At 71.6% G+C, this 55018-nt stretch carries 55 protein-coding genes (1 of these 55 cut by a window edge); 23 read left to right on the top strand and 32 right to left on the bottom strand.

What is annotated here, in order from left to right; genetic code table 11:
• A partial coding sequence (locus VP06_RS15065) for a phosphatase PAP2 family protein (RefSeq protein WP_245291185.1) occupies positions 1 to 1720 on the bottom strand: 1720 nt, incomplete at its 3' end.
• Between the two features lie 308 nt (positions 1721 to 2028).
• Here VP06_RS15065 and VP06_RS15070 point away from each other — a divergent pair.
• From VP06_RS15070 to VP06_RS15100, 7 genes are all read left to right on the top strand, one after another.
• Positions 2029 to 2454, top strand: coding sequence for a DUF2852 domain-containing protein (locus VP06_RS15070; RefSeq protein WP_048464600.1), 426 nt, complete (start codon positions 2029 to 2031; stop codon positions 2452 to 2454).
• A gap of 158 nt (positions 2455 to 2612) precedes the next feature.
• Entirely contained in the window at positions 2613 to 3863 is a 1251-nt protein-coding gene (locus tag VP06_RS15075; RefSeq protein ID WP_048464601.1) for a GTP cyclohydrolase II, read from the top strand.
• A 57-nt stretch (positions 3864 to 3920) separates the two neighbouring features.
• Entirely contained in the window at positions 3921 to 5156 is a 1236-nt protein-coding gene (locus VP06_RS15080) for a URC4/urg3 family protein (RefSeq protein ID WP_048464602.1), read from the top strand.
• 32 nt (positions 5157 to 5188) lie between these two features.
• Positions 5189 to 5851, top strand: coding sequence for a uracil phosphoribosyltransferase (upp, locus tag VP06_RS15085; protein ID WP_048464658.1), 663 nt, complete (start codon positions 5189 to 5191; stop codon positions 5849 to 5851).
• A gap of 65 nt (positions 5852 to 5916) precedes the next feature.
• Positions 5917 to 6924: an NAD(P)H-quinone oxidoreductase gene (locus tag VP06_RS15090; RefSeq protein ID WP_048464603.1), complete on the top strand. Its 1008-nt coding sequence runs from the start codon at positions 5917 to 5919 to the stop codon at positions 6922 to 6924.
• A 122-nt stretch (positions 6925 to 7046) separates the two neighbouring features.
• Positions 7047 to 7361 carry a hypothetical protein gene (locus VP06_RS15095; protein WP_048464604.1) on the top strand — a complete coding sequence of 105 codons (315 nt, stop codon included), beginning with the start codon at positions 7047 to 7049 and terminating at the stop codon, positions 7359 to 7361.
• Between the two features lie 263 nt (positions 7362 to 7624).
• On the top strand, positions 7625 to 8104 hold the full coding sequence (locus tag VP06_RS15100) for a hypothetical protein (protein ID WP_048464605.1): 480 nt from the start codon (positions 7625 to 7627) through the stop codon (positions 8102 to 8104).
• Between the two features lie 51 nt (positions 8105 to 8155).
• On the opposite strand, the gene VP06_RS15105 is transcribed toward VP06_RS15100, so the two are convergent.
• The 10 genes from VP06_RS15105 to lptM form a co-directional block, all read right to left on the bottom strand.
• On the bottom strand, positions 8156 to 9037 hold the full coding sequence (locus VP06_RS15105) for a 3-hydroxybutyryl-CoA dehydrogenase (protein WP_048464606.1): 882 nt from the start codon (positions 9035 to 9037) through the stop codon (positions 8156 to 8158).
• Between the two features lie 156 nt (positions 9038 to 9193).
• A complete protein-coding gene (locus VP06_RS15110; RefSeq protein ID WP_048464607.1) occupies positions 9194 to 10144 on the bottom strand; it encodes an electron transfer flavoprotein subunit alpha/FixB family protein in 951 nt (316 codons plus the stop codon).
• Between the two features lie 43 nt (positions 10145 to 10187).
• Positions 10188 to 10937: an electron transfer flavoprotein subunit beta/FixA family protein gene (locus VP06_RS15115; protein ID WP_048464659.1), complete on the bottom strand. Its 750-nt coding sequence runs from the start codon at positions 10935 to 10937 to the stop codon at positions 10188 to 10190.
• 163 nt (positions 10938 to 11100) lie between these two features.
• Positions 11101 to 11676 carry a cob(I)yrinic acid a,c-diamide adenosyltransferase gene (locus VP06_RS15120; protein ID WP_048464608.1) on the bottom strand — a complete coding sequence of 192 codons (576 nt, stop codon included), beginning with the start codon at positions 11674 to 11676 and terminating at the stop codon, positions 11101 to 11103.
• A gap of 94 nt (positions 11677 to 11770) precedes the next feature.
• Positions 11771 to 12373: an acyloxyacyl hydrolase gene (locus VP06_RS15125; protein WP_048464609.1), complete on the bottom strand. Its 603-nt coding sequence runs from the start codon at positions 12371 to 12373 to the stop codon at positions 11771 to 11773.
• 135 nt (positions 12374 to 12508) lie between these two features.
• Positions 12509 to 12694, bottom strand: a complete 186-nt coding sequence (locus VP06_RS15130) for a twin transmembrane helix small protein (protein ID WP_048464610.1) — start codon at positions 12692 to 12694, stop codon at positions 12509 to 12511.
• 249 nt (positions 12695 to 12943) lie between these two features.
• Positions 12944 to 15559 (bottom strand): TIGR02302 family protein, encoded by a 2616-nt coding sequence (locus VP06_RS15135; protein ID WP_053081821.1) that lies wholly within the window; start codon positions 15557 to 15559, stop codon positions 12944 to 12946.
• Positions 15560 to 15645: 86 nt separating this feature from the next.
• Positions 15646 to 15855, bottom strand: a complete 210-nt coding sequence (locus VP06_RS15140) for a hypothetical protein (protein ID WP_048464611.1) — start codon at positions 15853 to 15855, stop codon at positions 15646 to 15648.
• A gap of 102 nt (positions 15856 to 15957) precedes the next feature.
• Complete coding sequence (gene lysA / locus VP06_RS15145) at positions 15958 to 17229, bottom strand: diaminopimelate decarboxylase (RefSeq protein WP_048464612.1); 1272 nt, start codon at positions 17227 to 17229, stop codon at positions 15958 to 15960.
• A gap of 96 nt (positions 17230 to 17325) precedes the next feature.
• Entirely contained in the window at positions 17326 to 17676 is a 351-nt protein-coding gene (lptM, locus tag VP06_RS15150) for an LPS translocon maturation chaperone LptM (RefSeq protein WP_245291186.1), read from the bottom strand.
• A gap of 320 nt (positions 17677 to 17996) precedes the next feature.
• Here lptM and VP06_RS15155 point away from each other — a divergent pair, with 320 nt between their 5' ends.
• Positions 17997 to 20105 carry a hybrid sensor histidine kinase/response regulator gene (locus tag VP06_RS15155; RefSeq protein WP_048464614.1) on the top strand — a complete coding sequence of 703 codons (2109 nt, stop codon included), beginning with the start codon at positions 17997 to 17999 and terminating at the stop codon, positions 20103 to 20105.
• A 21-nt stretch (positions 20106 to 20126) separates the two neighbouring features.
• Here VP06_RS15155 and VP06_RS15160 read toward each other — a convergent pair whose 3' ends face one another.
• The 3 genes from VP06_RS15160 to VP06_RS15170 all read right to left on the bottom strand — a co-directional run bounded on the left by VP06_RS15160 (position 20127) and on the right by VP06_RS15170 (position 22314).
• Complete coding sequence (locus VP06_RS15160; protein ID WP_048464615.1) at positions 20127 to 20372, bottom strand: 3',5'-cyclic-nucleotide phosphodiesterase; 246 nt, start codon at positions 20370 to 20372, stop codon at positions 20127 to 20129.
• A 268-nt stretch (positions 20373 to 20640) separates the two neighbouring features.
• Positions 20641 to 21525, bottom strand: coding sequence for a hypothetical protein (locus VP06_RS15165; protein WP_048464616.1), 885 nt, complete (start codon positions 21523 to 21525; stop codon positions 20641 to 20643).
• 165 nt (positions 21526 to 21690) lie between these two features.
• Positions 21691 to 22314: a DUF1134 domain-containing protein gene (locus VP06_RS15170; protein WP_048464617.1), complete on the bottom strand. Its 624-nt coding sequence runs from the start codon at positions 22312 to 22314 to the stop codon at positions 21691 to 21693.
• A gap of 102 nt (positions 22315 to 22416) precedes the next feature.
• Between VP06_RS15170 and VP06_RS15175 the strand changes: the two genes are divergently transcribed.
• Positions 22417 to 22917 (top strand): hypothetical protein, encoded by a 501-nt coding sequence (locus tag VP06_RS15175; RefSeq protein ID WP_048464618.1) that lies wholly within the window; start codon positions 22417 to 22419, stop codon positions 22915 to 22917.
• Between the two features lie 86 nt (positions 22918 to 23003).
• Here VP06_RS15175 and VP06_RS15180 read toward each other — a convergent pair whose 3' ends face one another.
• Positions 23004 to 23849 (bottom strand): 3'(2'),5'-bisphosphate nucleotidase CysQ family protein, encoded by an 846-nt coding sequence (locus VP06_RS15180; protein ID WP_048464619.1) that lies wholly within the window; start codon positions 23847 to 23849, stop codon positions 23004 to 23006.
• A gap of 188 nt (positions 23850 to 24037) precedes the next feature.
• Here VP06_RS15180 and chpT point away from each other — a divergent pair, with 188 nt between their 5' ends.
• The 6 genes from chpT (at position 24038) to VP06_RS15210 (ending at position 31116) form a co-directional block, all read left to right on the top strand.
• The gene (gene chpT, locus VP06_RS15185) at positions 24038 to 24739 is read left to right on the top strand and encodes a histidine phosphotransferase ChpT (protein ID WP_048464620.1); all 702 of its coding nucleotides are present in this window, start codon (positions 24038 to 24040) and stop codon (positions 24737 to 24739) included.
• A gap of 181 nt (positions 24740 to 24920) precedes the next feature.
• Positions 24921 to 27677 (top strand): hybrid sensor histidine kinase/response regulator, encoded by a 2757-nt coding sequence (locus VP06_RS15190; protein ID WP_048464621.1) that lies wholly within the window; start codon positions 24921 to 24923, stop codon positions 27675 to 27677.
• Between the two features lie 86 nt (positions 27678 to 27763).
• Positions 27764 to 28261 (top strand): chemotaxis protein CheW, encoded by a 498-nt coding sequence (locus VP06_RS15195; protein ID WP_048464622.1) that lies wholly within the window; start codon positions 27764 to 27766, stop codon positions 28259 to 28261.
• Between the two features lie 16 nt (positions 28262 to 28277).
• The gene (locus VP06_RS15200; RefSeq protein ID WP_048464623.1) at positions 28278 to 28643 is read left to right on the top strand and encodes a response regulator; all 366 of its coding nucleotides are present in this window, start codon (positions 28278 to 28280) and stop codon (positions 28641 to 28643) included.
• A 336-nt stretch (positions 28644 to 28979) separates the two neighbouring features.
• The gene (locus VP06_RS15205; protein WP_048464624.1) at positions 28980 to 30164 is read left to right on the top strand and encodes a protein-glutamate methylesterase/protein-glutamine glutaminase; all 1185 of its coding nucleotides are present in this window, start codon (positions 28980 to 28982) and stop codon (positions 30162 to 30164) included.
• A gap of 40 nt (positions 30165 to 30204) precedes the next feature.
• Positions 30205 to 31116 (top strand): CheR family methyltransferase, encoded by a 912-nt coding sequence (locus tag VP06_RS15210; RefSeq protein WP_048464625.1) that lies wholly within the window; start codon positions 30205 to 30207, stop codon positions 31114 to 31116.
• A gap of 548 nt (positions 31117 to 31664) precedes the next feature.
• Here VP06_RS15210 and ctrA read toward each other — a convergent pair.
• Positions 31665 to 32366 (bottom strand): response regulator transcription factor CtrA, encoded by a 702-nt coding sequence (gene ctrA / locus VP06_RS15215; protein WP_048450105.1) that lies wholly within the window; start codon positions 32364 to 32366, stop codon positions 31665 to 31667.
• A 445-nt stretch (positions 32367 to 32811) separates the two neighbouring features.
• Between ctrA and fliI the strand changes: the two genes are divergently transcribed.
• Together fliI and fliJ are read left to right on the top strand one after the other, a co-directional pair.
• A complete protein-coding gene (gene fliI, locus VP06_RS15220) occupies positions 32812 to 34164 on the top strand; it encodes a flagellar protein export ATPase FliI (protein ID WP_048464626.1) in 1353 nt (450 codons plus the stop codon).
• Between the two features lie 91 nt (positions 34165 to 34255).
• Positions 34256 to 34663 carry a flagellar export protein FliJ gene (gene fliJ, locus VP06_RS15225; protein WP_048464627.1) on the top strand — a complete coding sequence of 136 codons (408 nt, stop codon included), beginning with the start codon at positions 34256 to 34258 and terminating at the stop codon, positions 34661 to 34663.
• Positions 34664 to 34826: 163 nt separating this feature from the next.
• On the opposite strand, the gene VP06_RS15230 is transcribed toward fliJ, so the two are convergent.
• Positions 34827 to 35441 carry a GNAT family N-acetyltransferase gene (locus VP06_RS15230; protein ID WP_245291187.1) on the bottom strand — a complete coding sequence of 205 codons (615 nt, stop codon included), beginning with the start codon at positions 35439 to 35441 and terminating at the stop codon, positions 34827 to 34829.
• A 193-nt stretch (positions 35442 to 35634) separates the two neighbouring features.
• Between VP06_RS15230 and VP06_RS15235 the strand changes: the two genes are divergently transcribed.
• The 4 genes from VP06_RS15235 (at position 35635) to VP06_RS15250 (ending at position 39066) form a co-directional block, all read left to right on the top strand.
• The gene (locus tag VP06_RS15235; protein WP_082167408.1) at positions 35635 to 36522 is read left to right on the top strand and encodes an alpha/beta fold hydrolase; all 888 of its coding nucleotides are present in this window, start codon (positions 35635 to 35637) and stop codon (positions 36520 to 36522) included.
• A 160-nt stretch (positions 36523 to 36682) separates the two neighbouring features.
• A complete protein-coding gene (locus VP06_RS15240; RefSeq protein WP_048464628.1) occupies positions 36683 to 37732 on the top strand; it encodes a lysylphosphatidylglycerol synthase domain-containing protein in 1050 nt (349 codons plus the stop codon).
• Entirely contained in the window at positions 37729 to 38574 is an 846-nt protein-coding gene (locus tag VP06_RS15245) for a class I SAM-dependent methyltransferase (protein ID WP_048464629.1), read from the top strand. The genes VP06_RS15240 and VP06_RS15245 overlap by 4 nt, the downstream gene beginning before the upstream one ends.
• A gap of 117 nt (positions 38575 to 38691) precedes the next feature.
• A complete protein-coding gene (locus VP06_RS15250; protein WP_048464630.1) occupies positions 38692 to 39066 on the top strand; it encodes a hypothetical protein in 375 nt (124 codons plus the stop codon).
• Here the strand turns inward: VP06_RS15250 and VP06_RS15255 are convergent.
• The 3 genes from VP06_RS15255 to VP06_RS15265 all read right to left on the bottom strand — a co-directional run bounded on the left by VP06_RS15255 (position 39059) and on the right by VP06_RS15265 (position 41265).
• Positions 39059 to 39313 (bottom strand): hypothetical protein, encoded by a 255-nt coding sequence (locus VP06_RS15255; RefSeq protein ID WP_048464631.1) that lies wholly within the window; start codon positions 39311 to 39313, stop codon positions 39059 to 39061. The genes VP06_RS15250 and VP06_RS15255 overlap by 8 nt on opposite strands.
• A gap of 635 nt (positions 39314 to 39948) precedes the next feature.
• Complete coding sequence (locus VP06_RS39005) at positions 39949 to 40464, bottom strand: pentapeptide repeat-containing protein (RefSeq protein WP_082167413.1); 516 nt, start codon at positions 40462 to 40464, stop codon at positions 39949 to 39951.
• A gap of 414 nt (positions 40465 to 40878) precedes the next feature.
• Positions 40879 to 41265, bottom strand: a complete 387-nt coding sequence (locus tag VP06_RS15265; RefSeq protein ID WP_048464633.1) for a phasin — start codon at positions 41263 to 41265, stop codon at positions 40879 to 40881.
• Between the two features lie 544 nt (positions 41266 to 41809).
• On the opposite strand from VP06_RS15265, the gene VP06_RS15270 reads away from it, so the two are divergent.
• Entirely contained in the window at positions 41810 to 42217 is a 408-nt protein-coding gene (locus VP06_RS15270; protein ID WP_048464634.1) for a hypothetical protein, read from the top strand.
• Between the two features lie 255 nt (positions 42218 to 42472).
• Here the strand turns inward: VP06_RS15270 and VP06_RS15275 are convergent, their stop codons facing one another.
• The 5 genes from VP06_RS15275 to VP06_RS15295 all read right to left on the bottom strand — a co-directional run bounded on the left by VP06_RS15275 (position 42473) and on the right by VP06_RS15295 (position 46570).
• Complete coding sequence (locus tag VP06_RS15275) at positions 42473 to 42823, bottom strand: hypothetical protein (RefSeq protein WP_048464635.1); 351 nt, start codon at positions 42821 to 42823, stop codon at positions 42473 to 42475.
• A 214-nt stretch (positions 42824 to 43037) separates the two neighbouring features.
• Positions 43038 to 43922, bottom strand: a complete 885-nt coding sequence (locus VP06_RS15280; RefSeq protein ID WP_048464636.1) for an HpcH/HpaI aldolase/citrate lyase family protein — start codon at positions 43920 to 43922, stop codon at positions 43038 to 43040.
• A 142-nt stretch (positions 43923 to 44064) separates the two neighbouring features.
• Positions 44065 to 44826 (bottom strand): precorrin-4 C(11)-methyltransferase, encoded by a 762-nt coding sequence (gene cobM, locus VP06_RS15285; RefSeq protein WP_048464637.1) that lies wholly within the window; start codon positions 44824 to 44826, stop codon positions 44065 to 44067.
• The gene (locus VP06_RS15290; protein ID WP_082167410.1) at positions 44823 to 45332 is read right to left on the bottom strand and encodes a cobalamin biosynthesis protein; all 510 of its coding nucleotides are present in this window, start codon (positions 45330 to 45332) and stop codon (positions 44823 to 44825) included. Before VP06_RS15290 ends, cobM begins: the two co-directional genes overlap by 4 nt.
• Positions 45311 to 46570, bottom strand: coding sequence for a bifunctional cobalt-precorrin-7 (C(5))-methyltransferase/cobalt-precorrin-6B (C(15))-methyltransferase (locus VP06_RS15295; RefSeq protein WP_048464638.1), 1260 nt, complete (start codon positions 46568 to 46570; stop codon positions 45311 to 45313). Before VP06_RS15295 ends, VP06_RS15290 begins: the two co-directional genes overlap by 22 nt.
• Here VP06_RS15295 and VP06_RS15300 point away from each other — a divergent pair.
• Positions 46569 to 47324: a cobalt-precorrin-6A reductase gene (locus VP06_RS15300; protein WP_082167411.1), complete on the top strand. Its 756-nt coding sequence runs from the start codon at positions 46569 to 46571 to the stop codon at positions 47322 to 47324. The genes VP06_RS15295 and VP06_RS15300 overlap by 2 nt on opposite strands.
• Here VP06_RS15300 and cobJ read toward each other — a convergent pair.
• From cobJ to cobW, 7 genes are all read right to left on the bottom strand, one after another.
• The gene (gene cobJ, locus VP06_RS15305) at positions 47297 to 48052 is read right to left on the bottom strand and encodes a precorrin-3B C(17)-methyltransferase (RefSeq protein ID WP_048464640.1); all 756 of its coding nucleotides are present in this window, start codon (positions 48050 to 48052) and stop codon (positions 47297 to 47299) included. The genes VP06_RS15300 and cobJ overlap by 28 nt on opposite strands.
• Complete coding sequence (locus tag VP06_RS15310; protein WP_048464641.1) at positions 48049 to 48840, bottom strand: precorrin-2 C(20)-methyltransferase; 792 nt, start codon at positions 48838 to 48840, stop codon at positions 48049 to 48051. Before VP06_RS15310 ends, cobJ begins: the two co-directional genes overlap by 4 nt.
• A complete protein-coding gene (locus tag VP06_RS15315) occupies positions 48840 to 49472 on the bottom strand; it encodes a precorrin-8X methylmutase (RefSeq protein WP_048464642.1) in 633 nt (210 codons plus the stop codon). Before VP06_RS15315 ends, VP06_RS15310 begins: the two co-directional genes overlap by 1 nt.
• Positions 49469 to 50827: a hypothetical protein gene (locus VP06_RS15320; RefSeq protein WP_048464643.1), complete on the bottom strand. Its 1359-nt coding sequence runs from the start codon at positions 50825 to 50827 to the stop codon at positions 49469 to 49471. Before VP06_RS15320 ends, VP06_RS15315 begins: the two co-directional genes overlap by 4 nt.
• A complete protein-coding gene (gene cobN, locus VP06_RS15325; RefSeq protein WP_048464644.1) occupies positions 50824 to 54090 on the bottom strand; it encodes a cobaltochelatase subunit CobN in 3267 nt (1088 codons plus the stop codon). Before cobN ends, VP06_RS15320 begins: the two co-directional genes overlap by 4 nt.
• A gap of 6 nt (positions 54091 to 54096) precedes the next feature.
• A complete protein-coding gene (locus VP06_RS15330) occupies positions 54097 to 54327 on the bottom strand; it encodes a PDDEXK family nuclease (protein ID WP_048464645.1) in 231 nt (76 codons plus the stop codon).
• Positions 54328 to 54482: 155 nt separating this feature from the next.
• Positions 54483 to 55018, bottom strand: the 3' portion of a protein-coding gene (gene cobW / locus VP06_RS15335) for a cobalamin biosynthesis protein CobW (RefSeq protein ID WP_048464646.1). Its footprint extends 499 nt past the window's final position; only the last 536 of its 1035 coding nucleotides appear in the window; its start codon lies off the right edge, out of view; the stop codon is at positions 54483 to 54485.

The following is a 55018-nucleotide window of genomic DNA, read 5'->3' on the forward strand; positions in this document are numbered from 1 at the left end:
AGGTGGCGTTGCCGGCGACGGCCAGGGTGCCGATGGAGTTGCCGGGGGCGACGGTGCCGCCGGATTGGGCCACGACGCCGCCGACCGTGCCGGTGCCGCCGAGCAGGCCGCCGGCGCCGACCGTGACCTGGCCGGTGATGGTGCCGTTGGCGAAGAGCGCGCCGGTCTGGCCGATGGCGACGTCGGTGGTCAGCCGGTCGGTGGCGGCCATCTGCAAGGTACCGATGACGTTGCCGAAGTAGCCGGCAGCCGAGTACAGGTCGACGCGGCTCCAGTAGCTGAGCGGCGTGCCGTAGAAGGCTGTGAGCGCGTTCGACTCGGTGTTGACGACGATCTGGTTGATCGTGTCCGTGGCGAGGGTGCCGGAGAGGCCGCCATTCGGGGCGATCCGCTGGGCTGCCGCGGAGCTGCCGCCGTAGATCGGGGCGAGCAGGATCGAGGCGTCGGGTCCGCCCGCGGGGGCCGCCTCGCGCGGCGCCTGCGCGAAGGTCAGGGTCGGCAGGCCGAAGCTCTGGCGCTGCTGGTAGAGGGCCTGGTTCGCGGCGGACGGCAGGTAGGGGTTGTTGGCGGTGTTGGCGGCGCTTGCCGCGCAGGTCGCCACCGAGGCGCCGCACTGGGCCGCCAGGTAGCTCTGCATCTGGCTCGACGCCTGGGTGTACAGGCTCGGCAGGTCGATGGCGGTGCCGGTGGTTGCGGCGTTGTTGATGTAGAGCGGGTTGGTGAAGGCCTGCGCCAGGTCGTAGGTCGCCAGCGCGCGGCCGCCGATGATGTCGAGCGGGTAGTGCACGCCGAGCACGATGCGGCTCTCGCCGTATTCGGAGGCCCGCAGCAGCATGGATTGGTAGGCCTGCGGCGTGGTCATCGCCAGCAGGATGCCGTCGGTGAAGGCGTAGGTGGTGTGGCCGCTCGGGAAAGACGGGTTGGTGGCGATGCCGTTGAGCGCCGTCGGGTCGAAGATGGTGTAGCGGCCCTGCGCGACCTGGATCGGGCGCGAGCTGCCGTAAACGTCCTGGCCCGGTTGCGTGTTGGTCACGCCGTAGGCGAGGTCGTAGACGCTGTCGCGGGTATTGGGCAGGCCGTTGAAGGTCGGGATGGTGTAGCCGGCGGGGGCGACAGCCGGGACCGGCACGTAGTTCGGCGGCGTGGTGCTGGGATTGTTGGCCGCGCCGTTGGCGAAGTAGTTCTTGGCGACGCCGAGATCGTTGCCGGTGAAGCTGTAGGCGCGCGCGAGCAGGTTCACCACGCTGCCGAGGGGGCCGTTCGTCCCCGCGGCGGTGCCGGCGACGTAGATCGGGCCGAGCACCGGGCCGAGGCCACCGACCGGCTGCTGCGGCGTAATGCCGTTGATGACGGTCTGGGCCGGCAGGCCGCCGGCCAGGTTGGCGCCGGCGCCGTAGGTGCCGAGGCCCACCGAAGACAGGGTGTTGGTGGCCGAGCCGAGCAGGTTCTTGTCGCTGATCGCGAGTTGCTGCTGAAACAGGGTCGCGGTGTTGTTGTAGCGGACCGCCTGGTCGAGGTTCGCTTGCAGTGCCGCACGGCCGGTTGCCGTGGCATTCAGGCTCAAGAACGGGCTGAGCAGGTTGAGGACGTTGGCGCTGGTCGGTGCGATGGTGGCGGTCTGGGCATGGGCGTCCTCGGCCGCGAGCGTGGCCGCGGCGAGCGCGATGAGTGAGACGCTGTGTCTGAAGAGCATGGCGAGATCCCCCAGGCGGCCGGCCATCCGGCTCTCCCGCCCGTGGCGCAGGTTTAAGAAAACGCTACGCTTGGCGCATGTTCATAATCCCGTCATATTTTTACTTGTCTTAGCCTGTTGTTGCCGCAACACATTTTGTTTCTGCTTTGTGTAATTCATGTTTCTTCTTGTTTAAGAATTCGTATGACTTTGCCGGCAAGTGGGTTGATCGACTGAGCGGCACCGGCGCGATCCCGGCCCGTCCCGATTTTTCGGCGCTACCCCCTCCTTGAAACCGGGCGACCGACCCCGCATGTAAATGTCGTTCACATTTACATCCTGCGGGAGATCGTGACGTGTCGTATTCCTCTGCCCCCTGGTCGAGCGGCCGCGCCTGCCGCAACGGCCCGTTCCCGCGCCGCTCGTTCGAGATCGGCGCGATCGTCATCGGTTTCATCTATGCGTGGCCGTTGGCCGCGGCCTACGTGGTGTGGAAGCTCATGGGTTATCCGGCTCTGAACGAGATGAAGTCCTTCGCCGAGCGGTCCTTCCGCGATGGCGTCTCGGGCTTCTCCGGCTTCGGCGCCGCCCGCCGCGACAGCGGCAACTGGGCCTTCGAGGAGTATCGCCGCAAGGAGATCGAGCGCCTCGAAGAGGAGCGCCGCCGCCTCGAGGAGGAGAGCCGCGCCTTCACCGAGTTCGTGGACGAGCTGAAGCGCGCCCGCGACCGCGAGCAGTTCGACGCCTTCATGGCCCGCCGCCGCGCCGGCTCGAATTACTGAGACGGGCGGCCCGCTGCCCGGACGATGGGCGGCGGGCGCCTCCGGCTTGAGCTTGACGCGCCGAATCGCCCGGGGCTAGGCTCCACAAGGTCAAGCACTCGACAGGCTCCTCGCGGACCCCGCGGGGAGCCTTCTCCGTTGAAGGACGGCGCGGCCGCATGACCAGTTCCAACCGCTCGACGCATATCCGGCTCACCTCGCATCCGGAGCCGGGCGCCGCCCGCTGGCCGATCCGCTGGGGCGCCGCCGACCCGCGCGAGCGGGGGCCGATCATCGGCACCGTGACCAACCCGGCCGACCGCAACGTGATCGGGGCCAATGGCGGCGCCTATTCGCTGTACCGGGCCCTCGCCATCGCGGGCCGGGCAATGAATCCCCTCGCGCGGCCGGATCTCACCAACACCCATCCGGTGGTGGCGATCGGCCCGCACCCGCAATGGGCCGATCCCGAAAAGATCGTGTCTCTCGATCCCTGGGGCCATATGCCGGGCGAGGTGTTTCGCGACGCGATTACCTCCGGCACCGATATCCGGCCGACCATCGCGGTCACCAAGGCGCGATTGAGCCTGCCGGAGATCCTGGCGGCGATGGGCGCCCATCGGCTGGCTGCCGACGGCACGGTGCTGCACGCGACCGGCGACATCTCGGTCACCAAGATCGCGGTCGATCCGGTCTGGTACCTGCCGGGCATCGCCGCGCGCTTCGGCACCGGCGAGACGGCCTTGCGCCGCACGCTGTTCGAGCAGACCGGCGGCATGTTCCCGGAACTGGTCACCCGGCCCGACCTTCAGGTCTTCCTGCCGCCGATCGGCGGCTGCACCGTCTACGTCATCGGCGAGGTGGCCGGCCTGTCCGATCCGCGCCGGCGCATCGCCTGCCGGGTCCACGACGAGTGCAACGGCTCCGACGTGTTCGGCTCCGACATCTGCACCTGCCGGCCCTACCTCACCCACGGCATTGAGGAATGCGTGCGCGAGGCGCAAGCAGGCGGCACCGGCGTCATCGTCTATAACCGCAAGGAGGGGCGGGCGCTCGGCGAGGTGACGAAGTTCCTCGTCTACAACGCCCGCAAGCGCCAGGAGGGCGGCGATTCCGCCGCCACCTATTTCGAGCGCACCGAATGCGTGGCCGGCGTGCAGGATGCCCGCTTCCAGCAGCTGATGCCCGACGTGCTGCATTGGCTCGGCATCCGCCGCATCGACCGGCTGATGTCGATGTCGAACATGAAGTACGACGCCATCACCGGATCGGGGATCGAGGTCGGCGAGCGGGTGCCGATCCCGCCGGAGCTGATCCCGCCGGATGCCTCGGTGGAGATGGAAGCCAAGAAGGCGGCGGGCTACTACGCGCCGGACGGCGTCACCGACTCCCTCGACGCCGTGAAGGGCCGCGACCTCGAGCGGTTCTGAGTAGAACCGGGCGGTTCTGACGACCGCCGATGGTGCCCGCCCGAACTGCCCCTGGAGATGCCCGTGCCTGAGTTTTCGACCGCCCGCAGCCTGCTCTCGGCCCGGGCGGTGCGTGCCCGCGCCGAGATCCTGCTCAAGGCCGGGCTCGACGGGCGGCTCGACCATTTCGTCGTCGACCTCGACCGCCTCGGACCCTGCGCCGATGTCGTCGTCGAGACGATTCGAGACGCCTATCCGGACCTCGCGATCCCGTACCATGCCCGCTGGCGCCACTTCTCGGTCGGCGGCTTCGAGCGCTGGGGTTCCCTCGTCCACGCCGCGCCCTTCGAGGACCCGGCCGAGCAGGCCCGCGCGGCCTTCGACCTCGTGGTGGTGAGCGTGCTGCTCGATGCCGGCGCCGGCCCGACCTGGCGCTACGAGGAGGGCCGCACCGGGGAGACCTATGCCCGTTCCGAGGGGCTGGCGGTGGCGAGCTTCGACATGTTCGTCTCCGGCCTGTTCTCCTCCGAGCCGGAGGATCCGTTCCGGGCCGATGCCCGGGCCCTGGCGACCCTGACCGAAGCCGAACTCGCCGACGGTTTCCAGGTCACGCCGACCAATCCCCTCGTCGGCCTGTCCGGCCGCACCGCGCTCCTCAACCGCCTCGGCCAGGTCGCGGCGGCCGATCCCGAGGGGTTCGGGCCGCAGGCGCGGCCCGGCTTCCTGTTCGACCGCATCACGGCGCGGGCCCGCGACGGCGCGGTCTCGGCCGAGGCGGTGCTGGAGGTGCTGCTGACCCATCTCGGCCCGATCTGGCCCGGGCGCATCGTCCTCGATGGTGTCGATCTCGGCGACACCTGGCGCCATCCGCTCGCCGGCGGCACCGGGCCCACGGAGGGGCTGGTGCCGTTCCACAAGCTGTCGCAGTGGCTGGCCTATTCGCTGCTGGAGCCGCTGGAGGAGGCTGGCCTGACCGTCACCGGCCTCGACGCCCTGACCGGCCTGCCGGAATACCGCAACGGCGGCCTCTTCCTCGATACCGGGGTGCTGGCCCTGCGCCGGCCGGAGGAGGCGGCGCAGGCGCATCCGGTCGAGTCGCGTCTGGTCGTCGAGTGGCGGGCCCTCACCGTGGCGCTCCTCGACCGGCTGGCGCCGCTGGTGCGCGAGCGTCTGGAGATCGCGGATCCGGCCGACCTGCCGCTCGCCAAGGTGCTGGAGGGCGGCACCTGGGCCACCGGCCGGCGCCTCGCCAGGGCGCTGCGGCCCGAGGGCGCGCCGCCGCTGGCGATCGCGAGCGACGGCACCGTATTCTGAACCTGGGTGTGATCGTGGACAGGGAGATGGCGATGCAGGGTGCGGGTGCGCGCGGGGAGACCGGGGTGGCGCCGGTCACGGTGGTCGACCACCCGCTGGTGCAGCACAAGCTGACCCTGATGCGGGACAAGGCCCGCTCGACCAAGGGCTTCCGCCAGCTCCTGAACGAGATCGGGATGCTGCTCGCCTACGAGGTCACCCGCGACCTGCCGCTGGAGCCGGTGGAGATCGAGACACCCCTCGTCACGATGCAGGGCGCGCAGATCGCCGGCAAGAAGCTCGTCCTGGCGCCGATCCTGCGTGCCGGCGTCGGCTTCCTCGACGGGATGCTGTCGCTCCTGCCGTCTGCCCGCGTCGCCCATATCGGGCTCTACCGCGACCCCGATTCGCTGGAGGCGGTGGAATACTACTTCAAGGCTCCGTCCGATCTCGCCGACCGCACCGTCCTGGTCCTCGACCCGATGCTGGCGACGGCGAATTCGGCGGTCGCCGCGGTCGACCGGCTGAAGGAGCGCGGCGCCCGCGACCTGCGCTTCGTCTGCCTGCTGGCCGCGCCGGAGGGGCTCGCCAAGTTCCAGGGCTCCCACCCGGACGTGCCGGTCTGGACCGCCTCGATCGACAGCCACCTCAACGAGCACGGCTACATCCTGCCGGGCCTCGGCGATGCCGGCGACCGGATGTACGGGACGCGCTGACCCCTTGCCGGGCCCGCTCCCGCGCGGCAGGTAGGGACGGACATCCCGTCAACCGGAGCCGCCCCATGCCGTCGATCCCCGCCACCATGCGCCAAGTCTGCTTCAACGGGGCCGGCGGGCCGGAGGTGATCGGGATCGAGACCGCGCCGGTGCCCCGTCCCGGCCCGAACCAGGTGCTGGTCGAGGTGGCGGCGGCCGGCGTGAACCGGCCCGATTGCCAGCAGCGCGCCGGCAAATACCCGCCGCCGCCCGGCGCCACCGCAGTGCCGGGGCTCGAGATCGCCGGCCGCATCGTCGCCCTCGGGGAGGGCGTCACGACCCTGAGCGAAGGCCAGGAGGTCTGCGCGCTGACGATCAGCGGCGGCTATGCCGAGTATTGCGTCGCCGATGCGTCGCTCTGCCTGCCGAAGCCCGGCCCGCTCTCGCTCATCGAGGCGGCGGGCCTGCCGGAGAACTACTGGACGGTCTGGACCAACGTGTTCGAGCGCGGCCGCCTGCACAAGGGCGAGCGCTTCCTCGTCCATGGCGGGTCGAGCGGCATCGGCTCGACGGCGATCCAGCTCGCCAAGCAGTTCGGTGCCACGGTCTTCGCCACCGCCGGCTCGGCCGAGAAATGCGCCTTCTGCGAATCGCTCGGGGCCGATCACGCCATCAATTACCGCGAGGCCGATTTCGCCGCCGAAGTGAAGCGTCTGACCGAGGGCCAGGGCGTCGACGTGATCCTCGACATGGTCGGCGCGGCCTATCTGGAGCGCAACGTGAAGTCGCTGGCGCTGGAGGGACGCCTCGTCATCATCGCGTTCCTGCAAGGTTTCCAGGCCGAGAACCTCAACCTGACGCCGATCATGATCCGGCGCCTCACCGTGACCGGCTCGACCCTGCGACCCCGCACCGTGGCCCAGAAGGCGGCGATCGCCGAGGGCCTGCGCCAGGAGGTCTGGCCGCTGCTGGAGGCCGGCACCGTCAAGCCGGTGATCCACGCCACCTTCCCGCTCGACCAGGCGCGGGAGGCCCACGCCCTGATGGAATCGAGCGCCCATCTCGGCAAGATCATGCTGCTGACCGGCAAGTAGAGACGACCGCGCGGCGCGCACGGCATCCGCGCGCAGGAACCTCGGCTGATCGGTGACGTTGCCCGACATATCGATCCACCGCCCGGCGCGACGCCCGCCGGGCCTTCAGCCCGAGGTTCCCCATGGACAACAACCGTATCGTCGAGACCCCGACCGCGGCCCGCCAGGGCGCGAAGGGCCGCCCTGTCCTCTACGTGCTGGTCGGCAGCCTCGCCCTCCTGGCGGTCGCCATGGTGGCCCTGCTCGGCTGGAACGGCTCGAATGCCCCGAAGGACTATGCCAGCCAGAGCCAGGACGCCTCGCGCCAGCAGATCACCGGCTCACCCACGGGCAGCGGCGGCACCTCGTCGGCGAACAGCGCTGGCGTGCCGGCCGGCAACCCGGCTTATCCGGCTCCGGCCGAGCCGAAGTCGACGGGCTCGACCAACGCCAAGTGATCCGGCGGGCCAAGCGGTCCGACGGCAAGTAAGCAACGCCACGTGTTCCGACACCGAGTGCGTGCTGGACTGACTTGAGCGAGCGGCACGAAGACGGACAAGGGCCGCCTTTCCCACCGGGAGGCGGCCCTTCCTCTGTCTTGGAGATCCCTCTTGGACATCCCTGGGAGCGCGGATCCGTGGACTGACGGGAATGTGAGTCCCCTCCGCCCGGCGCGGTCCTTTACCCTCCCACACTCGGCGGGGAGGATCCTGTGGTCGCGATGCGGCGGGTGATGAAGTTCCTCCACACGATGGGGGCCATCGGCCTGATGGGCGCGATGGCGTCCCTAGTCGTGATGCTCAGTGTGACGCCACCACCGGCCGTCTTGTCCGGTTACGCCCTGATGCGCAGTGCCATGGCGGCTGTCGCCACCTGGGTCTTCCTGCCGTCGCTTGCTCTGATGCTCGTCGCCGGCCTGCTGGCCATCGCGCTCAACCGGGCCTTCCACAATGCCGGCTGGGCCTGGGTGAAGCTCGCGACCGGCATCCTGATGTTCGAATACGGCTTCGTCGGCGTTCAGGGGCCGATGCAGCGGGAGGCCGAGCGCAGCGCGCAGGCTTTGGCCGGCCGGGTCGATCCCGCGACCCTGGCCGAGTCGCTCGGCGCCGAGCGGGGCACGCTGTGGGTGCTGCTCGCGATCGCGACCGCGAACGTGGTGCTGGGGATCTGGCGTCCCCGCATCCTGATCCGGGTCCGCTGACCGGCCGGCGGCACCTCGGCGGCGCGGCCTCACATCGCCGGTCGACGGATCTTAGCGGGTCGGCACCGGCTCCGCGCCGCGGTAATCGTAGAAGCCGCGCTTGGTCTTGCGCCCGAGCCAGCCGGCCTCGACATACTTCACCAGGAGCGGGCAGGGGCGGTACTTCGAATCGGCCAGCCCCTCGTAGAGCACCTGCATGATCGACAGGCAGGTATCGAGGCCGATGAAGTCGGCGAGCTGGAGCGGGCCCATCGGATGGTTGGCGCCCAGCCGCATCGCGGTGTCGATCGAATCGACCGAGCCGACGCCCTCGTAGAGGGTGTAGATCGCCTCGTTGATCATCGGCAGCAGGATGCGGTTGACGATGAAGGCCGGGAAATCCTCCGAGACCGTCACGATCTTGCCGAGGCGCTTCACGAAAGCCTTGGCCGATTCGTAGGTCGGGTCCTCGGTGGCGATGCCGCGGATCAGCTCGACGAGCTGCATCACCGGCACCGGGTTCATGAAGTGGATGCCGATGAAGCGCTCCGGCCGGTCGGTCGAGGCGGCGAGCCGGGTGATCGAGATCGACGAGGTGTTGGTCGCCACCATCGTCTCGGGCCGCAGCGACGGGCAGAGCGCGCTGAAGATGGTGCGCTTGATCGCCTCGTCCTCGGTCGCGGCCTCGATCACGAGGTCGCAGGGACCGAAATCGTCGAAGGACGGAACCGGCAGGATCCGCTCGATCGCGGCCCGGCGCTGGTCCTCGGTGATGGCGCCCTTCGAGACCTGGCGCTGGAGGTTGCCGTTGACGGTGGCGAGCCCGTTCTTCAGGCGTTCGGGATCGCGGTCGTTCATCCGCACGTCGAGCCCGGCCAGGGAGCAGACATGGGCGATGCCGCTGCCCATCTGACCGGCCCCGATGATGCCGACCGTCTTGATCTCGATGCCCATCACGTCCCTGCCTTCCGCCACGCCGTCCCGAGCGTTCATATCACCGCGCCTTCGCAGATGCGAAGGCTTCCGGCTAAGCTCGCGCCGGTCTCCTTGCCGCCCCCCGCACCCGTCGGGCGAGGGGCGGTTCGCCGTCAGCCCCCGGTCAGCGCGTCATCAGCCCTTGGCCTTGGCGATCGCCTGCTGGAGGTCCGGCACGACCTGGAACAGGTCGCCGACCAGGCCGTAATCGGCCACCTGGAAGATCGGCGCTTCCTCGTCCTTGTTGATCGCGACGATGACCTTCGAGTCCTTCATGCCGGCGAGGTGCTGGATCGCCCCCGAGATGCCGACCGCGACATAGAGGTCCGGCGCCACCACCTTGCCGGTCTGGCCGACCTGCCAGTCGTTCGGGGCGTAGCCGGCATCGACCGCCGCGCGCGAGGCGCCGACCGCGGCACCGAGCGAATCGGCGAGCGGCTCGATCAGCTCCTTGAACTTCTCGGCCGAGCCGAGCGAGCGGCCACCCGACACGATGATGCGGGCGCCGGCCAGTTCCGGACGGTCGGACTTGGCGATCTCCTCGCCCTTGAACGACGACTTTGCCTCCGGAGCGGCCGCCACCGCGGCGGCCTCGACCGGGGCGGCGGCACCGCCCTCGGGGGTCGCCTGGAAGGCGGCGGTCCGCACCGTGATCACCCGCTTGGCGTCGGTCGCCTGCACGGTCTGGATCGCGTTGCCGGCATAGATCGGCCGCTCGAAGGTGTCGGGGCCGACCACCTTGATGATGTCCGAGACCTGGGCCACGTCGAGCAGGGCGGCGACGCGCGGCAGCACGTTCTTGCCCTCGGTCGAGGCGGCGGCGATCACGGTGTCGTAGGCGGCGGCAAGCTCGGCGACGAGCGCCGCGGTCGGCTCGGCGAGGAGGTGGTCGAAGGCGGCGTCCGCCGCCACCAGCACCTTCTCGACGCCGTCGAGCTTGGCGGCGGCCTCGGCCGCCGCTTGCGCGTCGGCGCCGACCAGGAGTGCGTGGACCGGGGCGCCGAGCTGCTTGGCCGCCGTCAGGGCCTTGGTGCTGGCGTCCTTCACGGCGCCGCCGGCATGCTCGACCAGCAGGAGAGTGGTCATGGCGTGTCGTTCCTTCCTATCGAGGGATGCCGTCACGTCCTCGTCAGAGGACGCCGGCCTCGACCTTCAGCTTGTTGACGAGCTCGGCGGCGTTCGCGACCTTGACGCCGGCCTTGCGGCCGCCCGGCTCGACGGTCTTGAGCACCTTCAGGCGCGGCGCGATGTCGACCCCGAGGGCCGACGGCTCGACCGTGTCGAGGGGCTTCTTCTTCGCCTTCATGATGTTGGGCAGCGAGGCGTAGCGCGGCTCGTTGAGGCGCAGGTCCGTGGTGACGATCGCCGGCAGCGTCAGGGTCAGGGTCTGGAGGCCGCCGTCGATCTCGCGCACCACGTCGAGGTTGCCGTCGCCGATCTCGAGCTTGAACGCGAAGGTGCCCTGCGGCCAGCCGAGCAGGGCGGCCAGCATCTGGCCGGTCTGGTTCGAATCGTCGTCGATCGCCTGCTTGCCGAGGATGACGAGATCCGGGCTCTCCTTATCCACCAGCGCCTTGAGGAGCTTGGCGACGGCGAGCGGCTCGACGGCGGCATCGGTCTTGACCAGGATGCCCCGGTCGGCGCCCATGGCGAGGGCGGTGCGGATGGTCTCCTGGGCCTGCTGCGGCCCGATCGAGACGGCGACGATCTCGGTGACCTTGCCCTTCTCCTTGAGGCGGATCGCCTCCTCGACGGCGATCTCGTCGAAGGGGTTCATCGACATCTTCACGTTGGCGAGTTCGACGCCCGAGCCGTCCGGCTTGACCCGGATCTTCACGTTGTAGTCGACCACCCGCTTGACGGGCACCAGGACCTTCATGATCGTCGCATCCTTCAGGATGAAGGGGCGATCGTGGTCGGGCCCTCCCTCTGGCCGGCCCGCGATCATCCCCGATGGAGCAAGGTGGCGCGGACCGTAGCGGCCGATTTTCCGACTTGTCAACGCGCCCCGGAGACCCGCCGCCCACCGTTCAGGGCAGGTCTTAAGTCCGGGTTTTCCCGGGCACCCACAGCACGTCGGCGGCCCCGCCGTCATTGGCGACCCGGGCGGCGACGAACAGGAAATCCGACAGGCGGTTCAGGTACTGGATCGCCACCGGCGAGACGGTCTCGCCCGGCGTCGCCGCCAGGGCCACCGCCAGACGCTCGGCCCGGCGGCAGACCGTGCGGGCGAGGTGGAGCGCCGCCGCGGCAGGCGAGCCGCCGGGCAGCACGAAGGAGCGCAAGGGGCTGAGCCCGGCATTCAGCGCGTCGATCTCGCGCTCCACCCGCTCGACCTGGGCGGCGACGATCCGCAGCGGCTCGTAGGCGAGGGGCTCGCCCGTCTCCGGCGTCGCGAGATCGGCGCCGAGATCGAACAGGTCATTCTGCATCCGCCCCAGCATCGCGTCGAGTTCGCCCGTCGTATGCAGGCGGGCCAGCCCCAGGCAGGCATTGGTCTCGTCGACGGTGCCGTAGGTCTCGACGCGGAGATCCGCCTTCGAGCGGCGCTCGCCGCTGGCGAGGGCGGTGGTGCCGGAATCGCCGGTGCGGGTATAGATGCGGTTGAGGACGACCACGGCAGGCTCCCTTCGGCGGGCATGCCCGCTCCGGCGGCGAGTTCTAGCGCTCCCTGGTCGAAGCGCCAGCCCCATGTCCGACGGAGGGCTGTCGTCAGAAGGTATAGGCGATCTTGCCGCCGAAATTGGTCAGGCCGCGGTTCGTGACGCAGAGACCGGCATTCGACATGTGCTCGATCGTCGCCATGACGCTCCAGTGCTCGGTGAGCCGGAAGCCGACGGCAGCCGCCTCGCGGAACAGCGGCGAGCAGCCGAGCGAGTTGAAGGTCTTCGGCACGTCGATCTTCGGGCCGCTATAGCCGTTGTGGAAGCCGGTGCCGAAGAAGCCTTCGACGAAGATCCGGTCGGTGATGTCGACGGTCCAGGTCGCGCCGAGATAGGCGTAGCTGGTGCGGCCGTCGACGTTGTAGCTGCCGCCGACGGTCGGGCGCGGCACGAAGGCGGTCCAGAACCGGTCGAGCCCGGTGACCGGCTTGGCGAACAGCAACTCGCCGTTAATGTTGCTGGTGTTCTTCTCGTTGCTGCCCGGATCCTGGGCGGCGCCGCCGATGCGGAACTCCGAGACGATGCTGAGCGGTTGGACCGGAGGCCGGTAGGCGGGCACCAGGGCCGAGGGGTCCGCGGCCCGGGCGGCGGGTGCCGCCAGGAGGGCCGTGGCGGCGAGCGCTACGGCGAGGCTCGGGAGAGGTGCGCGCATTTGTCGAACGGGTCCACCGCCCCGTGCTGGGGCGGAATCACCTTAGCGAGGGCGCTCCCGTCTCGTCTCGCCGCGCATTCCGTCTCACTGCGGTTTTCCCCCCCCTGCGTCGACCCCGCCACAGGTATCGCTGGGTCACGCGCCCCGCCACCACAGCACGCCCATGATGACCACGATGGCGGCGAACTGGAGCACCACCCGCAAGCGCATCAGGCGCTGCGAGAGGTTGGCGCTGCCGCCGCGCAGCATGTTGGCCAGCCCGAGCAGCAGCACCACGGCGACGGCGAGGCAGGCGATGAGGACGAGGGTATTGCTGGACATTCGGAACGGCTCGCGGAGTGGGACGGCCTGATATCAACGGCCGACGATGCTGACGCATCCGGCCGTCGGATCCATCTCGAATGTTCGATTCCAAGCCAGACGCTTGGCGAAAATGCGAGAGCGGCACCAAAGGTCGTGTTCTTTCGACCGTCGGTATGAGGGGGATCGGGACCGCCCGGGGAGGCGGCTGCGCGACGCAGGAGGCGGACCGGATCTCGCTCCCGGTCCGCGGAGGCCGCCTCGGCGCGATCAGTTCCGCCGCAGCAGGCGCTCGAAATAGTCCAGCTCCTCCGTCGGGCGGCTCGGATCGCCGAGCTTGCGACGCAATTCCTCCAGGATGCGACGGGCCCGTTCGACGCCGGATTCCTCAGCGGTCGGAACCCGCACGCGGCCGTCGGAGAAATCCCGGTTGCGCGTCGGGCGGCCGAGGGGATCGTTGTTGCGGGCGCCCTGCCGGCCGGGCTGGTTGGGATTGCCCTGGCCCTGCTGCCCGTCGGCCGTCTGCTGGCCCTCCCCCTCCTGGCCCATCTGCTGCATCTGCTGGGCCATGCCTTGGGCGCCGCGCTGCAACCCTTCGAGGGCGCGTCCCTGTGCATCGACGGCGGAGCCGTCCTGGCCCTGGCCGATGGCATTCTCGGCCTCCCGCATCGCCTGCTCGGCGTCGGACAGGCCCTGCTCGCCCTGCATGCCGAGTTCCTTCATCCGGCGTTGCAGGTCCTCCAGGCGCTGGCGCAGGGCCTGCTGGCGATCCCCCAGCCCGCCCGGCGGCTGCCCGCCCTGCTGGCCGCGCTGGCCCGGCTGCTGGCCGTCCTGGCCCTGGGGCTCGCCACGCTGCCCGCGCTGCTGGCCTTGCGGGCGCTGGCCCTGCTGCCCGGGCTGCTGCGGCTGGCCGCGATTGCCGAAGCGGCGCTCCTGGCCCTGGCGGAAGGTCTCGTCGCGCAGGCCCTGCTGCTCGCGCGCCATCGCCTCCAGATCCTGCATCTGGCGGTTCATCTCGCGGGCGGTCGGGTCGCTCATGCGCGAGTTGGGCTGGGCGGTCTGGAGGTTCTCCAGGATGCCGCGGAGCTGGTCGAGCAGGCGCTGGGCCTCCGCCACGTCGCCGCGCTTCATCGCCTCCTGCATCTGGTCGACCATCTTGGCGAGGTCGTCCGGCGTCACCGTGCGGTCGGCCTGCTGGTTGGGCTGCCCCGGATTCTGCGGGTTCTGCTGCTGGCGCTGGGCGAATTCCTTCAGGAAGCGGTCCATCGCCTGGCGCAGCTCCTCGGTGAGCTTGGCGATCTCCTGGTCGGAGGCGCCGCGCTCCATCGCGTCCTTGAGCCGGTCCTGGGCGGCGCGTAGGGCCTTCTCGGCATCCGAGAGGTCGCCCTCCTCGATCTGGAGCGCCATGGTCCAGAGAAGGTCGGCGACCTCGACCAGGGCCTCGTCGGACCTCGCCGCGCGCAGGCGCTGCACGGCCTCGCGGAGCCCCAGGAAGACGCCCCATTGCGGCGTGAAGCGCTCCGGCGCGATCAGCAGGGCATCGAGGGAGGTCTCCACCCGGGCCCGGCTTCCATCGGGATCGAGGACAAGGCGGCGGCGCTCCTCGGCCAGCGACCGTGCCAGGGGCTTGGTGAAGAACCGGCCCGGCAGGGTGACGGCGAGGGGCGCGGAGCGCCCCTCCTGGCCGGCCTCGTCCTTGGCCACCAGGGTCAGCAGCACCTTGGCGCCAGCCCAGGGGCTGTCGGTGAGATCGATCAGGGTGCGGGTGTCGCTGGTCCCCTGCGCGTCGGCGGGCAGGCTCAGGCTCAGGCGCGGCGGCGGCACCAGGCTGCGTCCCTTCGCCTGCGGCTCGACCACGCCTTCCGCGGAGGCGAGGCCGTAATCGTCCTTGGCCCGATAGGCGAGGGTGAAGGTGCCGCGCCCGTTGGTCTCCGGCGGCCCCGCGAAGGCGATCTCCGGCGGCCGGTCGGGGATGGTCTCGATCGTCAGGCGGTGAGTGCTGGCGAAACCCGTCTGCACCGCGACCTCGGCGGTGCCGCCGGTGAGGGTGAAGCGCTCCTCGCGCAGGTCGGGCCGGGCCGGCGCCGTGGCGGGCAGGGCCTTGAGGCCGGCACCCGGCGTCACCGTCGCGTCGCTGGCGCCGGCGATGCGGACCACCAGCGTCGCATTCACCGGCGCCCGCAGGCGCTGGCCCGCTTCCGCCAGGGTGACGATGAGGGGCGGCATCCGGGTGTAGAGCGGCGGGTCGATCCAGCCGTCGACCCGGAACGAGGGCGCGGCCGGCGGGGGCCCGCGCCAGTTGAAGGCGGCCCGCAGGCGCTCGCCGGCTTCCGGCCCCGCCACGAAGGCGGCGGCCACGGCAGCCAGGATCGCGCCGGCGCGGAGCGCGAAGGGGTCGCGCCGGGCCATTCCGGGCCGCGGGCCGGAGACCCTCAGGCGCGCCAGCGTCGCGGCGGCGCGGCTCCGGTGCAGCGCCCACAGGGCCCTGGTGCCGGGATCGTCTTGGCCCAGCGCCAGCGTGTCCTCGAGCGTCCGGGCCGGTCGGTGGGCCAGGCCGGCATCGCGGTCGATCCGCGCCAGCGCCTGGGTCCGGGCGATCGGCCGCAGGCGGACGAGCGGCAGCAGCGCGGCGACGAGGGCGAGGGCGAAGAGCGCCACCCCGGCCATGCGCCAGGCCGGTCCGGCATCGAGCCACAGCCCGAGCCACGACACGGCCAGGAAGGCCAGCACGACCGCGAGGCCGCGCCACAGGACCGGCCACGCCTGCTCCCACAGGGTCACCCGCCCGGCGCGCACCACCAGCCGTTCGAGCCCTGCGCGCACCGGATCGGCCCGGCCCTCCGGGGCGGGACTGCGTTGCGCGGTGTCCGGCTCGGCCCTCATCATGCCCTGCTCCCGCTGACCCCGCCCAGGCACGGGCGAAGAAGGCAGGCTAGCATGCCGGCGAGGTCGGGCCAGCGGGTCAAATCCGCTCAGGCCGACCGGTCCTTGCGCGGCCGGTCGATGTCCTGGGCGTGCGGCACGCCCCCATTCTGACGCGCCGCCGCGTCGCGCAGGGGTTGCACGGCGCTGCGGGCCTGGGCCAGCGTCGCCTGATGCTCGGCGGCAACGCGGAACGCGCGCTGCACCACGGCCTCGGCGCGGGCGAGAAGATTGCCTTGAAGACTGTCTTGGGACGCCATGACGTCAGCTCCTCCCGGATCACATGCCGGGACGTTAGCCCGGGAGGACTGGCCGCCTCGTTCGGAAAGTCTCTCGCATTTTAGCGATCGGCGCGAGCCGATTCAGACGGCGAGCCACTCCGGCATCCGATCGAGCCCGATCAGCGCCTCGTAAGTCTGCCGCGGCCGGATCACCGCGTGGTCAGCCCCGCGCACCAGCACCTCGGGCACCAGCGGCCGCGTGTTGTAGGTGCACGCCTGCACGGCGCCGTAAGCGCCGGCCGACATCACGGCGATCAGGTCGCCCGGCTTCACCTCCGGCATCTCGCGGGCCAGCGCCAGGTAGTCGCCGCTCTCGCAGACCGGGCCGACCACGTCGGCGGTGAGCCGCCCGGACTGGGGCATCGGCTCGGCCACCGGGCGCAGGGCGTGGTAGGCTTCGTAGAGAGTCGGGCGGATCAGGTCGTTCATCGCCGCATCGACGATCACGAAGGTGCGGCCCTCGCCGTGCTTCACGTACAGGACGCGGGTGACGAGCACGCCGGCATTGCCGGCGATCATCCGGCCGATCTCGAAGACGGGCCTCAGGCCCAAGGGCCGGAAATGCGGCCGCAGCACCTCGGCGAAGGCAGCCGGATCGGGCGGCGGGGCGTTGTCGTCCCGGTAGGGGATGCCGAGCCCGCCGCCGAAGTCGACGTGGTGCAGCGCGTGTCCCGCCGCCATCAGGTCGCGGGCGAGGCCGCAGAGCAGGGAGGCGGCGTTGTCGTAGGGCGCCAGATCGGTGATCTGGCTGCCGATATGCATGTCGACGCCGATGAGGGACAGGCCCGGCAGGCGGGCCGCCCGGTCGTAGACCTCGCGGGCGCGCGAGATCGGGATGCCGAACTTGTTCTCGGACTTGCCGGTCGAGATCTTGGCGTGGGTGCGGGCATCGACGTCCGGGTTGACCCGGATCGAGACCGGCGCCGTCGCGCCCTTGGCGGCGGCCACCCGCGAGAGCTGCTCCAGCTCGGGCTCGCTCTCGACGTTGAAGCACAGGATGCCGGCATCGAGCGCCGCCGCCATCTCGCCCTCGGTCTTGCCGACGCCCGAGAACACGATCCGCTCGCCCGGCACGCCGGCGGCCAGCGCCCGGCGCAATTCGCCCTCCGAGACGATGTCCATGCCGGCGCCCAGCCGCGCCAGGGTGGCGAGCACCGCCTGGTTCGAGTTCGCCTTCATGGCGTAGCAGACCAGGGCATCGTCGCCGGAGAAAGCCTCGGCGAAGACCCGGTAATGCCGCTCCAGAGTGGCGGAGGCGTAGCAGTAGAACGGGGTGCCGACCGCGCCCGCGAGCCGTGCCAGGTCGACGTCCTCGGCGTGGAGCACGCCGTCGCGGTAGGTGAAATGGTGCATGGGAGTGACCGACGTCCGGGCGCTGCCGCGCCTGCTGCGAGCGCGTGAGACGCGCCCTCTACACGAAACCGGACGGCGTTGGCACCCTGGGCCCCGCTAGAGCAGCGGGTCGAGGGGGAAGGGCTCCTTGGGGATCGCGTAGCCCTTGCGGCGGCGGGACGACGACTCGACCGGGGCCGGGATCCCGGTCGGGGCGGCGACGGCGGCCGACGGTAGCTCGTCGGCCTCGTCGGGGGCGGAGGCGCCTGCCGACAGGCCGATTCCGGCCGGCAGGGTGTTGACCGCGGCGGCCCCGGTCTTCGGCCGGGGCGAGCCCGCGGCGGTCCCGGCTTGCGGCTGGACGGCCGGGGCCGCCGCGGGCGGCGGCTCGAGCGGGCCGCGCCGGCCGCAGGCGGCGGCCGAGAGGGCGATCAGGCCGAGGAGGGCGAGGGTACGGGGACGGAACACGGGCGACATCCGGGCGCTAAGCGTGGCGGCACCATAGCGGCCAGCCTAGCGCGAGGCGAGCCCGGCGCTCACGGCATCGGCCACGGACTTTGCGCGTCGGTTGCACGGCATTCGAGCGTGGCCGTTAAGGCGGCGTTGCGAGGGCGGACCGGAAGAGGAGGGGCCCGGTCCGGGCGTCCCGTCGCCACCCGGCGACACAAAGCCACGCGGGCCACCCGCGGCGAGGCGACGGAACGGCGATCGTTTCGCTCGCCAATCCGTTAACGAACGGTTAAGCTTATGGCCCTCGCGTCGGCTTCCGTCGCGTTTGTGAGTGTCCTGTGAGCCTTTCGACGGTGCGGCTGCACCAGCTCCTCGTCGCCGCGGCTTTCCTGGTGCCGTGCGTCGTCCTGGTGGGCGCGGCGTGGTGGAACCGGGCCGAGGTCCTGCGGGAAGAGGACAGCGCCGTGGTCCGCACCGCGGCGGTGATGCACGAGCACGCCTCGAAGGTGTTCGACACCGCCGAGCTGGCGATGGACCGGGTCGACGATTACGTCTTCGACCGCGGCTGGAGCCAGATCGCGGCGCCCGCCACCGGCGGGTTCCTGGCGAGCCTGAAGGCGCCCCTCGCCCAGGCAAGGGCGGTCTGGGTGGTCGATCCGCAGGGCAAGATCCAGGCGTCCAGCCGCGAGGCCGATCTCGGCCGCGACGTCGCGGAGCGGGACGTGTTCTCGGTCCACCGCCAGCGCGACATCGGCATCTATGTCAGCCCGGCCGTGCGCGAGCCGGACGGCACTGCCGCCTTCATGGTCAGCCGGCGGCGCTCGACCGATGACGGGCGCTTCGACGGCGTCATCGTGATCGCGCTCGGGACCGAGTACTTCGCCCGCTTCTATGCCGAGATCGCCGCGCCGACCGACCACCGGGCCATGCTGGTGCGCGCCGACGGGGCGGTTCTGGTGCGCGAGCCGCCCGGCCCGGAGGTCGACGAGCGGCTGGCTCAGGGCGACCCGCTGCTGCGGGCGATCCGCGCCCGGCCGCCGGGCGGCGCGGCCTCCGGGACGCCGCCGGGCGAGGCCGAGCGGCTCTATGCCTGGCGCCGGATCGGCGAATACCCGGTCGATGTCGCCTTCTCGGTCGAGACCGCGATCGCCCTCGACCGCTGGTACGATAACCTGCGGGTCTATGGCCTCGTCGCCACCGTCTCGGCCCTGACGCTGGTGATGATGGCCTGGCTGGCGCTCGCCCGCGCCAGGGCCGAGCAGCAGGCCTTGTCCGACCTCAAGCGCGAGCACGCCCAGCGGCTCGCCGCCGAGAGCCAGCTGCGCCAGTCGCAGAAGATGGAGGCGGTGGGCCAGCTCACCGGCGGCATCGCGCACGACTTCAACAACCTGCTGGCGGTCATCACCGGCTCCCTCGAGCTGGTGCAGCGCCGCATCGCCCGGGGCGACACCGATGTCGGCCGCTTCATCGCCGGCGCCCTCGACGGCACCGACCGGGCGGCGAAGCTCACCCACCGGCTCCTCGCCTTCGCGCGCCAGCAGCCGCTCGAGCCGCGCCCGACCGACCCGAACCGCCTCGTCGGCGGCATGATCGACCTGCTCCGGCGCACCCTCGGCGAGACGGTCCGGGTCGAGACCCGGCTGATGGCCGATCCCCCGGCGATCTTCGTCGACCAGAACCAGCTCGAGAACGCGATCCTCAACCTCGCGGTCAATGCCCGCGATGCGATGCCGGGCGGCGGGACGCTCGCCCTCGAGACCGCGCACGCCACCCTCGACGACGGCCGGGAGGCGGTCTCCGTCACGGTCCGGGACACCGGCACCGGCATGCCGCCCGAGGTGGTCGCCCGGGCCTTCGAGCCGTTCTTCACCACCAAGCCGCAGGGGCGGGGCACCGGCCTCGGCCTGAGCCAGGTCTACGGCTTCGTCACCCAGTCGGGCGGGCGCGTGCGCATCGACAGCCAGCCGGGGCAAGGCACCGCCATCGAGCTGATGCTGCCGGTGAGCGCGGATGGCGTGCCGGCCGAGACCGCCGGACGGTCCAGCCTCGCCGCGTCCCGGCCTGGCCGCGCGCGGCAGACCGTGCTGGTGGTGGAGGACGACGCCGCAGTGCGGCTCGCCAGCGCCGAGACGATCGGCGAACTCGGCTACCGGACCGTGACGGCGCCGGACGGCGCGGCGGCCCTCGCCGCCCTCGACAGCGAGCGGGACGTCGCGGTCCTGTTCACCGACGTGGTGATGCCGGGCATCGACGGGCCGACCCTGGCCGCCGAGGCGCGGCGGCGCCGGCCCGACCTGCGGGTGATCTTCGCCACCGGCCATCCCCGCGACGACGCGCAGGAGGGCCCGCGCTTGGGCCCTGGCGAGACGGTCTTGCGAAAACCCTTCACCATCGAGGCCCTGGCCGAGGCCCTGGAGGCCGCGAGCCGCGCCGAAGCCTCGGCGTGAGCCGAGGCCGCCGCAAACGCCTTACTTGTGCGTCGCTTCGTAGTAATCGATCGCCTTCTTGCAGTTGACCGAAATCTTCTTCATGTTCTTTTCGAAGCATGCCTGGACCTCGGGACCGTCCGGCGGCAGGTTGCCGCAATAGGTCATGTAGTCGCCCGTGCAGTACTTCTTCAGGTTAGGGTCGTCCCGCTGGGCCAGAGCCGGTCCGGCGAGCACCATCAGGCTGCCGGCAGCCAGGAGAACGAGCGACATCGGCCTGAGCATCATGTCTGTCGAAGCCTTGCGGAGGGTTGGAGGTGGCAGCGACATGGCCCGAAACCCGCAGCCTGACAAGGGCTGAGGGGCCGGACCGGTGGGGGCCCGACGCCGGCGATGCGCGGCCGGGCGCAGGCCGGGGGACGAGAGAACTTCATTGCCACAACGGCTTGGGTGGTGTTTCCGCGGGGTGTCGCAGGTCGGCGCATCGCCGCCATGCGGGGGACCGGACGGCTGCGATGTGCCGCAGAGCACAACGACCGAGGGACATCCTCTCGTGTCATCCCGCCGCGGCGGGCGTCGGCATCGGCGTCGCCTGCGGCAGGCGCGGCTCGGGCCGGACCTGACCCTGCATCAGGGCGTCGGCCACCTCGGCGATTCGGCGCTCCAGAGCGGCGTTCTGCGCGGCGATCTCGGCGGTCAGGGGCGGGGCTGCCGCCCGGCCGGCCGCCTTCAGGGCCTGGTGCAGCCGCGCGATCTCGGCCCGGGCCGCCTCGGCCTCGGCGGCGTGGCGGCTCACGAGATCGGCGAGCGCGTCCTCGAGCGCCTGGATCTGCTCGCGCGCGGCACTGGCGACGGTCTCCCCGGCGGCTGCCACCTGCCCGCGGGCCGCCCGCACGCGCTCCTCGGCGACGCCCCGTGCCGTCTCGGCCTCGGCCCGGCCGCTCCGGCTCGCCTCGACCTCCCCGCGCAAGGACGTGAGTTCGGCGAGGGCCCGCTGGTAGGGCGCCTCCAGCGCCCGCATCGCCTCCTCGGCGGCGGCACGGGCGGTGCGGGCTTCGACCAGGTCGCTCTGAACCTGGGCGAGATTGCCGCGCGTCGCCAGGAGATCGCGCTCGATCTCGGAGAGATGCGCGTCCCGGCGCTCGATCTCCTGGGTCAGCGTGCCGATCCGGACGATGCGGCGACCCATCTCCTCCATCTCGGCCCGGCGGGCGGCCATCGCTTCCTCGACCCGGCGCTCGAGCTGGCGCTCGCGCACCGCGAACTCGGCCCGCAGGTGATCCTTCTCGGCGGTCAGCTCGACGATCGACATCGGGTAGAGCGCCTCGAGCCGGCGGCGCGCCAGGCGCTCGGCCCGGGCGTTGAGCGCCGGCAGGATCAGCAGGGCGCACAGGCTGGCGCCGAGAAACCCCAGCGCCGCGAACATCAGGGACTCGATCACCCGGGCGATACTCTCTCGGCGTCCGGGCGGGATCCCCCGCACGAACGGTTGATACGGTCGGCGCACGCCGGGCCTCCGGCGAGGGGCCCGGCAGGGGCGGCGCGGGGCCGAACCCTGCCACGGGAACGCCGCCAGGACCAGCGCGGCCGTGCGGAGCCGATCCGGTCAGAACGGGTTCCAGGTCGGCGCGTCGGTGAACTTGAGATAGCCGACATTGATCCCGAAGCGAGCCCCGACCCCGGCCCGGATCGGCACCACCACGATGTTCTCGGCGGTCACCGCCGACATGCCGAACCCGCCGACCACGTAGGCCGAGCCGTCCATGCCGACGAAGCGGCGGTAGAGTGCCTTCACCCGCGGCAGGTTGTAGATCAGCATCATCGTGCGGGCGCCGTCGCCGCCGACGTCGAAGCCGAGCGACGGGCCTTGCCAGAACACCTTGCGCTGGCCGGCATTGCGGGTGAAGAGCGTGCCCTCGCCGTAGCGCACGCCGCCGATGATCGCGCCGGAGGCTTCCTGGCCAAGGATGTAGCCGTTGGGCTCGCCCCAGCGCCGGCTCGCCTCCTGGATCGTCAGGGCGAGGCCGCGCGATACCGAGCCGAAGAACTGATGGCCCGAATCGATGATCTCCTGCGGCTGGAAGGTGCCGGAATCGCCGGACCCGCGCCCCTGCGCCGCGGCGGGAAGGACGCCCAGCATTGCGGGCCCGGCGAGGAGGACCGCGAGGGCACGCCGGCGCGAGACCCCGGATGTCTGCCGACCTGCGGCGGCGGAGGAGGCTGAGAGCATTCGTTAGGCGTCCCGGCTTTAAATGGTCGTGGTCGGTCACGGGGCGATGGGCCCGCGGAAACCGGCGCGGACGGGCGGCGGGATGCCACAGATGCGGCGAATATGGGTAAGATCCGGTTAACGCGCCGCGGCGTGCTGTCGCTCGTCTCGGTCGGAGCGATCCTCCCCGTCGCGGCGATCCGGCCGGCCCGCGGCGAGACGCCGCTCGGCGTGCTGGACCTTTACGCCGCCGACCGCCTGACCGGGCTGGCCCTGCGCGGCTTCGATGCGGTCTCCTACCGGCTCGGATCGGTGCCGCGGCCTGGCTTTGAGGCGCATGAATTCACCTGGTCGGGCCTCGTCTGGCGCTTCGAGTCCGCGGCCAATCGCGGCGCCTTCGCGCGATCCCCCGACGCCTATGCCCCGCGCCTCGGCGGCTTCGATCCGGAAGGCGTGGCCGCCGGTCGCCTCGTCGAGGCCGACCCGCTCGTGGCGGCCATGAGCGACGAACGTGTCTACCTGTTCCGCGACGCCGAGCGCCGCGCACGGGCGGACACGACGCTGATCGACACCGCGGAGGCACGCTGGCCGAAGCTGCGGCCCAATGCCGCCTTCGGCGGCTGAAACCCAATCCCGCCTTCGGCGGCTGAAACCCAATGCCGCCTTCGGCGGCAGCCACGCGATCCCGCCTTCGGCGGCTGACGCCCGATTCAGGCCCCGGCGGGCAGGACCGCGCGGCCGGCCTGGGACGGGTCGCCGAAGGCCGCGAACGGGCCGTTGCGGTACTGGCCGGGCCGGCGCCCGTAGCCGAACGGATGCCCATCGGGACCGACGACGCATCCGCCGGCCTGGGTCAGGATGTGGTCGCCCGCGGCCGTGTCCCACTCCATGGTCGGGCCGCAGCGGACATAGACGTCGCCCTCACCGCAGGCGAGAAGACCGAACTTGAGGGCCGAGGAGACCCCGCGTCTTTGCCCGATCGGCAGGCCCGCGAGGCAGGCCTCATCCGCCGCCTCGCCGTGGCTGCGGCTGACGAGGGCCGTCATTCCCTCCGGCGGGACCGGCCGCGCCGCGACGGCCCGGAAGGCGCCCGGCCGGCCCTCGGCGACCGCCGCTTCCAGCGCATGCGTGCCGGCGGCCCAGACCCGGCCGAGGGCGGGCGCCACGAGAGCCGCCGCGACCGGCCGCTCGCCGGCGACGAGGGCGATGTTCACCGTGTACTCGCCGGTCCCCTTCAGGAAGTCCTTGGTTCCGTCGAGGGGGTCGACGAGAAAGAACAGGGCGGCCGGGGCGGCCTCGGCGGCGGTCTCCTCGGCGATCACCGGGATGCCGGGCCAGGTCTGCGCGAGGTCGGCGACGATCTGCGCCTCGGCGGCGAGGTCGGCCTGGCTCGTCGGCGAGCCATCCGCCTTGAGGTGGTGGCGGCAGCCGCCGCGCTCGTAGGCCCGCAGGAGCACGCCGGCAGACGCGGCGATCTCGGCAAGCCGCAGAGCGACGGCGTCCCGCTCGGCGGGCTCGGGCGATCGGTCGAGGGACAGGGACGGTGCGGGTGTCATGGTGCTGTCATGCCCTCCGCCGACGATTTTGTCATCAATCCCGCCGGATCGGCCCTGCCGCGGCGATCCGAGCGAACCCCGCACGCGATCGCCTTTTCAAACCGCCGCGCGGCGGCTATCCGTGCCGGCAAAACGTGGCGGGAGCCGCCGCGACTCGACATCATCTGCCGGCCCCGCGGAGCACTCCCATGACCACCGTCACCCTCGACGCCCTCGATCTCTCGGCGCTGCTCTGCTCGCGGGTCTGCCACGACGTCATCAGCCCGGTCGGCGCCATCGTGAATGGCCTCGAGGTGCTGGAGGATGAGGACAGCGCCGAAATGCGCGACTTCGCCCTCGATCTGATCCGCAAGAGCGCCAAGCAGGCTTCGGCCCGGCTGCAATTCGCCCGCATCGCCTTCGGGGCCGCGGGCTCGGCGGGCTCCAGCATCGATCTCGCCGATGCCGAGAACGTCGCCCGCGGCATGTTCGGCGACGAGAAGACGCAGCTCTCCTGGAGCGCGCCGCGGGCGCTGTTCCCGAAGAACAAGGTCAAGCTGCTTCTCAACCTCGTGGTCATCGCCGTGACGGCGATTCCCCGGGGCGGCGTCATCGACGTCAAGGTCACGGGCGAGGCCGAAGGGGCGCTCTTCGTTCTCACCGCCAAGGGCACGCATGCGCGCATCCCGGCCCATGTCGAGACGCTGATCGCCGGCACGCCCGCGGGCGGCACCGTCGACGCCCACGCGATCCAGCCGTTCTATGCCGGCCTGGTCGCCCGCGCCGCCGAGATGGACGTTCGGTTCTCGATCGACGGCGACACGGTGACGATCAGGGCCGAGGCTGCCGCCCCGAGCGTGCCTCCCGCCTCGGCCGAGACCAATGCCGAGACGGACGATAACGGCATTTAACCCTGCACTCGGCCGTTGGGGACGGGCCGTTTTCTCTCGCGTATCCCCTGTTTTTCCTGGTCCCGGACGGATTTGTGACCGGGGCCGGAACAGTGTGAGGTTTTTCGGCAACGGATCATAAAGGCTCCCATGGCAGCGTGACTCAGCGCAGAGATCCTGCGTGGATCGATGAGTGGCCGCGATGGACGATTTGTTGCGTGAGTTCCTGACAGAGACCGGCGAGCACCTGGACACTGTCGACCTCGAGCTCGTCCGGTTCGAGCAGGATCCGAACAACCAGACGATCCTGCGGAATATCTTCCGGCTGGTGCATACCATCAAGGGCACCTGCGGGTTCCTCGGCCTGCCGCGCCTCGAAGCGCTGGCGCATGCGGCCGAGACCCTGATGGGCAAGTTCCGCGACGGCATGCCGGTGACGAGCCCCGCCGTGAGCCTCATCCTCCAGACCCTCGACCGGATCAAGCTGATCGTGGCCGAGCTGGAGCGGACCGCCGCGGAACCCGCCGGGATCGACGAGGATCTGATCGGCGCCCTCGAGCGGATGTCCGAGGCGCCGATGCCCGCGCCCGAGCCCGTTCCCGCCGCTCCCCCGGCGACCTCCGGCACCATGGTGCTCCAGGTCCTGGAGCGCGCCCTGAAGCCCGGCGAAGTCTCCCTCGACGATCTCGAGCGCGCCTTCCGTGACACCCCCGGCCCCGAGGTCGAGGCCGAGATCCCGGTTCCCGTCCCGATGCCGGCGCCCGAGCCCGTGCGCCCGGCAGCGGCCCGTCCGGGGCCGGCGCGTGCCGAGCCGGTCCGGCAGGAGGCGGCCCCGGCCGAGGCCCGCCGCGCCGATCCGGCGCGGTCCGAGGGGCCCGTGGCCGAGACCGACACCAGCCCGGTCAGCAAGGTGCAGACGATCCGGGTGAACGTCGACACCCTCGAGCACCTGATGACCATGGTCTCGGAGCTGGTGCTGACCCGCAACCAGCTGCTCGAGATCGCCCGCCGGCACGAGGACGGCAATTACAAGGTGCCGCTCCAGAGGCTCTCGCACGTCACCGCCGAGCTGCAGGAAGGGGTGATGAAGACCCGCATGCAGCCGATCGGCTCGGCCTGGCAGAAGCTGCCGCGGGTGGTGCGCGACCTGTCGTCGGAACTCGGCAAGAAGATCGACCTGGTGATGCAGGGCGCCGAGACCGAGCTGGACCGCCAGGTTCTCGAGGTCATCAAGGACCCGCTCACCCACATGGTGCGCAACTCGGCCGATCACGGCATCGAGTCGGGCGCGGAGCGCAAGTCCGCCGGCAAGCCCGAGAAGGGGACGATCCGTCTCAACGCCTTCCACGAGGGCGGCACGATCACGATCGAGATCGCCGACGACGGCAAGGGCCTCGATCTTCAGGCGATCCGCCGCAAGGCGGTCGAGCGCGGCGTCGCCAGCGAGGCCGAGATCGAGCGGATGACCGACGCCCAGGTGGCGAAGTTCATCTTCCATGCCGGCTTCTCCACCGCCAAGGCGGTCACCTCGGTCTCCGGCCGCGGCGTTGGCATGGACGTGGTGAAGACCAACATCGAGCTGATCGGCGGCACGATCGACATCCAGACCCAGCTCGGCCGCGGCACCACCTTCACGATCAAGATTCCGCTCACGCTCGCCATCGTGGCGGCGCTGATCGTCTCGGCCCGCGAGCACCGCTTCGCGATCCCGCAGGTCTCGGTCCTCGAGCTGGTGCGGGTGCAGCCGGGCACCGACCACACTGTCGAGCGCATCAACGGCTCGCCGGTCCTGCGCCTGCGCGACCGCCTGCTGCCGATCGTCCCGGTGGCGGCGATGCTCGGCCTCGACGCGCCCGACGCCCCGGCCTCGACCGACGAGGGCTTCGTGGTGGTGAGCCAGGTCGGGCGCCAGCGTTTCGGCATCCTGGTCGACGGCGTCTTCCACACGGAAGAGATCGTCGTGAAGCCGATGTCCTCGAAGCTGCGGCACATCCCGCTCTTCTCGGGCAACACCATCCTGGGTGACGGGGCGGTGGTGCTGATCATCGACCCGAACGGCGTCGCCCGGATGGTCGGCTCCGGCACCGCGACCGGCCAGCCCGGCGAGGTCGAGGCGGAGGCCGAGGGCGAGGAGAACGGGGCCGATCAGGCGGTGACGCTGCTAGTGTTCAAGGGCGGCGGCGACGCGCTCAAGGCGGTTCCGCTCTCCCTCGTCACGCGCCTGGAGGAGATCGACGCGGCGAAGATCGAGTGGGTCGGCGGGCGTCCGCTGATCCAGTATCGCGGCCGGCTGATGCCGCTCGTTCCGGCCGATCCGTCGCAGGCGATGAAGCGCGAGGGCCCCCAGGCCCTGGTGGTCTTCTCGGACGGCGAGCGCTCGATGGGCCTCGTCGTCGACGAGATCGTCGACATCGTGGACGAGGTGCTGGACATCGAGCTGGTGACCGAGCGCTCCGACCTGATCGGCTCGGCGGTGGTGCGCAACCGGGCAACCGAGATCGTCAACATCGCCCATTACCTCCCGCTCGCCCACGACGATTGGGGCCAGGCGGCCCATCGCGCGGTGCCGAAGGCGCCGAGCCTGCTCCTCGTCGACGACTCCGCCTTCTTCCGCGAGATGCTGACCCCGGTGCTGAAGGCGGCCGGCTTCCGCGTCACGCAGGCCGGCGGTGCCGAGGAGGCCTTGCGCCATCTCGGTGGCGAGGCGCGGTTCGACCTGGTCGTCTGCGACCTCGAGATGCCGGGCCGCTCCGGCTTCGACCTGATCGAGGCGATGCGCAAGGCCGGCGGCCGGCTCGCGACGATGCCGGTGGTGGCTTTGGCCGGCACCATGGCGCCGGATTCCCTCGCCCGCGCCCGGGCGCTCGGCGTCGCGGATTGCGTGGCGAAGTTCGACCGCACCGGCCTGGTGGCGGCGGTGAACGAGATCACCAGCGCGCCCCTCGACGCCGCGGCCTGACGACCCGCCGATCGCTGTCCGGACGCCGCGGCGTCCGGACGCCACGAAGACCGCCCGCCACGCCCTCACAGATCCCGAGTCCGCCCATGATGGCCGCCAACACCAACACCGCCGGCACGACCGCGCCTTCCGGCGAGACCACCGACTATGTCACCGTGCTCCTCGGCGACGAGCTGTTCGGCCTGCCGATCGATCGGGTGCACGACGTCTTCATCGCCACCAACCTGACCGACGTTCCGCTGGCGCCGCCGGAGATCAAGGGCCTGCTCAACCTGCGCGGCCGCGTCGTGACGGCGCTCTGCCTGCGTCGGCGCCTCGGCCTGCCCGACCGTACCGGCGACGGCCGCAACATGGCGGTGGGCCTGGAGCATGGCGGCGAGGCTTACGGCCTGCTCGTCGACCAGGTCGGCGAGGTGATGAAGTTGTCGGCCGACACCTACGAGCCGAACCCGGTCCATCTCCACAATCGCTGGCGCGCGGTCTCGCGCGGGGTGCACCGCCTCAACGGTCGCCTGCTGATGATCCTCGACGTCGAGGCGGTTCTCGCCTTCGGTGACGAGCGCCAAGCGGCCAGCGCGGCATGACCCCGGGGACTGCCGGATGAGAACCTTCCTGATCGTCGACGACTCGGCGGTGATCCGCAAGGTGGCACGCCGGATCATCGAGGGACTCGGCTTCCGGGTGGCGGAAGCCGAGGACGGCCAACAGGCCGTCGAGCAATGCCGTTCGGGCATGCCGGACGCCATCCTGCTCGACTGGAACATGCCGCACATGGACGGCTACGAGTTCGTGCGCGCCCTGCGGCGGCTGCCTTCGGGCGACCACCCGAAGGTGCTGTTCTGCACCATCGAGAACGACGTCGCGTCGATTGCCCGGGCACTGCATGCCGGCGCCGACGAGTACATCATGAAGCCCTTCGACAAGGACATCATGACCGCCAAGCTCCAGGCGGTCGGCCTCGCCTGATCCCAGCGGTCAAACCACGACGACCGTTGGTTCTGGTCTCGATGGTTCGTCGATCCCAAGGTCCCCGACATCCGGCCTTGGTGTCGAACCTGCGAGAGGGGTCAACGGCCCTGTCGGTCCCGGGCCTGCCCGAGATCGACGGGATGCGGCAGCATCCCGGGACGTTGGCAGGAGAGGTCCGCCGGCGCGGTCGGCCTTCCGTCAAGGCCGACCGCGCGTGAGCCTCGCCCGAGCGGCGGGCTCGCCCGAACACGCAAGACGCCTACGAGACGCCCCGGCCTTGTACCGGGGCCCGATCCCCCGGCCCGCCCCGCGGCGGGCCCACCGAGATACTCCATGGCCGCATCCGCCGCGCCCTCCATCCCGTCATCGAGCGCCGGATCGCGCATCCGCGTCCTCGTCGCCGACGATTCCGTCGTGGTCCGCGGGCTGGTCTCGCGCTGGCTCGAAGAGGCCGGCTGCGAGATCGTCGGCACGGCCTCGAACGGCCGCATCGCGCTCGATGCCCTCGACCGGGTCCAGCCCGACATCGTGCTCCTCGACATCGAGATGCCGGAACTGGACGGCACCCAGGCGCTGCCCAAGATGCTGGCCAAGCGTCCCGGGCTCCAGGTCGTGATGATGTCGACCCTGACCCAGCGCAATGCGGAGATCTCCCTCCGCTGCCTGGCGCTCGGCGCCATCGACTACCTGCCCAAGCCCGAGGGCAACCGTGGCGTCACCACCCAGGCAAGCTTCCGCGAGGATCTGGTCCAGAAGATCCGGATGCTCGGGGCCGACCTGCGCAACCGGCCGCGAGCGCGCCCGGCGTCCCTGGCCGAGCGGCCCGGCCTGCCCGAGCGCCCGGCGACCGCGGCCATCCCGGCCCCGTCGCCGCGCCCGGCCCCGGCCGCCACCCCAGTCGGGGTGCGCCCGCGCCCGCTGCGGACGAGCCCGCCGCGCTGCCTGCTCGTCGGCGCCTCGACCGGCGGACCGCGCGCGGTGGGGGAGGTGCTGGAAGGCATCGGCGCCGCGACCCTGCGGCGCGTGCCGATCCTGATCGTCCAGCACATGCCGCCGGTCTTCACCGCCGTCTTCGCCGAGCATCTCGGCGCCCGGATCGGCCTGCCGGCCGCGGAGGCCAAGCACGGCGAGCCGGTGCGTCCCGGCGTCGTCTACGTCGCTCCCGGCGGGCGCCACATGGGTCTGTCCGGCACCGCGAACGACGCGGTGATCCAGCTCAATGACGGGCCGCCGGTGAATTTCTGCCGCCCGGCGGTGGACGTGATGTTCCGCGACGCGGCCGATGTCTACGGCGCCGCCACCCTGTCGGTGGTCCTCACCGGCATGGGCTCGGACGGCACCAAGGGCGCCAAGGCGCTCGTCGAGGCCGGCGGCGTCATGCTCGCCCAGGACGAAGCCACCTCGACCGTCTGGGGTATGCCCGGCAGCCTGGTGAAGGCCGGTTACGCCCACGAGATCCTGCCGCTGCCGGCGATCGGCCCGGCCCTGCGCACCGCCCTCGGCGGCCCAGGCCACTGATGTGCACCCTGCCACGGATCCCCGGGAGGATGCCGCGCCGATGACCGAAACCGAGTTCGACTTCCTCCGCCTCTACCTCAAGCAGCGCTCCGGCCTCGCCCTGACGGCGGAGAAGCGCTACCTGGTCGAGAGCCGCCTGTCGCCGGTCTGCCGGCGCTTCAACCTTGCCGGGCTGACCGAGCTGGTCGGCTGCCTCCGGGTCGCCCGCGACGGTGCCATCGAGCGGGCGGTCGTCGAGGCGATGACCACCAACGAGACCTTCTTCTTCCGCGACCGGACGCCGTTCGACCTGTTTCGCGACGTGCTGCTGCCCGGCGCGCTCGCGGCGAGGGCGACGCAGCGCCGCCTGCGGATCTGGTGCGCCGCCGCCTCGACCGGCCAGGAACCGTACTCGCTGGCGATGCTGCTGGCGGAAGCCGCGCCGCGGCTCGCCGGCTGGCGGGTGGAGATCGTCGCCACCGATCTCTCGACCGAGGTGCTGGAGAAGGCCAAGCTCGGCCTGTACAACCAGTTCGAGGTCCAGCGCGGCCTGCCCGTGCAGCTCATGCTCAAGCACTTCACGCAAGTGGGCGAGCAATGGCGGATCGCAGAATCGTTGCGCCAGATGGTCGATTTCCGGCCTCTCAACCTGCTGCAACCGTTCGAGCAGCTCGGCACGTTCGACATCGTCTATTGCCGCAACGTGCTGATCTACTTCGACACGGTGACCAAGGCCGATGTCCTGCGCCGCATCGCCGACCAGCTCGCCCCGGACGGCGCGGTGCTGCTCGGCGCCGCCGAGACGGTGATCGGGATCACCGAGGCGCTCACGCCCGATCCCGACCATCGTGGCCTCTACCGTCACGCCAAGGCGGGTGCGAGCCCCGGCGTCGTGGCGCACAGTGCCGTGACACAGGCCGTCCCGGTGACCGCCGCCGCGGCTGTGTCCGGCCTGCGCTGGGCGGCGCGCTGACGGCATCGTCCCGGCGCCCGGGACGGCGGGCGTCGTCGCCGCACCGGTCCGTCCTGGCGGCACGCCACCCGGCAGGGGCCGCGTCGGCACGAAGGACGGGGAGCCGCGCTCCAGCGGCCGCGTCAGCACAGCCCTGCGCAAGGCGGGCGGGTGAGGATGCGGACAATCCCGGGCAATGCCCCGATGCTCGGGCTCCGCCTTCCCCCGCACACAATCCCTGCGCCCGATCGGCCCTGACCGGATCCACACCCGCCGAGTGGGTCCGCGATCACGAAGCCCGGACTCCCGCGCCGCGGCCGGGCTGGAGGAGGGTGAACGGCGTTCCCTCGACATCCCGTCGGACCCGATTGGTCCGGTTCCCGGCGCCGGTGCCAGCCGTCACCGCGCAGGCAGCCATGCGCCGGCGGAGCGCAACGGACGGGCGCGGTCCGGCCGCGAACCTTGATCGCATCCGCCAAACCCCAATCGTCGCCAGCAACGAAAAAACCCCGCCGGAGCGGGGTTCTTTCGTACCGTCCGACCCCCCGTTGTGCAGGGGCCGGCCCGTCTCAGACCGCGATCCGGTCCTCGTCCTCGGTCGGCTCGCGCAGCACGTAGCCACGGCCCCAGACCGTCTCGATGTAGTTCTTGCCCTGGCTGGCATTCGCCAGCTTCTTGCGCAGCTTGCAGATGAACACGTCGATGATCTTCAGCTCGGGCTCGTCCATGCCGCCATAGAGATGGTTCAGGAACATCTCCTTGGTCAGCGTGGTGCCCTTGCGCAGGCTGAGGAGTTCCAGCATCTGGTACTCCTTGCCGGTGAGGTGGACCCGGGCGCCCGACACCTCGACGGTCTTCTGATCGAGGTTCACGATCAGGTCGCCGGTGGTGATCACCGATTGCGCGTGGCCCTTCGACCGGCGCACGATCGCGTGGATTCGCGCGACCAGTTCATCTTTGTGGAAAGGTTTGGTGAGGTAATCATCGGCCCCGAAGCCGAGGCCCTTCACCTTGTCCTCGATGCCGGCCATGCCGGAGAGGATCAGGATCGGGGTCTTGACCTTCGCCACGCGCAGCGAGCGGAGAACCTCGTAGCCCGACATGTCGGGCAGGTTCAGGTCGAGCAGGATGATGTCGTAATCGTACAGCTTGCCGAGGTCGACACCCTCCTCGCCAAGGTCGGTCGTGTAGGTGTTGAAGTTCTCGGACTTGAGCATCAGCTCGATGCTCTGCGCCGTGGCGCTGTCGTCCTCGATCAGAAGTACCCGCATCTCAGGTCCCCAAGCCCTGGCCCTCAAGGGTTAAGGCAAGCCCCCGCCGCCCGTCTCCCACCGGCCCGTGGGGGACGCCCGTTATCTTCCGAACCGCGACGCTAGGCCCGAACGGTTAACAAACCCTGCTCCTGTCCCGCAAGCGGTTAGGAAACCGCCTGATGGACCGGCCCCTTGAGGGTTGGCGTTCCGTTCCGGCCGATTCGCGGTAGCATATCTGCATCCCGCTCCCGCCGAGCCGCCTAAATGACTCGCATCATTGAGGGCCGCCCGCGATGTTGTTTCCGTGCCACGCCCCCGGAGAACCTCCGGGCACCCGCCGCGGATCCCATCTGCCTCAGTGTTAAGGAGAGGGGTAAATGGATCGTTGATGGAATCCGGCAATGGCAGCGTCACGGTTCGGGAAACCGCCTCGTATCAACAGGATGGTGCCGGGAGCGGCGCCATGACCGGGCCCGCGGCGGGGGGAGGGCGCTTCGATGCCGCCCGGGCGGCGCTCGCGGGCGTCGAGGAGGTCGAGACCTTCGGGCGGGTCGTGGCGGTGCGCGGCCTGCTGATCGAGGTCGCCGGCCCGGTGGCGGCGATGCGGCTGGGCGGCCGGCTCGACGTGATGGTGAACGAGGCCGCCGGCGCCGCCATCCCGTGCGAGATCATCGGCTTCTCCGGCCCGCACGCGCTCGCCATGCCGTTCGGCTCGCTCCAGGGGGTGCGCCGGGGCTGCCCGGCCCGGGTGCGGGCGGACGGAGCCGGCGCGATCCGGCCGAGCCGGGCCTGGCTCGGCCGCGTCGTCGATGCCCTGGGACGCCCGATCGACGGGCTGGGACCCTTGCCGCCCGGTCCCGCCGCCTATGGCCTCCAGGCCGATCCCCCGCCCGCCCATGCCAGGCGCCGGGTCGGCCCGCCGCTCGATCTCGGTGTGCGTTGCATCAACACGTTCCTCACCATGTGCGCCGGCCAGCGCATGGGCATCTTCGCCGGGTCCGGCGTCGGCAAGTCGGTTCTGCTGTCGATGCTGGCGCGCTACACCGCCGCCGACGTGGCGGTGATCGGCCTCGTCGGCGAGCGCGGCCGCGAGGTGCAGGAGTTCCTCCAGGACGATCTCGGCCCGGAGGGCCTCGCCCGCTCGGTGGTGGTGGTCGCCACCTCCGACGAGCCGGCCCTGATGCGCCGCAACGCGGCCTATGTCACCTTCGCACTCGCCGAGTACTTTCGGGATCAGGGCGCGCAGGTCCTGTGCATGGTCGATTCGATCACCCGCTTCGCCATGGCCCAGCGCGACATCGGGCTCGCCGCCGGTGAGCCGCCGACCGCCAAAGGCTACACCCCCACCGTCTTCTCCGAATTGCCGCGCTTGCTGGAGCGGGCCGGGCCCGGGACGGGGGACGGGGCGATCACCGGCCTGTTCACCGTGCTGGTCGAGGGCGACGACCACAACGAGCCGGTGGCCGACGCGGTGCGGGGCATCCTCGACGGGCACATCGTGATGGAGCGCGCCATCGCCGAGCGCGGGCGCTACCCGGCGATCAACGTGCTGCGCTCGGTCTCCCGCACCATGCCGCGGGCTTGCGACCCCGATTTCCTGCCCGTGGTGCGCCGCGCCCGCCGGGTGCTCTCGACCTATGCCGACATGGAGGAGCTGATCCGGCTCGGCGCCTACCGGCCCGGCAGCTCGCCGGAAGTGGACGAAGCGATCGGTCTGATGCCAGATCTGGAGGCTTTTCTGGGGCAGGGTAAGGAAGAAGCAACCTCCATCCGCGAGGGTTATGCACGCCTCGCCGCGATCGTCGGCGAGCCGTGAGGGCCGGCCGCGAGGTCCGCTTCGCGGCCCGCGTGACGGCGCGTGGCGGGCCTGATCTCGGCCGCAAGCCCCTGGCGGGAGTAGAGTAACGATGAAGTCGCGGGACACGCTCATCCGGCTGCGCCGCTTCCAGGCCGACGAGAAGCGCCGCAAAGTCGCGCAAATCGAAGCGATGATCGCCGATTTCGCCCGTATGGCCGCCGACCTCGACCGTGAGATCGGCCAGGAGGAGCAGCGGGCCGGGATCTCCGATCCGGCCCATTTCGCCTATCCGACCTATGCCCGCGCCGCCGCTCAGCGCCGCGACAAGCTCCGCCGCTCGGCCGAGGACCTCGACGTCCAGCTCGCTGCCGCCAAGGCTGCCCTGGCCGAGGCGTTCGAGGAGCTGAAGAAGGTCGAGATCCTCGACGACCGCGAGCGCTCGGGCGAGCGCGCCGCCGAGAATGCCCGCGACCAGGCCAGCATGGACGCGATCGGGCTCGGCCGCGCCCGCGCCTGAGACCAACGGTCGTCGGAAACGGCCCTGGTGCGTCCTCGAATTGTCGCCAAGCCTCTGACTTGGCATCAAAATTGACTTGGCATCAAAATCAACTCGGCATCAAAATGTCGAGATCGGTCAACGGCCCGACGCGTCAGCATTTCGGGGACGCCGGTCTGACATGTCAGGCCGTGAGCACCGGGATCTGCCCGGCCGCATCGCCCGGCAGGTCGCCGGTGAGCCGCGGGTCCGGTGTGACCTCGATCGCCCGGGCATAGGGGCGAAAGCCCGAGCGGCGGTAGAACGCGACTGCCCCCGGATGGTCGAAGGTGCAGGTATGCACCCAGAACCGCCGGATCGGGCGGGCGAAGGCGCGGGCCAGAGCCTCGTCCATCAGGCGCCGCCCGCGACCCTGCCCGACCGCCTCCGGCACGAGGCCGAAATAGGCGAGTTGGGCGTCCCCCGCCTGCCGCCAGTCGAGTTCGAGCAGGCCGATATCGCGCCCGTCCTCGGTGAGGGCCAGGGCCTCGACATCCGGGTGGCTCAGGATCGTCCCGAGCGCATCATCAGTCATGCGGGCCCGGCCGAACCACAGCCAGGGCGTTCCGATCGCCGCATACAGGGCCCGGTAGCGGGCGACGTCCGCGCCGATGGCGGCGAGCGGCAGAGGCTCGGCCGGCCGCGGCGCAGGGGGATCGCGTCTCTCCAGATAGGTCACCACGGCGGCGACATGGGTCGGCGGGACCGGGGTATAGCCGTCGAGGCACAGGCGCGGGTCGTCGGTCGGCGGGTGGCTCACGGCGGCGTCTCCTGTCGGCCCATCGGCGCCGCGAGGGGGCCGGCCCGTTTCCCCTCTGTCAAGCTTTCTCGTGCGACCCTTGCGATGAGGCGGGTTCTGTGCCGTTCGCACGACTGTGCGGACGGGGCGTGGCCGTTACATTCGCGAGCGCGGGGTCGGTCGACCCCCGCCGGACCGTTCGAGAGGCACGATCATGCACGACGCCCACGCGCGGGACCGGCGCCGCTTCACCGTCGTCACCGAGCCCCGCGCCCTGGTGTCGCGCCGGATGATCGGGCGTCGCGACGGACCGGCCCTCGAATGGATCGAGGCGGAGCCTGCCGGCGAGCCCCGCGGCGCGCCGATCCTGTTCGTGCACGGTGCCTTCGGGGGCGCCTGGATGTTCGAGGAGATCTTTCTGCCCCACCTCGCCCGGCGCGGCCGGCGCGCCGCCGCGGTGAGCCTGCGCGGCCACGGCCGCAGCCAGGGCGGGCGCGACCTGCGCGCCGCCTCGCTGACCGATTACCTCGCCGACGTGACCCTGGCCCTGGCGCAATGGGGCGAGCCGCCGGTGCTGGTCGGGCACTCCCTCGGCGGGTTGGTGGCGCAGCGCGTCCTCGGCCGGGTGCCGCTGCGCGCCCTGATCCTCATGGCCTCCCTGCCGCCGGAAGGGCTCGGCCTCGTCGGCCCGCGCATCGCGATGACCGATGCGGGATTTTGGGTCGAGGCCCTGGCCGGCTCGCTGCTTCCGGGCCGGGAGCCCGCGGTAGCGCTCGCCCGGCACTGGCTGTTCTCGGAGGGTCTGCCGCTGGAGCGGGCGCAGAGCTACGCCTCCCGGATGTCGGCCGAGAGTCCGGTGGCCCTTGCCGAGGCGCATTGGCCGGCCCTGCCGCTCTCGGCGGCCTTCGCGGGGGTGCCGGCCCTGGTGCTGGGCGGTGCCGACGACCGCATGATCTGGCCGGCGACGACGTGGCGCACCGCGCTCTATCACGGCGCCGAGCACCGCACCGTGCCGGACATCGCCCACTTCCTGCAACTCGATCTCGGCTCTGAGGGCGTGGCCCGCCTGCTCCTCGACTGGCTCGACCGGCGCGGCGCCTGACACCGGCTCCGTCGCGCTTCGCAGCGGACCCGCCGCGCGAGCGGCACGAAACCGTCATGATCCCGTGAAAGGAGGGGCCCGCTCGCGCGGGGCCGTCCTTGCGGTCGCCCGTCGGGTCGGGCAGAAGCGCGCGCGAGAACGGGAACGCGACGAGACCGCGATGAAGAAGATCAAAGAGTTCATCTGGCCGGTCATCGGCCTCGGGGCCGTCGTGGTCTCGGTCTATCTGCTGTGGCACCTGCTGAAGGGGCTGTCCTTCGCCGACGTGAAGGCGAGCCTGGCGGCGATCCCGCCGCACCGCTACGCCCTGGCCGTCGCCTCGACTCTCGTCGCCTACGGCGCGCTCGCCTGGTACGACCGGATCGCGCTGCTGCATCTCGGCGTGAAGGGCATCTCCTGGCTCTTCGTCTCGGTGTGCTCCTTCACCACCTACGCGCTGTCGCACAATATCGGCGCCTCGGTGTTCTCCGGTGCCGTGGTGCGCTACCGCGCCTACACGTCGAAGGGCCTCACCCCCGCGCAGGTGGCGGTGCTGGTGGCGCTCTGCTCCTTCACCTTCGGCCTCGGCACGGCCTTCCTCGGCGGCCTGGTGCTGGTGCTCGAGCCCGAACTGCTCCAGCGCGTGGCGAGCCTCCTGCCGGCGGTGCTCGCGAGCCCGACCACGGCCCGCCTCGTCGGCTTCGGCCTGCTCGGCTTCGTCGCGCTCTACGTCATCGGCTCGGTCCTCCACTTCCGGCCGCTGCACATCCGCTCGTTCAAGATCGAGTATCCGCGGCCCAACATCATGGCCCGCCAGCTGATCGCCGCGCCGCTCGAATTGCTGGGGGCTGCCGGCATCATCTACTTCGCCCTGCCGGAAGTCGGGAATCCCGGCTTCCTCGTGGTGCTCGCCGTGTTCCTCGCCTCGTTCTCGGTGGCGCTGGTCTCCAACGCGCCGGGCGGCATCGGGGTGTTCGAGCTGGTCTTCATCACGGCGATGCCGGACCTGCCGAAGACCGACGTGCTCGCCGCGGTCCTGATCTTCCGCCTGTTCTACCTGTTGGTGCCGTTCGCCCTGGCGATCGGCGTGGTGCTGCTGTTCGAGCGTGGCCGCCTCGCCGAGGCCCTGCGCAACAAGGCGGCCTCGCCCGCGGCCGTGCCGCCGGCGCCGGTCGAGGGCCCCGGCATCACCCCGGACCTGCGCGACGTCCCGGTGCGCAAGGCGGTATGACTCGCGCTCGTCTGCGCCGCGCCGGGCTCGGTCTCAGCACCTTGCTCGGGATCCGGCCGGGCGGTTTCCTGATCCCGTACCGGCATGCCGGTGCGGTGCGGGCGGAGGGCTACCCGGCTCTCCGCCCGATCTTTTCGACGGCCGAGCCCGAATTCCGGGCGGTCCTGGCGGCGATCGAGGCGCAGGCGCCCGGCCTCGACCGCATTGCCGCGGGCGGCCCCGATCTCGTCGGCGAGCGGCCGGCGCGCTTCACGCAGGACTGGTTCCCGCGTCTCGACGCCGCTGCCGCCTATGCCCTGGTGCGTCGCGAAAAGCCCCGTCGCATCGTCGAGATCGGCTCGGGGCACTCGACCCGCTTCCTGGCGCAGGCGGTCCATGACGGCGCTCTGTCGACCGCGATCGCCTGCATCGACCCGTCGCCCCGCGCGCCGCTCGCCGGCCTCGGTCTCCACCATGCGGCGCGGCTGTTCGGCCCCGAGGATGCGGACGACGCGGCCACGCTCGCTCCCGGCGACGTGCTGTTCATCGATTCGAGCCACGTCGCGATGCCGGGCACCGATGTCGACCGGCTGCTCCTCGACGTGCTGCCCCGGTTGCGCCCGGGCGTGCTCGTGCATCTCCACGACGTGTTCCTGCCCGATGCCTATCCGGCGGAATGGGCCTGGCGCGGCTACAACGAGCAAGGGATGGTCGGGGCGCTCCTCCAGGGGAGCGCCTATGCCCTGGTCTTCTCCAGCCGCTACGTCGCGGTCTGGAGCGGCTGGCCGCTCGACGGTGTCCTCTCGCGGCTGCCCCTGCCGCCCGGCGCCTTCGAGTCCAGCCTGTGGCTGCGCAAAACGTGAGATATCCGGCCCGATCCGTCGAATGCCACCGATCGGTCGCGACGCCGGATTAACGCCGGCAGGCGATTGTGGGTCTCGCAAGCCGGCTGCATCGTGCGGCGGCGGGGAGAGACGGCAATGCGTGCGGGTCTGACGGCCGGGCTGGTGGCACTCGGCATCCTGGCCGCCGCGGCACCGGCGGAGGCGCGGGGCGGGCGCGGCGGTTTCCTCGCCGCCATGGTCGCGAGCCGGGCCGTTGCCGCGGCGGGTCGCACGGGTACGGTTCACACCGACAAGGCCCATACGGGCAAGGCGGAAGACCTGCGGCTGCGTGTTGCGGCGGCCGATGCCGGTGGGCCGGAGCCGATGGTCACCGGCACCACCGGCCGCGCCGCGCCGGCGACGGCGGGTCAGGCCGTCCCGGGTCCGGGGGAGGTCGCGCCGGTGAAGGCGCGGCCCCGGTGCTCGGGACGGCTGTTCGGCTCGGGTGCGGGCTTCTGCGAGATCAATTGATCGGCGCCGAGAGGCGCTCGACGTTGTTGCGGACGTGCTCCCGGTAACGGTCGATCACCGCTTCCGGCGTGCCGCCGCCGAGGAGGGTGCTGGTCGCCTCGAGGGCGGCGCCGATCTTCTCGTTGACCATCCGCTGCGCCTCGACCTGACCGGCAAGCCCGCCCCAGGCGAGCTTGACCATGCGCAGTTCGATGACCTTCTGGGATTCCATGGCGAGCATCGCGGTCGCGTACCAAGCGTCCAACATCCCGGTCTCCTTTGCGTTTTGCAAAATCGTTCAGCATCACTCCGCCGGCCATGTCGGCCGGTGCCGAAGACGTCGCCGGTTCGGCGACACGAATGATGCAAAACAACGAAATTATCCCAACGGCCGCTAGAACACGACCTTTGGTTCTGTCCTCGGATTTTCGCCAGAACTTGGGCTCGGCATCGAAAATTCGAGAGAGATCATTGGCCCGGTCGATCTCGATGGCGCTCGACGTCGAATCGATGCGTCCGCATCGCGGGCCATTGATGTCGGCGGAGTTGCGCCACGCCTCTCCACCGGAGGTGGGCCGGCACCCGTGAGCGCCGGCCCGGACCCGTCAGGCGGCGCGGGACGGCGCGAAGGTCGGCAGGCGCCCCATCCGGCGGGCGAGGTCCGTCCAGCACGCGAGCGCCGCATCGACGGCCCGGCTGACCTCGGCGGCCTGAAGCTGCGCGAGGGCGCTTGGCGAACGGACCGCGAGGGCGGCCTTCCAGAACGCGAGGGCGGCCTGGCTCTCGCCTTGAAGGAACGCCACGAGCCGTCCGTTGATCTCGATGAAGCCCTGCATGGCGGCGAGAGGCATCTCCTGCGAGCCCGTGGGGTCGGGCTGCTCCGGCTCGGTCTGCGCGGGAGTCTCATCCGCGGCCGGCTCGGCGGTGGCAGGAATCGCGTGATCCTGGAAGTCCGACGTGTCGATCGGGGCCTGATTGCTCCCGAAAGCAGCGGCTTCGACCATGGACGCCTCTGCGACCGGCTCGAAGGCAACCGGCTCGTGACCCACGGGCGCCTCCACCGGAGAAGCGTCTGACCACGACGGCTCGCTCACGAAGGTCTGTCCCTCGAAGTTTTGCCCTCCGAAGGTCTGCCCTTCGTAGTTCTGTCCCTCGAAGTTCTGCCCTCCGAAGTTCTGTCCTTCGTAGTTCTGCCCCTCGAAGTTCTGCCCGAAGTTCTGCGACGCGGGCCCTTCGGTCCCGCCGAAGGCTGTCGGTGCAGCGCCGGCATACTCGGTGCCGGTCTGACCCAGCTCGCTCGGAGCCTCTGCCATGGAGGTCTGTGGCATATCGCTCTCTTGCATGGGTGAGTCGGTCATGGGCGAGTCGGTGGCCATCGTCTCGTCTGACATGATCTCGCTCGACGTGGTGTCGCTCGATTTTGAAGGATCGTCCGCCCGCGCCGCCGTCCGGACGGCGGGGCGTCGGGGCGGCTTGCGGGGCTTGTCGCTGCGGCGCGTCGTGGTCATGGCTCGGCCTCCTCGGAGTAGCGGGTCCCGCGTCCCTGGCGCGTCACCCGGCAGGCGGCCGCCCTCACCCGATGCGGGGGCGGACGCGCGGAGCCGGAGCGCCGGCAGGCTCGTCCGGGGCACCGGCAGGTCGGCGCGGACGAGTCCGCGCGGCCATCGGCAGCGCGCAAGCGACACGCCGCCGGGCTCATCTCCCGGCCGGACGCCATCGGCGGGAAGCCGGGCCGTGCCGGCTACCGGCCGGCGCGCCCGTCCTCACTGGCGCCATGCGAGACCGATCGTCACCCCGACGGGCTCAGGTCCCGGCCGGTCTCGGGCCGCGATGTCAGGCTTTGGCCTGGGCCTTGTTCAGGTCGGCCTTGATCGTCTCGGACAGGGCAGCGAATTCCTTCGCCTGGCTCTGGAGCGTGCTCATCTGGTTGCGCATGTACTCGCTCTGAAGCGCCAGCGCCTCCTTGACGTCGCGGGTCCGCACCAGCTTCTCGGCGAGGTCGAAGGTCGCGGAGGCGTGCTGCTCGGTGTAATCGAAGCCGCGGGCCACGGCCGTGCCCATGCCGGTCTGCGAGGTCTGGGTCGAGGACTGCACGGTCTCGGCGAGTTTGCGGGCGGTGCCCAGGAAGGTGCCGAACGCCGAGCGGGCGTTCTGCACGCCCTTCTCGGCAAAGTCGCGCATCTCGGTCGGGATCTCGAAGGACTTCTGGGTGGTGGTCATGGCGTGCCCTCTGGCTCGTCGCAGCGCGCCGCCCGTGACGAATTGTGCGACGCAGCAAATACGATGCTGCAACGCAACGCGCGAGTCAACGGGTCGTGCGCGAGGTGACTTTGCAGGCCGCCCGGGCGGCCCTATCCGCGTCTGGTGGAGCGGCGCGATCGCATCGCCGATCCTCGGGACGTCCGGCTCGATAGGGGTCACTGCCTCTGCCCAGGCCTCCCCGACCGGGAGTGTCGGCGATCGTCACCAGCGCCCGGATTCCCGCGCCGGAAGCGGACGCACAGCATCCGTCTCGACGAGACCCCTCTCGATATCGGCGGTATCGATCCAACAATCGAGGTCTCACAATCTCACGTCAAGACTTCGGAAAGGGCAACTCGTCCTCTTTGGCGCAGCATGTCACGAGACGTTAAGGTTTTCGGCGGCGAATCGCGGCAAGGCGGCGTTAACGAAAAATCGTCATACTGACAGGCAATCGTGTTCCCGGGTTTGGGACATCCTCGGCCGCTGCGGTGGCCCTACGAGTATCTGACGAGGACTGCCGATGCGTGCCCTGTGGTTCCGCCCCCACCCCGCCGCCGTCGCGGCTGGCATCCTCGGCCTCGGCACTGTGTCGGGCTGGGGCGCTTATGCCGTCTCGTCGTCGGGCAAAGCGGCGCTTCAGACCCAATTGGCGGAGGTCGAGGGCCAGCGCGACACGCTCGCCGCGCGCTTCAAGCAGTTCCAGGACGTCGAGGCCGAGCTGCGCGACCGCCAGGCCAAGATCGCCGCGACGCGGGACGAGATCGCCCAGCTCGGCGCGACCCGCGACAAGGCCAAGGCGCAGCTCGCCGCGACCCAGCGCGACCTCGCCTCCCTGAACCGGCGTCTCGATCAGGCGCGGGACAAGGTGACCCAGACCGGCAGCATCGCGCCGGCTACCGCCGAGCCCGCCAAGAAAACGGCGCGCTGAGCAACAAGACAGACCTGTCGAACCAAGCTCGTCTTCAGCAGAGCGAGAGATACCAGATCATCACCCCGTCACCGGTTGATCCGGCGAACGGGTGGCTCTGGCCGACAATGACCGTTTGATCGTCCATTCTGTTCGAACAGACCACCAAAGCCTCTGAGCAGACTTGTGTTGGCAGGCCAACGCTTCGACCGCTTAGGCTCTTGTATGATCGCAGATTCTTGCCGCCGAATCGGTGACCGCTTCGGCGAAATCTGCTTAGGCCGGAACCAGTTCCATCTCCTGCTCGCGCGGATGCTGGAGCGCCGTTTCGGCCTCGCGGCGCGACAGGCGCTCCACCAGGGCGGCCCAGCGCATCCCGACCTCGTGGCCGAGGGTGAGGCGGCCCGCCTCGTCGTAACGGCGCCAGCCGCAGCGCGGCGCGCCGTCCGACCCGACCTCGTCATAGGTCTCGTAGCGCGCCACCAGACGGTCGAGCCGGTCATATTCCTGGTGGAACCAGCAGATCCCGAACACGCGGCCGCCGCGGCCGAGCATGCCGGCACTTTCCAGCCGGTGCTCGCCCGGGATGCGGAAGATGGTCTCGAAGGCGGGGGGCGCGCAACGCATGGGACATCTCCAACGGGGTGTCGAAGGAGCGGCGCCGACCAACGACGTGACGCCAAGTCTGCACCCGACCAAGGGCCGGGCCGCAGGATGACGCGGATCCGCGGGCAGTCCCGGTGACCACGCGTTCATATTTCCTTAGCAATTTGTGCGCTGCAACCACCCGGGCGTCAAGCCCGGATGATTCGTCCGGGCCCGCTCTGCGCGACGGACCGGTTCACTGCCCCTTGGCGGCGATCGCCTCGGCCCAGGCGACGGAGCGGCGGGCCATCGGAATGTGCTGGCGCTCGAACATGCGGCCGTTGATCTGGATCGCGCCGCGCTTGGCGTTCTCGGGCCGCTCATAGACCTCGATCACCGTGCGGGCCACCGCGACCTCGTCCTCGGTCGGTGCGAAGGCGGTGTTTGCCAGCGCCACCTGGCTCGGATGGATCAGCGTCTTGCCGTCGAAGCCGAGGATGCGGGCCTGCTCGCATTCCTGGCGGCAGCCGTCGAGGTCGGAGAAGTTGTTGTAGACGCCGTCGAGGATGGTCAGTCCCTCCGAGCGGGCCCCGGCGAGGGCCGTCATCAGCCAGGGCATCATCGGGGCCCGGCCGGGCACGATCTGCGTCCAGGTGTCCTTGGCGAGATCGTTGGTGCCGAGCACGAAGCAGGCGAGCCGGGTACCCGGGTTGCGCTTGGCCGCGGCGATCGCCTGGATGTTGAGGATGGCCGCCGGGGTCTCGATCATCGCCCAGATCTTGATGCCGGGCGGCGCGTCAAGGGCTTCGAGCCGGTCGGCGATGTTCTCCAGCACCGCCGGGGAGGAGACCTTGGGCATCAGGATCGCGTCGGGCTCGGCCTCGATCGCGGCGCGCAGATCGGCCTCGCCCCATGGAGTCTGGGGCGCATTGACGCGAATAATCAGCTCGCGGTCGCCGTAGCCGCCCTGGCGGACCGCGGCGCAGACCTGTTCCCGCGCCACCTCCTTGGCATCGGGGGCGACCGCATCCTCGAGATCGAGGATCAGAGCGTCGGCCGCGAGGCTGCGCGCCTTCTCGAGGGCGCGCAGGTTGGAACCCGGCATGTAGAGCACGCTGCGGCGGAGGCGGAGGTCGATCATCGCGAAACGGTTCCCTTACGGTCCGCTCCTGCTTACGGCAGCCCACGATTGCGTTGCAACACGAGGTACGGACCGCCTCGGCGCGGCGGCTGCCAAGGCCCGCCCCGAGCACGGGCCCGCATCTCCCGCCGCGCCCGGACGATCATGACCCGGAGCCCGGCCGGAACCGCCGGTCGTAATCCGCCGCGTAGAGCGCGCTCTCGCGGAACTCCGTCGCCGCGAGCGCCGGGCCGACCAGGATCAGCGCCGTGCGCTCCAGCCCGGCCGCGCCGACCTGCGCGGCGAGGTCGGACAGGGTCCCGCGCAGCACCCGCTCGTCCGGCCAGGTGGCGCGGAAGACCACGGCGGCCGGGCAGTCCGGGCCGTAATGCGGGACCAGCTCGGCCACCACCGCGTCGATGACGTGGATCGACAGGTGGATGGCCAGCGTCGCCCGGGTCGCCGCGAAGGCGGCGAGGCGCTCCGTGTCGGGCATGGACGAGGCCCGGCCGCTGGTGCGGGTGAGCACCACCGATTGCGCCACCTCCGGCACCGTCAATTCGCGCCCGAGCACCGACGCGGCCGCCGCGAAGGAGGGGACGCCGGGGGTGAGGTCGTAGGGAATGCCGAGGCGGTCGAGGCGGCGGGTCTGCTCGGCCACCGCGCTCCAGATCGAGAGGTCGCCGGAATGCAGCCGCGCCACCTCCTGGCCGGCCGCATCGGCTGCCGCCATCTCGGCGATGATCGCGTCGAGGGAGAGCGGCGCGGTGTCGACGATCCTGGCCCCGGGCGGGCACCAGGACAGGATTTCCGGCGCCACCAGCGACCCGGCATGGAGGCAGACCGGGCAGCGGGCGATCAGGTCGCGGCCGCGCACCGTGATGAGGTCGGCCGCACCCGGACCGGCGCCGATGAAGTGGATCATGACGACAGGGCGTCTCCGCTGGCGGCGAGCGCGCAGGTGGCGCCCGCAGAGGCGATGCGGGGCAGGACGAGGCGGCCCTCCGGCCCGGCCGCCGCGAGCGCCGCCGCCTCGGCCAGCGATCCGACGCCGCGCAGGGCCTCGATGCGGACCGAGCGGGTGACGACGCGCCGCCCGGCCTCGCGCAGGGCGTCGACCCCGACGGCGACCAGCGGCACCCCGAGGGTGTGAGCGGCGTCGCGGATCGCCGGATCGCGCGCGCGGTCGGCGGCGGTGGCGAGCGCCGCGAGGTGCGCAGAGGCCAGGTCCGTCTGGCGCAGGCCCTCCGCCACCAATCCGAGGATCTCCGCGGCGGAGGTGGCATGGCGAAAGCCGATGCCGGCGACGAGGGCGCGGGGCGCCGCGGTGGCGGGCGCGCCGGCGGAGCCGGGCAGGACAGACGGCGGCGGGGGCGCGCCCGGGACCCGCGCCTGGATGATCGCGACCGTCACGGCTTCGTCAGCGCCCATTGCGTCACCGGCATCGCCGGGCGCCAGCCGGTGAGGTGGCCGACCGGCTCGGCCCGGGCGACCGAGAGGCGCCGCAAGCTGCCGCCCTGCTCGGAGTGGAGCCGCAGCAGCAGAGCCTCGCTCTCCAGGGTCACCGCGTTGGCGACGAGGCGCCCGCCGTGCGGCAGGGCTTCCAGCACCGTGGCGACGACGGTCGGATCGGAGACGCCGCCGCCCAGGAAGGCGGCATCCGGCGCCGGCAGGCCGGCAAGGCTCGCGGGCGCCCGGCCGACGACGACCCGCAGGTCGGGCACGCCGAGAGCCTGCGCATTGCGGCGGATGCGGGCGGCGCGCTCCTCCCGGGCCTCGAACGCCACCGCGCGGTTGGCCGGATGGCGCAGGCACCACTCGATACTGACCGAGCCGGAGCCGGCACCGACATCCCACAGGAGCTGGCCGAGGCGGGGACGCAGGGCCGCCAGGGTGACGGCGCGGATCTCGGCCTTGGTGAGCTGGCCGTCATTCTCGAACCAGGCATCGTCGAGGCCAGGCGCGAGCGGGATCACCCGGGCGTCGGGCTCGGCCACGACCTCGACCGCCACCGTGTTGAGCGGGTCGATCCCGCTCTCCGAGAAATTCTCTGCCAGGGCGCTGCGGCGTCGCTCGCGGGGACCGCCCATCGCCTCCAGCACGGTGAGGCGCGAGCGCGGGAAGCCGCGTCTGGTGAGCAGCGCCGCGAGCGTGTCAGGCGTCGATCCGTCCCAGGACAGGATCAGGAGCCGGGCCCCGGGCTGGAGATGCGGGACGACCCGCTCCAGGGCCCGTCCGTGCAGGGTCAGGCACCCGACCTCGGCGAGCGGCCAGCCGAGCCGGGCCGCCGCGAGGCTGAAGGCCGAGGCGTGCGGAAAGGCGGCGATCTCCTCCGCCGGCACCAGCCGGGCCAGCTCGGCGCCGACGCCGTAATGGAACGGGTCGCCGGTGGCGAGGATGCAGGTCGGCTGGCCGCGCCGGGCGAGGATCGCCGGGTAGGCGTCCGAGAGTGGGCTCGGCCAGGCCAGGGTCTCGGCGGATAGCGGCGCGGCGAGTTCCAGGTGGCGGCGCCCGCCGATCACCAGCCCGGCATCGTCGACGGCCGCGGCCGCGGCGGGCGAGAGCCCGGCTCGTCCGTCCTCACCGATGCCGACGATGAACAGCCAGGGAACCGCAGAGGACACGGCCGCGCTCGACACGGGCAGAGCCTCAGGCGAGAAGGCGGCCATGCGCATCCTCCTCCTGGGCGGCACCACCGAGGCGGCGAGCCTCGTCCGTCTGCTTGCCGAACGGCCCGATTTCGACGTCACCCTGTCGCTCGCCGGGCGCACGGCGGCGCCGCAGGCGCTCCCGGCGCGCACCCGCATCGGCGGCTTCGGCGGCGCGGCAGGGCTCGCCGCCTATCTCCGAGACCACGGGATCGCGGCGCTGATCGACGCCACCCATCCCTTCGCCCGGGTCATCTCCCGCAACGCCGCGCTGGCGAGCCGCGACGCCGGCGTGCCGCTCCTCGCGGTCCGGCGCCCGGCCTGGGCGCGGGAGCCCGGCGACGACTGGCGCGAGGTCGACAGCATGGCGGAGGCCGTGCCGGCCTTGGGCGACAGGCCGCGCCGGGTCTTCCTGACGGTCGGCCGGCTCGAACTCGCCGCCTTCGCGGCGGCGCCGCAGCACCGCTACCTGGTCCGCACGATCGAGCCGGTCGGCGCCGCGCTGCCGGGGCTCGACGTGACGGCGATCGAGGCCCGCGGCCCCTTCGGGGCGGCGGACGAGGATGCGTTGATGCGCCGCCACGGCGTCGAGCTCCTGGTGACCAAGAATTCCGGCGGGGCGGCGACCTACGGCAAGATCGCGGCGGCACGCGCGCTCTCCGTGCCGGTGGTGATCGTGCGGCAGCCCGTGCTGCCGGACGTGCCCCGGGTGGCGCATGCCCGCGACGCCCTGGCCTGGCTGGAGGCTCATCGGGCGACGGACCGCGGGGTGTAGACGAAGGGCGCCTCACCCTCCCGCGGGATCAGCCGGGTGGCGCTCGCCCCGATCATCACCAGGGTCGCCATGTCGGCCTCCGCCTCGCGCGCCTCGGCAAGAGGCAGGATGCGGATCGCCTCGTCGGGCCGGCCGACGGCGCGGGCAAGGATCACCGGCGTCCCGGGGGCACGGTGCTCGGCGGCGAGCGCGAGCGCCGCGCCGAGCTGCCAGGGCCGGGCCCGGGAGATCGGGTTGTAGAGCGCCACGACGAGATCGGCCGCCAGCACGGCCTTGAGCCGGGCGGTGATGACGTCCCAGGGCTTCAGGTTGTCCGACAGGGAGATGGCGCAGAAATCGCCACCCAGCGGGGCGCCCACCCGGGCGGCGGCGGCCAGCATCGCGGTGATGCCGGGCTCGACCGTGATGGGAAGCGACCGCCAGGCCGGGTCGCCCGCCTCCAGCGCCTCGAACAGGGCCGCCGCCATGGCGAAGACGCCGGGATCCCCGCCCGAGACCACCGCGACCCGCCGGCCGGAGGCGGCGAGTTCCAGGGCGTGGCGGGCGCGGTCGACCTCGACCCGGTTGTCACTGGCGTGGCGCACGAGTCCCGGCCGCTCCGGCACCCGGGCGACATAAGGGAGGTAACCGATCAGGTCCTCGGCCGTGTCGAGCGCCTCCGCGGCGGCCGGCGTGAGGTAGCGCGGGTCGCCGGGCCCGAGGCCGATCACCGTGACGGAGCCGCTCACGGCCGGCGGCCCTCGCCCGGCACCAGCACCATCGAGAAATAGGGCGCCTGGTCGTCCGGCTTCTCGGCGAGGAGCGTCACGGTCTCGCCCGCCATCGTGCCGCGCTCGACATAGACCGCCCGGCCGATCAGCCCGGCCTCGGTCAGCGCGGCTCGCACCTTCGGCAGATGGCGGCCGAGCTTCATCACCACGGCGGCATCGGTGGCGCTCAGCCGCGCGACGAGCGTCGCGTGGGGCAGGGTGGCGGGGAGCACGGTCAGGACGTCGTCGCCCCAGGTGATCGGGGTGTTGGCCCGGGTCCAGCAGCCCGACATGCCGGTGACGCCCGGCACCACCTCGACCGGGAACCGGTCCTTCAGGCGGCGCCACAGATGCATGAAGGAGCCGTAGAAGAATGGATCGCCCTCCGACAGGATCGCCACGTCGCGGCCGGCCCCCAGCACCTCGGCGAGGCGCACCGCCGCCTCGTCATAGAAGGCGGCGAGCGCCGTCACGTAGGTCGGATCCTCGGGGTGCAGTTCGGTGGTGTAGGGGTAGGGCAAAGGCCATTCGCGGGCCGCGTCCCGCACCACCGCGTCGGCGATGGTGCGGGCATTGCCGCGCTTGCCGGCCTTGCAGAAATGCACGAGGTGGTGGGCGCGCTCCAGCACCCGCACCGCCCGCACGGTGAGGTAATCCGGGTCGCCCGGCCCCATCCCGACGCCGTAGAGCGTGCCGGTGACCGCCGCCTTCGGGGCGGCCGGGCTCTCGGCCGGCGCCGAGGCGATAAACGCGGACGCGCCGTCCATCACTCGGCCTCGCTGGCGAGCGCGTTGACGGCCGCGGCCGCCATCGCGCTGCCGCCGCGCCGGCCGCGCACCACCAGGAACGGCACCCGCCCATCCGCCGCGAGCGCGTCCTTCGATTCGGCCGCGCCGACGAAGCCGACCGGCACGCCGATCACCGCGGCCGGCGGCGCCACGCCCTCGTCCAGCATCTCGAGCAGGCGGAACAGGGCGGTCGGCGCATTGCCGACGGCTACGACCGATCCGGCGAGGCGGTCGCGCCACAATTCCATCGCGGCGGCGGTGCGGGTGGTGTCGAGGGTCTTTGCCAGCTCTGGCACCCGGGGATCGGACAGGGTGCAGACCACGTCGTTGCCGGCCGGCAGCCGCGCCCGGGTGACGCCGTCGGCGACCATGCGGGCGTCGCACAGGATCGGGGCGCCGCGGCGGAGCGCGCTCTCGGCCGCCTCGGCGAAGTCCGGCGACAGGTCGATGTCGGCGGGCAGGTCGGTCATGCCGCAGGCATGGATCATCCGCACCGCCACCCGCTCGGCGGCGCCGCGGAAGCGCGCGAGATCGGATTCGGCACGGATCATCGCGAAGGAGCGCGCGTAGATGGCGGCGCCGTCGCGGATATAGTCGAGGCGCGGGTTCATGCGGGCTCCCGGAATGCGTCTCTCAGATCGGAGGGGACTCGAACGCTCTCTAGCCGCTCCAGCACGGCGCCGAAAGTCAGGAGAAGGTCCGAGTCTGTGCCGGCGTTGCCGTCCGGCACCACCCCGTAGCGACCATCCGGGTGTCCGACCAGGGTGAGGGCGGCCGGGCCGGGATGGGCGCAGCCCTTCGGGCAGCCGGAGACGTGGGCGGTGGCGCCGCGCCGGGCCAGATGTGCGAAGGCGGCAGCGAGGCGCGGCGCATGGCCTTGCGCCGGCGTCCCGCCGGAGGCGCAGGCCGGCGCGCCCGGGCAGGCGGCGACCGCCCGGCGCGGGTCGGCGGGATCGACGATCAGGCCGGCGAAGGCGGCTTCGTCGCGCAGGATGCCGGCGGTTGCGTCGTCCCGAGCCGTCAGGGCGATGCCCCGGCCCGGCGTGAGGGCGAGGTGGCCCTCGCCATGGGCCTCGCTCCAGCCGGCGAGGTCGTCGAGGAGAGCGGCATCGCAGCGGCCGAAGGGCAGCTCGGCGACGAGGGTGCGGCCGTGCCGGCCGGCCGGGAGGGCGATGCTCGACGCAGGCGCGTCGCCGAGGCTGAGCCCGGCGAGAAGGGCGTCGCGCTGCGAAGCGGGGAGGGCGCGCATGCGGCGGGCGCCGGAGGCGGCGAGGCCGGCGAGGAGGGTGCGCAGGGCGGCGAGCGCCGCGGCGGCGGGGGTCGGCGCGAGCCAGAGCGGGCCAGACGGGGTTGCGACGGCGAGTTGGAGCGCGAGCGGCGCGCTCACCTTCATGTCGAAACGGCTTCCCAGGACAGCGTCGGTTCCAGAAAGACGCGCGGGATCTCCTCTCCCGCGGGCTTCATCGACGCCGGATGAGCGTGAGGTGACCCGCACCCAAACATCCGCCTCGACCGGCCCGAGCCCGCCGCCTTCGTCCTCCACCGCCACAAGCGTCTTCGCCGGCAGCCCGGTTACCTCGCGGCCGATCGCCTCGACCGCGGCGACGACCGTGAGGCAATCCCCCCCCGCGAGCGGCGCGCTCAGCGTCAGCCGCTGCGGCCCGCCATCGTGGCGCAGGTCACCCAGGCCCGCTTCAGCGAAGGTCGCGACGACCCGCCCGTGGCTCTCCGCCGTCACGCCGCGGATCTGGAGGTTGCCCCGCGCCGTCACGTCGAGGAGGCCGTTGCCGCCCTCCCGCGCTGCCTGCGCCGCGGCGCGCGCCTGGGTCGCGGTGAGAAGCCCTGCGACCGGATGGAGGCGCACGAGGAGGCCGTCGCCGGTCGGCATCGGCCGGGCGAGACCCGGGCACCAGCCCCGACGAGGTGCCGGGTTCACGGGCGCCGGGTTCACGGGAGCGTGGGTCATTCGGCGGCCTCGCGGGATGCGAGGGCGGCGAGCGAGTTGCGCCGGCTGCGCCACAGGCCACGGTCGCGCAAGGCCGAGAAACGGTCGCGCAAAGCCTGGGCGACGCCGGGATTGGCCGCTTCGATCGCCTCACACACCGCCGCATCGCCCAGATAGGCGTCGTAGAGCCGGTCGATCTCGGCGGCCGGCACCGCGTCGGTGGCGGCGGCGAGGACGAACACCGCATCGAGCCCCTGCGCCAGTTCCTGCGCGCCGCGCCAGCCGTGGCGGAGCTGCGCGGCGATCCAGCGCGGATGGGCGAGGCGGCCGCGCACCAGCCGGGCGACGTCCTCGCGGGCGGTGCGGGCCCGGGGCGCCTCCGGGCGGCTGGTATCGAGGCTATAGAGCAAGGGCGCCGCGCCGAGGGATTCGGCGGCGGCGGAAAAACCTCCCATCGCCTCGGCGGCGGCGTCACCGTCGAGAAGGTCGCGCTCGGCGACGTCGAAGGCATGGAGATAGGCATCCGCCGCCGCGACCCGGGCGGCGAAATCGGCGTCGTCGGCCCCCGTCACCTCCGCGGTCGCGTCGAGATAAGCCCGGGCGAGGTCGCCGCGGCCGATCCAGTCGCCGTCGAGGGCGAGGGAGGCGGTGCCGGCGCCGTAACGGCCGGGAGCCGCCCCGAACACCCGCGCCGGCGCCTCGCCGCGGCGGCGGGCGGCGGCCAGCGGGTTCTCGGCATCCTCCTCCTCGCGGGAGGCGACCGCCCGAGCGGCGCGGTCGAGCAGCGCCAGCGTCTCCGGGAAGGTGTCGCGAAAGGCGCCGGAGACCCGGACCGTCACGTCGATCCGCGGCCGGTCGAGGAGCGCGAGCGGCAGCACCTCGAAGCCGGTCACCCGGGTCGAGGCGTGGTCCCAGGTCGGGCGCACGCCCATCAGCGCCAGCGCCTGCGCCACGTCCTCGCCCCCGGTGCGCAGGGTCGGCGAGGCCCAGAGATCCATGACGAGACGGGCCGGATACTCGCCCTCGTCCTGGAGGTAGCGGCGCACCACCTCCGCGGCGGCCGTCTCGCCGAGCATGACGGCGGCCCGGGTCGGCAGGGACCGGGGATCGAGGGTGGCGAGATTGCGCCCCGTCGGCAGCACGTCGGCCCGGCCGCGGGCCGGCGAGCCGGCGGGGCCCGGGGCCACGAAGCGGCCATCGAGGGCGGCCAATAGCCCCGCACGCTCCGCCGGGCCGCATGCGGGATGAACCGCCGGGCTCACGCCGAAGACGTGCAGCCCGTCGCGCATCGTCACCTCGGCGAGGTCGCACAGATGCGCGTCGAGGGCGGCGAGCGCCTCCGGCATCGGCGTGGCGCGGTCGATCCCGGCGGCGGCGAGGAGGCCGGCATCCTCGGCCCGCTCCAGGATGCCGCGAGCGATGAGGGCCGCCCGGCGCGGGTCCAGCACCGTGGCGGCGGAATACTCCTCCACCAGCTCGCGCAGGGTCGCGGCCTCCGGGTCGAGGCCGGCGGCGGCGGTTTCCGGCGGCAGGTGCCCGATCGTGACCGCGCCGATCCGGCGCTTGGCCGGCGCCGCCTCACCGGGATCGTCGACGATGAACGGATAGACCACCGGCAGGGCGCCGACGGCGAGGGCCGGCCAGCAGACGGGCGAGAGCGCCACCGCCTTGCCGGGCAGCCATTCGGTGGTGCCGTGGGTCCCGAGATGGATCAGGGCGTCGCATTCCTCGCGAAGCGCCAGGTGGAAGGCGAGGAAGGCGTGGCACGGCACCGCGTCGGGGTCGTGATAGCCGGCCTTGCGATCGCCCTTGTGGCCGCGATCCGGCTGGAGCGCCACGACCACGCGGCCCGCCTGGACGGCCCGGAACCGGAAGGCGCCGTCCGTGACGGCCGGATCGTCGGAGGGCTCGCCCCACTCGGCGAGAAGCGCGGCGCGGGCCGCCTCCGGCAGGCGGGCGCGCCACGCCTCGTAGGCCGCGAGCGGCACGGCGAGGGTCGGGGCCTCCTCGGTGAGCCGGCGCATCAGAGCGTCCGGCGGCGGGATCTCCGACACCGCGTAGCCCTCGGCGGCCAGGAGGGCGAGGATGGCCGTCGTGCTCGCCGGGGTGTCGAGCCCGACGGCGAAGCCGGCCCGGCCGCCCCGGGCCGGGTAATCGGACAGGACCAAAGCGAGGCGGCGCTCCGACCGTGGCGTGGCGGCGAGGCGGGCCCAGGCGGCGGCCCGGTCGGCAGTGGCGGCGATCCCGGCGAAATCCGGCACCGCCCGCCGCTCGCGGAACCCCTCGGCCTCCGGCGCCTCCTCCTTGTGGGAGACCGGGAAGCCGGCGAGCCGGCCGTCGAATTCCGGCAGCGCCACCTGCATGGCGAGGTCGGCGGCGCCGAGGCCCCGCCCCGAGGCGGCCCAGGCCGCCCGGCTCGACCCCACCGTGAACGCCTGGATCACCGGGCAATCGGCGGCGTCGAGGACGAATCCGGCATCGTCGCGGGCCGAGAAGGCAGTCGTGGCGACGATCACGGCCGGACGCTGGCGGGCGACGGCCTCGCGCACCACCGACACGGCTTGCGGATCCTTGAGGCTGGCGACGGCCACGATGGTGGGAGCGAGGCCACGCTCCCACAGGGCCGCCGCGAGGGCGGTGGCCGGCGCGGTGTCGCCACCGAGGATCGCCGAGCGGTAGACCACCACCAGGGCGCGGGGCAGCGGCGAGGCGGTGGCCATCGTGTCGAGGGGGCCGCAGCCCGGGCACCAGGCAAAGCCCCGCGGCAGGGTCCGGGGCGGCTCGGGCCGGACCGGATGGCCCAGCTCGGCGGCGATCCGGGTGAGGAGCCGGCGCAAGTTCTCGGGCCCGCCGGCCCGGACATAACCGTCGAGGGCGTCGCGGAGGTCCGGCGCCACCGTCGAGATGGCGGCGAGGCGGGGATCCGGCCGGTCGCATCCCGGCAGCACGGCCAGGGGTATGCCGTTCGCCCGGCAGGTCTCGGCCAGCCGCTCGAGCCCGTAGCGCCAGTAATCGAGCCCGCCGAGGCAGCGCACCAGCACGAAGCGGGCCCGGGCGATCACGGCATCGGCATAGAGGTCGACCGAGAGCGGGTGGCGCAGTTGCGCCATCTTGGCGAGCCGCAGGCTCGGCCACTCGCCGGTGAGCGACGCATAGGCGTGGCTGAGGCCGGCGAGGTCGGAATCGGTGAAGGACAGGGCCACGATGTCGCCGGGCGTCTGGCCCAGATCGACCGCCGCCTCGCCCTCGTCGAGAGAGACAGTATCGATGCGCAGGAGATGCATCGGCCGTCAGGCCCCCGAGACGAGGCGGGGCCGGGCCGGGAAGGCGACGCCGTCATAGGCGTCCGCCAGCGCCAGGCTCATGCCGAGTTCCGGCAGGTCGATATCGCCATGGACATTGCGGGCACCCGCCATCATCCGGAGCGGCACCCCGCCGACCAGCTCGGAGCGCTCGTCCTGGCGCTCCTGCCAGGCGAAGAACTCCTGCACGCTCCAGCGCCGCGGCGCGGGCTCCGACATGCGATGCCCTCCCGGGCTTGAGGTTTCTGTGTTCAGGACCGAAACGATGCCGATGATATGGCCTCAGCCGCCCAGACTTGAAAGCAGAGCGCGAGCCTCTCCTCTCCCCGCCCGCGGAGAGAGGGAATGCTCGCGAACCGACCGGACTGGAGATCTCAGCCCTTCAACGCCGCCGCCACCGCGTCCTTGTCGAATCCGGTGAGCCCGATCACCACCAGCGTCCCGTCCCGGTGCTCGCCCGGACGCCAGGGACGGTCGTAATGGTGGGCGACGCGGCGGCCGACGCCCTGGACGACGAGGCGCATCGGCTTGTCGGCGACGGCGCAGAAGCCCTTGATCCGCAGCACGCCCGCCACCTCGGCGGCCTTGGCAACCCGGGCGGCGAGGTCCTCGGGCGAGCCCGCCGCCGTCACGGGAAGCGCGACGCTCTCGAAATCGTCGTGATCGTGATCCTCTTCCGTCTCATGGTGCGACGGACGGGAGGCGAGGTCGTCCTCGGCGGCGGCGTTGAGGCCGAGCAGGACGCGGGGATCGAGGGCGCCGTGGGCGGTCTCGACGAGCTTGACCGCCCGCGGCAGGTGCGCCTCGACCTCGGCGCGGACCCGCGCCCGCTCGCCCTCGTCGAGGAGATCCGACTTGTTCATCACCACGAGGTCGGCGCAGAGGAGCTGGTCCTCGAACACCTCTTCCA

The organism is Methylobacterium aquaticum (assembly GCF_001043915.1).
Taxonomy (GTDB): Bacteria; Pseudomonadota; Alphaproteobacteria; order Rhizobiales; family Beijerinckiaceae; genus Methylobacterium; species Methylobacterium aquaticum.

Bases quoted from the DNA above. Each gene is read 5' to 3' on its own strand.
- VP06_RS15175 (WP_048464618.1), top strand. From the start codon at position 22,417: ATGGGTAAGATCCGGTTAACGCGCCGCGGCGTGCTGTCGCTCGTCTCG.
- VP06_RS15245 (WP_048464629.1), top strand. From the start codon at position 37,729: ATGACTCGCGCTCGTCTGCGCCGCGCCGGGCTCGGTCTCAGCACCTTG.
- cobN (WP_048464644.1), bottom strand. From the start codon at position 54,090: ATGCATCTCCTGCGCATCGATACTGTCTCTCTCGACGAGGGCGAGGCG.
- VP06_RS15320 (WP_048464643.1), bottom strand. From the start codon at position 50,827: ATGACCCACGCTCCCGTGAACCCGGCGCCCGTGAACCCGGCACCTCGT.
- VP06_RS15250 (WP_048464630.1), top strand. From the start codon at position 38,692: ATGCGTGCGGGTCTGACGGCCGGGCTGGTGGCACTCGGCATCCTGGCC.
- chpT (WP_048464620.1), top strand. From the start codon at position 24,038: ATGACCACCGTCACCCTCGACGCCCTCGATCTCTCGGCGCTGCTCTGC.
- VP06_RS15130 (WP_048464610.1), bottom strand. From the start codon at position 12,694: ATGTCCAGCAATACCCTCGTCCTCATCGCCTGCCTCGCCGTCGCCGTG.
- lysA (WP_048464612.1), bottom strand. From the start codon at position 17,229: ATGCACCATTTCACCTACCGCGACGGCGTGCTCCACGCCGAGGACGTC.
- VP06_RS15270 (WP_048464634.1), top strand. From the start codon at position 41,810: ATGCGTGCCCTGTGGTTCCGCCCCCACCCCGCCGCCGTCGCGGCTGGC.
- fliI (WP_048464626.1), top strand. From the start codon at position 32,812: ATGACCGGGCCCGCGGCGGGGGGAGGGCGCTTCGATGCCGCCCGGGCG.
- VP06_RS15255 (WP_048464631.1), bottom strand. From the start codon at position 39,313: ATGTTGGACGCTTGGTACGCGACCGCGATGCTCGCCATGGAATCCCAG.
- VP06_RS15280 (WP_048464636.1), bottom strand. From the start codon at position 43,922: ATGATCGACCTCCGCCTCCGCCGCAGCGTGCTCTACATGCCGGGTTCC.
- VP06_RS15295 (WP_048464638.1), bottom strand. From the start codon at position 46,570: ATGGCCGCCTTCTCGCCTGAGGCTCTGCCCGTGTCGAGCGCGGCCGTG.
- VP06_RS15075 (WP_048464601.1), top strand. From the start codon at position 2,613: ATGACCAGTTCCAACCGCTCGACGCATATCCGGCTCACCTCGCATCCG.
- fliJ (WP_048464627.1), top strand. From the start codon at position 34,256: ATGAAGTCGCGGGACACGCTCATCCGGCTGCGCCGCTTCCAGGCCGAC.
- VP06_RS15300 (WP_082167411.1), top strand. From the start codon at position 46,569: ATGCGCATCCTCCTCCTGGGCGGCACCACCGAGGCGGCGAGCCTCGTC.
- VP06_RS15190 (WP_048464621.1), top strand. From the start codon at position 24,921: ATGGACGATTTGTTGCGTGAGTTCCTGACAGAGACCGGCGAGCACCTG.
- VP06_RS15110 (WP_048464607.1), bottom strand. From the start codon at position 10,144: ATGACCACTCTCCTGCTGGTCGAGCATGCCGGCGGCGCCGTGAAGGAC.
- cobM (WP_048464637.1), bottom strand. From the start codon at position 44,826: ATGATCCACTTCATCGGCGCCGGTCCGGGTGCGGCCGACCTCATCACG.
- VP06_RS15210 (WP_048464625.1), top strand. From the start codon at position 30,205: ATGACCGAAACCGAGTTCGACTTCCTCCGCCTCTACCTCAAGCAGCGC.
- VP06_RS15135 (WP_053081821.1), bottom strand. From the start codon at position 15,559: ATGATGAGGGCCGAGCCGGACACCGCGCAACGCAGTCCCGCCCCGGAG.
- VP06_RS15180 (WP_048464619.1), bottom strand. From the start codon at position 23,849: ATGACACCCGCACCGTCCCTGTCCCTCGACCGATCGCCCGAGCCCGCC.
- VP06_RS15200 (WP_048464623.1), top strand. From the start codon at position 28,278: ATGAGAACCTTCCTGATCGTCGACGACTCGGCGGTGATCCGCAAGGTG.
- VP06_RS15105 (WP_048464606.1), bottom strand. From the start codon at position 9,037: ATGGGCATCGAGATCAAGACGGTCGGCATCATCGGGGCCGGTCAGATG.
- VP06_RS15160 (WP_048464615.1), bottom strand. From the start codon at position 20,372: ATGATGCTCAGGCCGATGTCGCTCGTTCTCCTGGCTGCCGGCAGCCTG.
- VP06_RS15095 (WP_048464604.1), top strand. From the start codon at position 7,047: ATGGACAACAACCGTATCGTCGAGACCCCGACCGCGGCCCGCCAGGGC.
- VP06_RS15235 (WP_082167408.1), top strand. From the start codon at position 35,635: ATGCACGACGCCCACGCGCGGGACCGGCGCCGCTTCACCGTCGTCACC.
- VP06_RS15275 (WP_048464635.1), bottom strand. From the start codon at position 42,823: ATGCGTTGCGCGCCCCCCGCCTTCGAGACCATCTTCCGCATCCCGGGC.
- VP06_RS15090 (WP_048464603.1), top strand. From the start codon at position 5,917: ATGCCGTCGATCCCCGCCACCATGCGCCAAGTCTGCTTCAACGGGGCC.
- ctrA (WP_048450105.1), bottom strand. From the start codon at position 32,366: ATGCGGGTACTTCTGATCGAGGACGACAGCGCCACGGCGCAGAGCATC.
- VP06_RS15115 (WP_048464659.1), bottom strand. From the start codon at position 10,937: ATGAAGGTCCTGGTGCCCGTCAAGCGGGTGGTCGACTACAACGTGAAG.
- VP06_RS15140 (WP_048464611.1), bottom strand. From the start codon at position 15,855: ATGGCGTCCCAAGACAGTCTTCAAGGCAATCTTCTCGCCCGCGCCGAG.
- VP06_RS15125 (WP_048464609.1), bottom strand. From the start codon at position 12,373: ATGCGCGCACCTCTCCCGAGCCTCGCCGTAGCGCTCGCCGCCACGGCC.
- VP06_RS15195 (WP_048464622.1), top strand. From the start codon at position 27,764: ATGATGGCCGCCAACACCAACACCGCCGGCACGACCGCGCCTTCCGGC.
- VP06_RS15265 (WP_048464633.1), bottom strand. From the start codon at position 41,265: ATGACCACCACCCAGAAGTCCTTCGAGATCCCGACCGAGATGCGCGAC.
- VP06_RS15170 (WP_048464617.1), bottom strand. From the start codon at position 22,314: ATGCTCTCAGCCTCCTCCGCCGCCGCAGGTCGGCAGACATCCGGGGTC.
- VP06_RS15100 (WP_048464605.1), top strand. From the start codon at position 7,625: ATGCGGCGGGTGATGAAGTTCCTCCACACGATGGGGGCCATCGGCCTG.
- VP06_RS15315 (WP_048464642.1), bottom strand. From the start codon at position 49,472: ATGAACCCGCGCCTCGACTATATCCGCGACGGCGCCGCCATCTACGCG.
- VP06_RS15330 (WP_048464645.1), bottom strand. From the start codon at position 54,327: ATGTCGGAGCCCGCGCCGCGGCGCTGGAGCGTGCAGGAGTTCTTCGCC.
- VP06_RS15240 (WP_048464628.1), top strand. From the start codon at position 36,683: ATGAAGAAGATCAAAGAGTTCATCTGGCCGGTCATCGGCCTCGGGGCC.
- VP06_RS15080 (WP_048464602.1), top strand. From the start codon at position 3,921: ATGCCCGTGCCTGAGTTTTCGACCGCCCGCAGCCTGCTCTCGGCCCGG.
- upp (WP_048464658.1), top strand. From the start codon at position 5,189: ATGCAGGGTGCGGGTGCGCGCGGGGAGACCGGGGTGGCGCCGGTCACG.
- VP06_RS15310 (WP_048464641.1), bottom strand. From the start codon at position 48,840: ATGGACGGCGCGTCCGCGTTTATCGCCTCGGCGCCGGCCGAGAGCCCG.
- VP06_RS15205 (WP_048464624.1), top strand. From the start codon at position 28,980: ATGGCCGCATCCGCCGCGCCCTCCATCCCGTCATCGAGCGCCGGATCG.
- VP06_RS15290 (WP_082167410.1), bottom strand. From the start codon at position 45,332: ATGGGCGCTGACGAAGCCGTGACGGTCGCGATCATCCAGGCGCGGGTC.